Source organism: Orbaceae bacterium lpD01, assembly GCA_036251705.1.
Classification (GTDB): domain Bacteria; phylum Pseudomonadota; class Gammaproteobacteria; order Enterobacterales; family Orbaceae; genus Utexia; species Utexia brackfieldae.
The window spans coordinates 173,014-230,684 of the sequence record CP133959.1; the positions used below are offsets into that span (position 1 = coordinate 173,014).

Sequence of the window (57,671 nt, forward strand, 5' to 3'; positions counted from 1 at the left end):
ATCACCGAAAAGATTGTCTCATTAAAGCAAAAAATGATAATAACACAAAGGAAAATAATAATTATTTAGAATACCGCGCTATCAATAAATCGCATTTATATCGACATTGCCATAAGCGGATGAATAAAATCAGCCACTACAATAATGATAATCAGCAATGATGCCGGAATACGCATAAAATAGCTTTTTCACACGCTAAGCACAGAACAAAACACGCTATATTCCATCAACAGATCGTGTTAATGATGAGATTTCAATACAAATTAATGATATGATTAGGCCAATTTAATTTTATCGTTATTGCCTTAGAGATTCATTGTTATGTCAGATTCGCATAGTTCAACACGTCGACTACTGTTCAAGGGAATTATGGCGGCTTGCGTACTAAGCGTGAGTCGCGTCGGCTTTGCTGCATCAACGCAAATGGTTGCAGTGCGAGTTTGGCCATCATCAACCTACACACGCATAACACTCGAATCAAATCTGCCACTGGTGTTCCGTCAATTCTCTTTATCATCACCAGATCGGATTGTCGTGGATATTGATGATTTATCGTTTAATTCAGTCTTTCGCAATATCACTGAGCTGGTCAGCCCCGATGACCCTTATATTAAAAATTTACGTGTCGGGCAGTTTGATAAAAATACCGTTCGCTTAGTGATTGAGTTGAAACAAAAAGTCAATCCTAACATTTTTACCTTAAAGCCGATTGCGGAATTTAAATATCGCTTGGTCATTGATCTCTATCCGCAGAGCCAGCAAGCGGTCGATGATGATCCGCTTATTGCTCTTTTAGAAGAGTATAATAAAGGACAACTTTCCCAGTCAGACAGTAGCAATAAACCGATTAAAGTCGATAATAGAATTGTTATCATGCTCGACCCGGGTCATGGTGGCGAAGATCCCGGGGCAATCGGCTATTATAAAACAAAAGAAAAAGTCATCGTATTACAAATTGCACGTCGCTTACGTGATCTGATAAAAAAAGAGCCTAACATGAAAGTCTATATGACACGTAATGAAGACGTTTTTTTACCTTTAAAGGTCAGAGTGGCAAAAGCACGTACGTTACATGCTGATCTGTTTATTTCCATTCACGCCGATGCGTTCACCAGCCGACAAGTCAAAGGCTCATCTGTCTTTGCGCTCTCAACCAGAGGCGCGAGTAGCTCAGCAGCGAGTTATCTGGCACAAACCCAAAATGAAGCAGATGAAATTGGTGGGGTGAGCCGAAGTGGCGATCAATATCTCGATCACACTATCTTAGATTTAGTCCAAAAAACCACGATTAGTAATAGCTTACTCCTCGGTGAGGCTATCTTAAATCATCTCAAAAGCGTGAATCCATTACATAAAAAAACCGTCGAACAGGCTGGCTTTGCCGTATTAAAAGCACCAGATGTTCCATCCGTATTGGTAGAAACAGCCTTTATTAGTAATCCGGCAGAAGAAAATCGCTTACGATCAGCTAACTTCCAAAACCAAGTCGCCAAATCGATTTTAAATGGGATTAAAAGTTATCTAACGCAGAGAAAAGTTTAGCTTATTACCGGATTAAGTGTGCTAACCGAGATATTAATCTTAAACAATAAAGCGGAATTACTTCAGATTCGTCAGTGTTTGAAAGCACTCTGTGCCATAATACTGTTGTATAAAAAAGATTATAACAAGCCATATCCTGAAAGCAGAGCATCTGGAAAAAATAGCAGAAATATTGAAGAATACAGAGAATTTTTTGAAGGTAGACCAATGGAAGAGGAAATTGGTTGCGGGGGCTGGATTTGAACCAACGACCTTCGGGTTATGAGCCCGACGAGCTACCAAGCTGCTCCACCCCGCGTCAAGAGCTGCATATAATATAGCAAAAGAGATTAATTGCAAGGGAATAAGTGAATAAATATGAACAAATTGAGTGAAGCGCTAATTTATACACAACTTATTACTAAAGTTTGAGCAAAGTGTCACTATAGGCTGAATTTAACCTCACACCACGCCAGAAAAATCAGTCACTTAACCGCGATAGATACAGTTAAAAAATAAATTCACACTATTTTAAGCACACCTTGTACTTTTATCATCAGCGAGTCGTGATGGTATTACCGCATCATATAAGGCCAGATGATACGATAATCGCTAGTATTATCATATCAGCATGTTACACTATTAGGCGATATTATCGATTGATTTGTTCAGCAAGGAAGATTTTTATCATGAGGAAAATAATGAAACAGTTTTTGGTCATTATCAGCATAATGACGGTACTCAGTGGCTATGTTTTCGCCAATAGTTCATTACCGATCGCTGAACAGCGAAAGTTATATCAGCAGTGGCAAGATAATCAAAGTAGCCTGGATAGTGCCACACAACTGAAGCAGCTAGAGCAGTTCAAAGATTATCCGCTCTATCCCTATGCCCTCTATCGTTATCTGGTTAACAATATCAAAACCGTGCCGGCTGAACAAGTTATCGATTTTATCAAAACTTATGCTGATTCCCCTTTATCAGGTGATTTACAGCGTCTATATACCAAAATCCTTAACGATAACCAGCAGTGGCAAGATCTTGCTAAATTCCCGATTGATAATTCATTGCAATCACGCTGCTATAGTTATGTGGCTCGGTATAATAATCATAATAAAAAAGCCTTGGAGCCGATTAAGAATCTATGGTTAACCGGTCAGGAGCTACCATCATCTTGTGATCCTATTCTGGATATTTGGCAAAAATCCGGCGCACGGACCACTAATCTGGTTTTACTACGAATAGAATTAGCGCTGAAAGCAGGTAATATCAATCTGGCGCGTTATTTGACAAATCAGCTACCGGATACTTATAAAACGACACGTAGCGCTCTATTAAATATGCTCAATGATCCCTTAAAGCTGGTCTCCTTTTCTAAAACAGTCACTTATAGCCAATTTACCCAAGATATCGTTTTGAGTAGTTTTAGCCGACTCGCGCGTAAAGATCCACAATATGCCTTAAAAATATTACCGACTATTGCTAAACAACAACATTTATCGGTAGCAGAGCAAGAGAGCTTAAAAATAGCTATCGCCTGGCAGTTCTTCAGTCCATCAGCCACCAAAACACAGATTGCGTGGCGTGATAAGATTATCGCGAACAGCAAAAATACCGCTTTAATTGAACGCAGAATTCGTCAAGCACTACGTGATAAAGATGATAAAGCCCTCGCTAACTGGATCAATGTCTTGCCTGATGCCGATCAAGAAAAAGATGAATGGCGTTACTGGAAAGCTATTTTGTTAGAAAAACAAAATAAAAAGACTGCTGCAAAAACGCTATTCACCTCAGTTTCACAAAGCCGTGGCTACTATGCCATGCTGAGCGCACAAAAATTAGGGTTAAACTACGCGTATGATCTCAACTATCCGGTCATCGAGGGTTTAACCTCACAAGCAGAGCAAACCGCATTAAAACAACAATATGATCATAATAAGGTTATTCAGCGTGTCCGGGAGCTTCGCTACTGGCAAGATTATGCTGCCGCTAGTCGTGAATGGCGTTTTTTACTCTCACAGCCATCGCAACAAGCCAACCTGGCTACATTAGCGCGCTATGCCTATATTCAAGGTTGGGGTGAGCATAGTGTACAAGCAACGATTGCGGGTAAGTTATGGAACAATTGGGTAGAACGTTTTCCTGTCGTCTACGTGGAGACATTTAAAAGTGCTTTAGCGGATAAGGATGTGCCCGTTTCCTACTCATTAGCGATTTCCAGACAAGAAAGTGCACTTGAACCAACAGTCTCTTCTCCTGCAGGCGCCCGGGGACTCATGCAATTAATGCCAGCAACCGCAAAAGATACCGCCAGTAAAATCAGTGATTTGAATTACGCCTCAGCGGATCAATTATATGAGCCAGAAACTAACATTCGACTCGGTACGCAATTTCTTGAAAATATGTATCAGCAATTTAATAAAAATCGGGTTTTATCTTCCGCCGCTTATAATGCCGGACCCAATAGAGTCAAACGCTGGCTCAATGATACTCATGGTACGCTCGGCGTCGATGTATTTATCGAAACCATTCCTTTTACAGAAACACGCAATTATGTAAAAAATGTACTGGTTTACGATTATATCTATCGACTTATTTTGAATCATCAGCCACAACAATTGCTCACTGATGATGAGTTAAAAGCAACTTATTAATAATAGATATTAAACTTGACTAACTGGATAACATAGACACTATTCTCATCACCAAATAGTCCGCCCTGAAAACCCTGGTAAAATGATTTTCGGGGCCAACCAATAACCAGATAATCAATTTAATTAAGGCCATATAGAAAGGGTAAGTTATGCAACAAGATGATTGGCAAAATACTGTCGAACTGCTCAAACAAGCATTTAAAGATAATGTAGAATTTGATTTACTGAAATTATTATTAACACTAGATGAGCGAGACGCGATTGCCACACGAGTTGAGATTATTAAACTTCTGCTGGAAGGGAGTATCAATCAACGTGAGCTTAAAAATCGCTTAGGTATTGGTATAGCGACGGTCACGCGCGGTTCTAATAGCCTCAAAGAAGCGAAACCTGAGCTCAAAACCTGGCTAGAAAAAAATCTGCTAGTTAAATCGGATGTGTAAGGAATAGGTCGGTAGTAGCAAATCGGCGTAAAACAGTCAATCATGTAGAGATTATCGATAATATTGGCGGTCACATCGACCGCCATCAAATCAATCGATTACTCTTTCATAATAATCGGAATGCAATAGTCACACTCAATTTCTTCTGGGCTCTCAAACAAGCCGTTACTAAAGTCATGCGTATCACAATGATAATGAATTTCAATATCAGGATCTTTACGACGTTTAACGCTAAGTGCCGGTAATGCAGCAAGATAGATCTGCTCAATGAAGGCCCAAAAACCATCAGTAGGACCAATATATTTAAAGCAGACATATAAGCCTTCTTTACGATGAAAGGCATAAATATCTTCGATATTTTTCTTCTCTTCTAGCGCTATCGTATAGATCATCTCTTGTTCATCAGGATTATCGATACTCGGTTGTGGCATACTAAAAGCAAAAACCTGTGATGGGAAATGTTCTTTACTCTTAACATACTTCTTCACATAATCTTTGAAGAAGTTCTCTCGAATTTTGATTTTCTCACTCAGTATCTCATTCAGATTACAGCGGCTCTTATAAGCCACGCCCCAGAAAACTTTATCCGGAAATGTAATAAATTGAGGTTCAGGCAACATTAACGGCTTCTTATCCAATTCAATAGGTGGCGTTAATCCCGCAGGATCCCAATACTCAGCACGACGATAGCTCGCGGGTGTTAAACTAAACTGCTTTTTAAATGAACGCGTAAAAGTTTGTTGCGAATCAAATCGATACTGCATAGCAATATCTAAAATCGGTTTACTGGTGAGCTTCAGCGCCAACGCTGCATGCGTTAAGCGACGATGACGAATATAAGTACCTAGAATACAGCCGGTAACTTCTTTAAACATACGCTGTAAGTGCCATTTAGAATAGCCGGATTTTTTAGCAACATTATCTATCGATAGCGGCTGCTCTAAATTTTTTTCAATCCATTTAATCAAATCAGAAATAATGTGTATTTGATTCATAAAATTTGTACCACTATCACTGTGAAAATACCCTAAAATGAACTATCTTACCTAAAAAATAATCAGTAATTATAATCGAAAAACAAATAAAATATAACTATTAATCAATTTTAATTTAAATAATAGACATTTTTGTTTATCGCATCGTTGCGAAATATTGATTTATTCGCACAAACATCCTTATTCAACCTGAATAAATGAGAACTCAATGATGATACTGACATGTAAGTTAATTCGCTTATACAACACTTAATAGTAAGAGTGCTCGCCACGCTGGTGCTCAGTAAGATCCTTTACGCCTGCAAGTTCAGGGAACTCTGCCATTAGCTCTTTTTCAATGCCCTCTTTTAATGTCACGTCAATCATAGAGCATCCATTACAGCCACCACCAAATTGTAAAATAACGAAATGATCATCGGTTATTTCAACCAAAGAGACATAACCACCATGGCCAGCTAGCTGAGGATTAATTTTTGACTGTAAAACATATTGAACACGTTCAATTAAAGGTGCATCATCAGCCACTTTTCTCATTTTCGAATTAGGTGCTTTTAACGTCAGCTGAGATCCAAGATCATCTATAGTAAAGTCAATCAATGCCTCCTCCAAAAAAGGAGCACTAATTTCATCAATATAGACCGAAAAATCAGCGAAAACTTGTTTCACATCTTTTTCTTCGACACTATCCGGTGGACAATAAGAGACACCACACTCCGCCGATGGCGTGCCAGGATTGATAACAAAAATCCGAATTTGTGTATTTTCTGGCTGTTTTTCCAACAATTTTTTAAAATGAGTCTGTGCTGATTCTGTAATTGTGACAATTGACATAACTTATTATCCTAAAATAGTTGACCTCTATTGTAGGTTATTATAGGGGCTGTTTATTGTTTCTACAAGGTTCTGCATAAACAAATTACTTGAATATCTTTTGCACCATTGCGGGCTAAAACCTGACAAATCTCATCAATAGTACTGCCCGTCGTGACAATATCATCAACTAATAGGATACGTTTACCCGATAATAAATCCTGACAATCAAAAGCATTATGCAAATTGGCGCGACGATCGCGTGCAGATAAATATTTTTGATCGGGTGTCAATTTTTTTCGAATTAATTGGTCTTGACTATAATCACAATCAAGCCAATAAGCCACTAACTTAGCCATCAAGGCAGTTTGATTAAAACCTCGCTGTGCTTGTCGACGTTGAGATAAGGGGACTGACAGAACCAGATCTGGTTTTTGTAATCCCTGTATACGTCGATAATCCAGCCATCTTAATAGCAGTAAGCGTCCAAACAGATAAGATAATTCAATCCGTCGATTAAACTTTAATTGATGAACCAACTGTTTCAACGGTTCACGATAAGCGGTTACCGCCATCAAAATCGACCATAATGGCGATTTATGTCGACAAGAATAACAAACAGGCGTAGAAAAAGAGGGCAGACTACACAGTAAACAAGGGCAGTCGATGGCTGTTAGTTGTTTTAAACAGTAACTACAGATACCGTGCTGAGATAATCGCAAAGATAAATGACATAAAAAACATCGCGTTTGTAGAAAACCGATCATCAACAGCCCCCATGATAAAATAGTTTCAAACAGGATATATCAACCAAAATAGTCTTGATATATCAAAGACATCTTCTTTATCGCTGTTTTTTTAATCGTCAAACAATAATTATGCAAATTTTGGGAACTATTTCCATAAAATATGTCTTAATTCAAATAGCAGGTAAAAAATGCATTATTTATCTTTTAAATGGTGCAATAATATGAATAGAAATATCAACATGGATTGTTTTGTTACGCTCAGTAGAAAACAAAAAAATAAACTCAATAAGGGAACGGTTGTTATGTTTAAGAAAGGGCTAGTTTGGATTATTGCGATGATGTTTTCACTTATCTCTGCGGCATCATTTGCCGATACTAAAGTGAAAATGGTGACGAATTTAGGGGATATTGTGATTGAGCTCAACACAAAAGCAGCGCCAATCTCAAGTGCCAACTTTTTGAAATATGTTAATAGCGGTTTTTATGATGGTCTGATTTTTCATCGTGTTATTCCCAATTTTATGATTCAAGGGGGCGGTTTTAATAGTACTATGGAACAAAAAGAGACGAATCCTGCAATCAAAAATGAAGCCAATAACGGTCTTAAAAATCAACGTGGCACGATTGCGATGGCCAGAACCAACGTCATAGATAGTGCGACCAGTCAGTTTTTTATCAATTTAGTCAATAATGATTTTCTTAATTATCAATCACCTAAAAATTATGGTTATGCCGTATTTGGTAAAGTGATCGACGGCATGGATATCGTGGATAAAATTGCCGAGATCAAAACAGGACGCTCGAAAGGTTATGACAATGTTCCTCTAGAACCGATTAAGATTATTCAAGCAAAAGTGATTCAATAAGTTTACGCGCATTGCGTGATATTCAAAAAACGGCAATCCTGCCGTTTTTTGATCTGTACCCATTTATCTCTGCAATAAAAAATTCGCTAAGCTTCGCACCCCAAGCCCTGTCGCACCTGTCGCCCATAAATCAACGGGACTTTTACGATAAGTCGCCGAGCAGTCAATATGTAACCAACCCTGTTGATAAGATTCAAGAAAATGGGATAAAAATGCAGCGGCTGTACTTGCGCCCGCCGTATTGGCTTGCCCCGCATTATTTAAATCAGCAAAAGCTGAAGGTAACTGACTACGATGAAATTCAGCCAGTGGTAAACGCCAAAAAGGCTCATATTCTTGCTGAGCAGACGCTAATAACTGGCCAGCCATGATATCGTCAAAACTCAGTAATGAATGATAATCATTACCTACCGCAATTTTTGCCGCACCCGTTAACGTCGCACAATCAATTATTAGTTCTGGTTGATACTGCTCAGCATCAATTAAACCATCGGCTAATACGAGCCGCCCCTCAGCATCGGTATTAGTCACCTCAACGGTTTTACCATTACGATAATGAATAATATCCCCCAATTTGAAGGCACTGCCACTGACCATATTATCGGCACAACACAAGATCAGTTTTACCCGTTTATTCAGTCCACGTACAATCGCCAGCGCTAGTGCACCGGCAACCGTCGCCGCACCGCCCATATCTGATTTCATTGACTCCATAAAATTACTCGGTTTTAGGCTATAACCACCTGAATCAAAAGTAATTCCTTTACCCACCAAACAGACATTGACAGGCGCTTTCACATCACCTGTCGGATTGAAATCGAGTGTTAATAGAGCTGGCTCACGCGTGGAACCTCGACCAACTGTATAAATACCGTGATAGCCTTTATCATTGAGCGCTTCACCCGCGGTTAACGTATATTCAAATTGATCGGTTACTGATGCGATTAAACTGACGCTTCGCTGAGCAAGTGCCACCGGGCCTAGCTCTTCGGCTGGCATGTTGATGGTATCGCGAACCCAATCAATGATCAGTAAACGATGACGCAGTTCAGCCATATCGGATTCACTTAATTCTGGCCACGCAATCACGTTATTACATTTAGGATGACGAAATCCTTGCCAAAAATGCCAGCAAGCTTCAACATCCCAACCTTCGCCGGCTAACTTGATACTTTTAATTCCCTGACCATCAAGCTTGCGTCCCGCACGCTGAATTGCGCCTAAGCGGTGATTTTCTCGATAATGAATGATCGCGCCTACGTCATTGAAACTGATTAACGCGTTTTTGCCCCAGGTTATTGGCGCAGCCTCAGCAGATAAAAAAATCGACATCGCGGTCATAATTTATTCCTTCATAATGATATTTTAATCGTTATAGTATATGGTTTGCCTGTATCGATTGTCGATGACAATCAGACGCTAATCCAAATCAATTTCTCACTAAACTTTTATTTCCTCTATCTTAACGGGCTAAATGGTTTTAGCCTGTTCGTAGGCCGACAAAGTCAATTTTCTGGCGGACTGGTGATCGACCATCGGTAAGGGATAATCCAGTGTTTTCTGTTGTTCATTAGCCCATGAATGTGGCACATGAATAAACTTATCCGGTACCTGCGCTAATTCAGGCAGCCAGTGCCGGATAAAATCACCTTGAGTATCAAAGCGCTCGCCCTGCGTCGTTGGATTAAAAATACGAAAATATGGCGCTGCATCGGTACCGGTTGAGGCCGCCCACTGCCATCCACCATTATTCGCAGCTAAATCCCCATCGGTTAACTGTGACATAAAATAACGTTCACCCCAACGCCAGTCAATTAAGAGATCTTTGACTAGAAAACTGGCACAGATCATTCGCAACCGGTTATGCATCCAGCCAGTTTGATTTAACTGACGCATTGCAGCATCAACAATCGGATATCCGGTCATCCCGGTTTGCCACAAAGAAAAATCAGCCGGACTGTTTTGCCAAATCACACTATCAGTCCAATCAATAAATGGTTTTCCTTTACTCAATCTGGGATAAGCAACCAGTAAATGCTGATAAAATTCACGCCAGATTAACTCATTAAACCAAACAAAAGCGCCACTTTGCTGATCCTGCCAAAACAGCGGATTTTCCAACGAGAGTCGCATAAAACACTGTTTAACTGAAATAATCCCTAACGCTAAATAGGCCGACAACTTACTGGTTCCATCTAGTGCCGGACGATCGCGCGTTTGTGCATAATCATGCACCTGCTGCGCACAAAAATGCCGCAATCTATCTAAAGCGGCCGCTTCTCCAGCCGGCAAATCGTGATAATCGGCATATGGATAATCAAAAGGGGGTATGTGACTCTGACTTATCGGGTGATTTCGAGGCTGTGGCTTTGGCGTAACCGTCATATTCGCAGCAAAAAATGTTTGCAAAAATGACTGCCTAAAAGGGGTAAAAACTTTATACATTTCGTGATTACCCGTCAAAACCGACAGCGGCGGCAAAAATAGATTACCATGACAACCTGTGACATTGACTGAATTTGACAATTTTTGCCCAAGCAAAATATCCCGCTGTTGTTCATTAAACTCATACTGATGATTGTAAAATAACTTGCTGACAGCATGCTGCTGACAAAGCGTAACCAAAATATCAACAGATGCCGTAAAATCGTCGCATTGTTGATAAAGTAGTGGAATACCTAATACCGCTAAGGATTGTTGTAAAGCTAACAAATTATCATAGATAAAATGCGCTTGTCTGGCTGACATATCATGCTGCCGCCATTGCCCTGGCGTTGCAATAAAAACGGCTATCACATTCGCTTGTGGATCTTCGCATGCCATAGACAGGGCAGGATTATCAGTCACTCGTAGATCATTACGAAACCAAACTAAGTGCGTAGATCTTTTATTCGACATGGGCAGAATCCTCTAAAATAAGATAACTGTGTTGTAATATATCCCGGTAACCGGTTAAATAATACTGCTGACGTAAATAATCATTCGGATATAAAGCCAGATAGTCATTTAACTGATTGATCACGACTAAAAGCGATAACTGGCCTTGTCGGAATGCCTCAATCTGCTCAACCAGTTGCTGTTTTTGCTGTGCATTCAAATAAGGACGAAAGTAGCCTTGCAGATGTTGTACGACATTGCTATGGTTTTGTTTACTTGAACCCAAAGCAAAAATAGTGAGTAGTTTTTTTTTATAGATTTGCAAAGTCTCTTCAGTCACCGCTTGTAGCTGTGCGACATAGGGCCCTATTTTTCTATATTCAGGTTGTGAATAGGCTAATAACAGCAGTTTAAACCGACTATGATAATCAATTAAAGCCTGCTTAGTCGGCTGGATTTGCTTTAACTCATTGATAGTGAGTAACTGAACTAAATAGTTGATGAGATGCTTAGGCGATGAAAGCTTATCGATAGTGATACAGGGTACGGCGGCTTCATCTATAGTCGGGCACTCACTAATCATACCACTCACATCAGTGGATATAATCAAGTCAGCGTATAGTTCAATCTGATAACCTAATGAGGCTACAATAGTACACAACTGTTGATAATGCCGATTCAAGAATAGTTCCGCCGGATTAATCTCAATCTGAATGACCAGTCTCTTATTCATCATCAATCCCATACTTATGACATCATAATTTAGTATTATAGATAACGGCACGATTAGCTATAACAATTTGACTATTTTAGTGATAATTTCTCGATATTCGCTGCTTCATTATTTTATCATGGTCAATCATCTGCTATAAAGATAAAGCGCAAAAAAATAGCGATGAAGCTATACCGGCAGCGCCAAAATAGGATGCACATCTTATCGGCTAACTGACCAATATCTACTTGTTTGTATCCAAGTAATTAATCGGTAGGGTTTCTCTGGACCTATCTAATGGTATAATCAATTGGCTTTCATTATCAGCTAAAAGGAATCGTTAAACTATGTCTCGTTCTCTCACGCTCACGGAGTTTTTATGTCAAATTCCTAAAGCAGAGCTCCATTATCATCTATTAGGTGGTGTCAGATTAAACACCATGCTTGATTTAGCCAAAAAATACAATGTGGCATTGACAGAAAAAGAAGCGAAAACCTATTATCGAGCCTATGCACATGAAAATGAAGTAATGAAAGGCGGAATTGCGGCACTTAACTTCTTATATCCACTGCTGCGATCAATAGAAGACTACCAACGGGTTGCGTTTGAAGTCTTAGAAGATGCGAAAAATACTGGTATTCGTTATGTCGAATTTTTCTGGAATCCTTCCGATACCTCATTACCCTATAATGAGGTTACTGAAGCGTTAGTTAGTATTTTTAAGCAAGCAGAAACCGCCTGGGATATCAGCGCTTATCTGATTCCCTCGATCAATCGAGAAAAAAGCCCAGAAGAGGCCATTACGATGGTTGAGATGGCCATTAACTATCCACATCCCAGAGTCCTGGGCATTGGCATTGATTACCGTGAAGATAATGCCCCGATTGAGCACTTCTGGAAAGCTTACCGCTTAGCACAGCAACACGGATTAAGATTAACAGGGCACTGCGCTGAATTTGGTCTTCATTGGCGCAATGTGGAAACGGGGCTGGATCTTATCGGTCTGGAGAGGATTGATCACGGCTATACCGTTACTGAAAACCCCACCTTAATGGCTCGGTGTGTGAAAGAGGGAATACCATTTACGGTCGTACCAAGTAATACCTTCTTTTTGAAAAAATGGCCAGATCATCATGAATGGCGCACTAAACATCCGATTCGCGTTATGGCTAAGGCGGGTATGAAAATTATTCCCGCCACTGATGATTGGCATATGCATGATACCAATGGCGTGAAATGTTATCAGATATTAATTGAAGATTTTGGTTTTGATTTGGATGGCATCCGCCAGCTGATTATCAATGGAATTGATGCGGCATGGCAGCCAGAGCCGGTCAAACAAAAATGGCGTTATGAATGGCTTAATCGTTTTGATTTATTACGTCAAAAACTCATTTCTGAGCCAACGATTGATCCATCACACCGTATCGCATATGGACCACAAATCCATCGTTAAACCATCCCGCTGATATAAAATAAGGTGGCATTCACCACCTTATTGATCTTTAAAACAGTCAACAACTACACGACAACTCACGCTAGGCGCTATGCGGTATTATCTCTATTTAACTAAAATAGATATACGACAATACGATACAAGTGAAAATACCGGCAAAAATCGGCATTGAGGTGCGCTTAACAATAGCGATTGGTGTGACTTTAATAATCGAAGCCACGACAATCACGACCGCTGAGACAGGCGATACTGAACGAATTAAATTCGAAGTAAGCTGCATCGGCAAAGCGACCAGTACGGTATTGACCTGCATTGCCTCAGTAATCTCAGGAATAATTTTAATAAATGAGTGGAAAACCGCAATACCGCTACCACTGATAAAACCAATTAAACCGGCCATACCCGAAAAGAACAGCATCAAAATCGATCCCGCGCCTTCAACATTATCGAGACTTTGGGTTAATAAGTTAATCACACCGACCGCTTTTAACCCTTCCACGAACAGGCCTGCGGCGATTATTAATGAAACCACCTGAAAGAAACCCTGTCCCATTCCCTCAAAAAAGATATTAAAATCTTTAATCACTGTTTTTATTTTTCTTTTACGAATTAATTCAACAATCAGTGGTAAAACCATCGAGATTAAGGTGATCTCTAATAAGCCGATTTTTATCGTTGACTTACCGGTGGCGGGATCAATAAAACCTAAATTGAAAAACAATAAAAACAGAATTGGTAAGATCGGGAAAATGGCATACCAAGTTGGCGGTAACGGCTGTTTTTTCTCATCTTCACTATGTGATATTTCGAAAGGTACACGCACAGTGCCTTCTCGCTTATCCATATAACGCTGCCACAGTAGATGAACGATCGCCATAATAATTAATGCCGGAATCGACACTTTTGCATGATAATTTAAGATATATTCTAGTGGTGTAATACCCAGACGCTGAGCCACAACCACATTATCAGATCCCAAAGGTGTTGGCGCAATCGTTGCGGTGGTGGCAATCACTGCGCCAGCCGTTAACGGTGACATGCCCGCGGTTCGCAGCGCCGGATAAAGTGTTGCCATTAATAAAATCGCCAGCCCTGCCGCACTGGGGAGAACCATTTGTAACATATTGCCGAGCAAAAAGACAACCGGTACCAAGATATATACAGATTTGATACTTTTAATCGGCTTTGATAAGGCATGAACCATCGCATCATTAGCACCGATATGCGTCATATAGCTGGCAAAGCCAAATAAGATCATAATGGTTAAGCCAACAATCCCCATTTGCATACCAAACACATCAGCCGCTTTGGTAAAGGGATCGAGCCAGATAGAACCCGAACCTTGTCCTTTTCCATAAATAGGATGATTCAGTATCACGGCCAAATAGAGCAAGACCAGTCCGGCAAGAAAAAGAATAATCTTGGCATCAAAATTCTTGGCAATTAAATAACCGACTGCAATAATAAAAACAACACTAATAATGACTTCAATCATTTTAAAAGATCTCAAAAACCATCTTTAAGCAAAATAAAAAAACCAATTATCTGATGATAATCGGTACCAATCTCATCCATGATTATTCTATCCGTGAATCATCATATCGGCGCTTCACAATGATAATCCATCACAAAACAATATTTATCCAACTACAGTTAATCTTATAACTGACTTTTCAGCAAAGATGATCATAGCGAGCCATCTTGATAGCTTTAAATACAAAAGCCCCTTAAAGAAGGGGCTTTGGATATAAAACTTAAATAGCTGATTACTCGTCTGCTGAATTCAGCAACTCTGCCAGATTGGCGGTTGCTTCTTCCGCGGTAATGGTTGCTGCATCTGAAGAAGCTTCAATTGCAGTTGCCATGTCACGCTGCTTACGACGTAAACGCTCTTTGTGATAAGCATAACCGGTACCGGCAGGAATCAGACGACCGACGATAACGTTTTCTTTCAGACCACGTAATTCATCATTTTTACCTGCTACAGCCGCTTCAGTTAAGACTCGTGTCGTTTCCTGGAACGAGGCCGCAGAAATAAATGATTCAGTTGTCAATGATGCTTTAGTGATACCTAATAGATCATGCATGTACTCAGCCGGCGCTTTACCTTGTGCTTCTAGCTCGCGGTTCACAATCTTAACGCGAGCAACTTCTAGTTGCTCGCCTTCTAAGAAGCGTGAATCACCCACATTGGTGATCGTTCCTTTACGTAGCATTTGACGAACGATAACCTCAATGTGTTTATCATTGATCTTAACACCTTGTAATCGGTAAACTTCCTGAACTTCATTCACAATATAACGCGTGACCGCATTCACACCGCGCAGACGTAAAATATCATGTGGTGATTCAGCACCATCAGAAATCACATCACCACGTTGAACTTGTTCACCTTCAAATACGTTGAGCTGACGCCATTTTGGAATCATCTCTTCATATGGATCGCTACCATCAATTGGACTGATGACTAAACGGCGTTTACCTTTAGTCTCTTTACCAAATGAAACGATACCATCAACTTCAGCCAGAATTGCCGGCTCTTTTGGTTTACGCGCTTCAAATAAATCGGCTACGCGTGGTAGACCACCGGTAATATCTTTAGTACCCACAGATGCCTGAGGAATACGCGCTAATGCGTCACCGACGTTAATCTGGATACCATCTTCAAGTTGAACAAGGGCTTTACCTGGTAAAAAGTATTGTGCTGGCATTTCAGAACCAGAAACAATCACTTCTTTGCCTTTAGCATCAACAATCTTAATCGCTGGACGTAAATCTTTACCTAAACCTGTACGCTCTGCAACATCAAGTACCGCAATTGAGGATAAGCCCGTTAACTCATCTGTCTGACGTGTAATCGTCTGTCCATCAAGCATATCAACAAAACGAACAAAACCACTCACCTCGGAAATAACCGGCATGGTATGCGGATCCCAGTTCGCCACAGTTTCACCTGCGTTTACTGCGGCCCCATCACCTTTCGATAATAGTGAACCGTAAGGCACTTTATAGGTCTCTTTCATACGACCAAATTCGTCAACAATCGTTAATTCGGTGTTACGAGAAGTGATCACTAATTTCTTATCAGCGTTGATAACAAACTTCGCATTCGCTAATTTAACCGTACCTTTGTTACGCACTTGAATACTTGATTCAGCTGCTGCTCGTGATGCCGCACCACCGATATGGAACGTACGCATCGTTAACTGTGTACCAGGTTCACCGATTGACTGCGCCGCAATAACACCGACCGCTTCACCGCGGTTAATGATATGACCACGCGCCAAGTCACGACCATAACAGTTCGCACAAACACCAAAATCAGTATTACATGACACGACTGAACGAACTTTCACGCTATCGATCAGCTCTGCTTCTAATAAATCACAGAAATGCTCATCAAGTAAGGTATTACGTGGAATCAGAATATCAGCACTGCCTGGTTTTAATACATCTTCAGCGGTGACACGACCTAATACACGATCACGAAGTGGCTCTTTAACATCGCCGCCTTCAATAACCGGCGTCATCACAACACCATCAGTTGTGCCGCAATCATCTTCGATAATAACCAAGTCCTGAGCAACATCAACTAAACGACGGGTCAAATAACCTGAGTTCGCTGTTTTTAATGCTGTATCGGCAAGACCTTTACGCGCACCATGGGTTGAAATAAAGTACTGAAGTACGTTCAAGCCTTCACGGAAGTTTGCCGTGATTGGTGTTTCGATAATCGAGCCATCTGGTTTTGCCATCAGGCCACGCATACCCGCCAACTGACGAATCTGAGCAGCCGAACCTCGCGCACCAGAGTCAGCCATCATATAGATGCTGTTAAAGGAGGCTTGTTTCTCTTCCTGTCCGTCGCGGTTAATCACGGTATCGGTTGATAAGTTATCCATCATCGCTTTAGCAACACGCTCATTGGCGGCTGCCCAGATATCGATAACTTTATTATAACGTTCACCCGCCGTCACTAAACCAGACTGGAACTGTTGTTGAATTTCAGCAACTTCGGCTTCCGCTTCACTGATAATTTCAAGTTTCTTAGCTGGAATCACCATATCATCGATACCAACAGACACACCTGAACGCGCAGCATAGGCAAAACCGGTATACATCACTTGGTCAGCAAGAATAACCGTTTCTTTCATCCCTAATTGGCGATAACAAACATTCAGCGTTTTGGATACCGCTTTTTTACCTAGTGGCTGGTTGATTAAAGCAAAAGGTAAACCTTTAGGAATGATCAACCATAAAATAGCACGACCAATCGTGGTATCAACGATAGACGTTGAAGCTTCCCATTCACCTGCGCTATTTTTGGTATGTTCAGTAATACGAACTTTTACACGCGCATGCAGCTCAGCTAAGCCTAAACGATAAACATTTTCAGCTTCTTTCGGACCAGTTAATAACATGCCTTCACCTTTCGCGTTAATTTTATCACGCGTCATGTAGTAAAGACCCAATACCACGTCCTGTGAAGGAACGATAATTGGCTCGCCACTAGCAGGAGAAAGAATATTATTAGTAGACATCATTAAAGCACGTGCTTCAAGTTGAGCCTCGAGCGTTAATGGTACGTGAACCGCCATCTGGTCACCATCGAAGTCGGCATTGAACGCCGCACAAACGAGTGGGTGCAATTGAATCGCTTTACCTTCAATGAGAATAGGTTCAAATGCCTGAATACCTAAACGGTGAAGCGTTGGTGCACGGTTTAATAATACCGGATGTTCGCGGATAACCTCATCTAAGATATCCCAAACGATCGCATCTTCACGCTCAACCATTTTCTTAGCAGCTTTGATAGTTGTAGCATAGCCACGACGCTCTAATTTGCCATAAATAAATGGTTTAAACAGCTCAAGTGCCATCTTCTTCGGCAGACCACACTGATGTAGACGTAAGTATGGACCTACTGTAATTACAGAACGGCCTGAGTAGTCAACACGTTTACCGAGTAGATTCTGACGGAAACGACCTTGCTTACCTTTAATCATATCAGCTAAAGATTTTAAAGGACGTTTATTAGAGCCAGTAATCGCACGGCCACGACGACCATTATCAAGTAGTGCATCAACTGATTCTTGTAACATCCGTTTTTCATTACGGACGATAATATCAGGTGCCGCTAAATCTAATAGACGTTTTAAACGGTTATTACGGTTGATCACTCGACGATATAAATCATTCAAATCTGATGTTGCAAAGCGACCGCCATCAAGTGGCACTAATGGACGCAAATCAGGTGGTAGTACCGGCAGTACATTTAAAATCATCCACTCTGGTTTATTTTCAGACAGAATAAAGGCTTCAAGAATCTTAATACGTTTAGTGATTTTCTTACGTTTAGTTTCTGAGTTAGTAATCGATAACTCTTCACGTAACATATCGCATTCAGCGTTAATGTCTAAATTACGTAATAGTTCCTGAATCGCTTCCGCACCCATACGCGCATCAAATTCGTCACCGAACTCTTCAAGCGCATCAAGATACTGCTCTTCAGTTAAAATCTGACCACGATCTAAATTTGTCATCCCGCCATTAAGAACCATAAATGATTCAAAATAAAGTACGCGTTCAATATCACGTAGTGGCATATCTAATAATAGACCGATACGCGATGGTAATGATTTTAAAAACCAAATATGGGCGGTTGGCGAGGCAAGTTCAATATGCCCCATACGTTCACGACGAACTTTAGTTTGCGTTACTTCTACGCCACATTTTTCACAAATCACACCACGGTGTTTAAGGCGTTTATATTTTCCGCATAAGCATTCATAATCTTTGACCGGTCCAAAGATTCGCGCACAAAATAAACCATCACGTTCAGGTTTAAAGGTACGATAGTTAATCGTTTCAGGTTTTTTAACCTCACCAAATGACCATGAACGGATCATATCTGGCGACGCTAATCCAATTTTAATTGCATCAAACTCTTCTGTTTTTGTCTGTGCTTTTAGAAACTTTAATAAGTCTTTCACGAATTGGCTCCTGTGGAGTTAAACCAATTAGACAACCTGTCGACTTTATCACAAAGTACAACAGGTTATCCCTGTAAGTGGGCATCACCCATTATTTAGTTAGCAGATTACTCTTCATCTAACTCAATATTAATACCTAACGAACGAATCTCTTTTAACAATACGTTAAACGATTCAGGGATCGCAGGTTCCATGCGATGATCACCATCTACAATATTTTTGTACATCTTAGTTCGACCGTTAACGTCATCTGACTTAACTGTTAACATTTCTTGTAAGGTATAAGCGGCACCGTATGCTTCAAGTGCCCATACTTCCATCTCACCGAAACGTTGACCACCGAATTGAGCTTTACCACCAAGCGGCTGCTGAGTAACCAAGCTATAAGAGCCGGTTGAACGCGCATGCATCTTGTCATCAACTAAATGGTTCAGTTTCAACATGTACATATAACCAACCGTAACTGGACGTTCAAACTTCTCACCCGTACGACCGTCATATAATGCGATCTGACCTGAAGTTGGGATATCACCTAATTCAAGTAGTGATTTAATTTCAGCTTCTTTAGCACCATCAAACACTGGTGTCGCAAGTGGCATACCATTACGTAAATTACGTGCGAGTACCATCACTTCTTCGTCAGTAAAGGTCGCAAGATCAACTTTCTGACCTACGCCAAGACCAAGATCATAAGCTTTCTGGATAAATTTACGTAATTTCTGTATTTCAGCTTGTTGTTTCAGTAACGCATCAATCTTGTTACCAATCCCTTTCGCAGCCATACCTAAATGAGTTTCTAGGATCTGACCGATGTTCATACGAGATGGAACACCCAATGGATTTAGTACGATATCAACTGGTTGACCATTTTCGTCATAAGGCATATCTTCAATTGGGTTAATTTTTGAAATAACCCCTTTGTTACCATGACGACCCGCCATTTTATCACCAGGCTGAATTTGACGCTTAACAGCAAGATAAACTTTAACGATTTTTAAAACACCCGGCTGTAAATCATCGCCTTGGGTAATTTTCATACGTTTGGCTTCAAGTTTTTTATCAAACTCAACTTTAATCTCATCGTATTGATTCGCTAACTGCTCTAATAGATCTTGCTTATCTTCATCAGCTAAACCAATTGTTAACCATTTATCATGAGATAACATATCCAGTTTAGCGGCTTCAATACCGCCAGAAATTAAAACGTCACGAATACGAGCAAACAGCGCGGCTTCAAGAATTTTACGTTCTTCAGTTAAATCCTTACGCACTTGTTTAAGCTGCATATCTTCAATTTCTAGTGCTCGTTTATCTTTAACGACGCCATCACGCGTAAAGACCTGAACATCAATAACTGTACCGGAAACACCATTTGGTACACGTAATGAAGTATCTTTAACGTCAGAGGCTTTTTCACCAAAAATCGCACGTAATAGTTTTTCTTCTGGCGTTAATTGTGTTTCACCTTTTGGTGTCACTTTACCAACCAGAATATCGCCGCCATTAACTTCAGCACCGATGTAAACAATACCTGATTCATCGAGTTTAGATAACGCAGCTTCACCCACATTTGGAATATCTGCAGAGATCTCTTCAGCACCGAGTTTAGTATCACGAGAGATACAAGATAATTCTTGAATGTGAATCGACGTGAAACGGTCATCTTGAACAACACGCTCAGAAACTAAGATGGAATCCTCGAAGTTATAACCATTCCATGGCATAAATGCCACGCGCATGTTTTGACCTAAAGCTAATTCACCTAAGTCGGTTGAAGGACCATCAGCCAATACATCGCCACGTTCAACTTTTTCACCTAATTCAACACAAGGAATTTGGTTAATACAGGTGTTTTGGTTAGAACGGGTATATTTAGTCAGGTTATAAATATCAATACCTGCTTCGCCTAAATACATTTCATCCGAATTGACATTAATCACGATACGTGATGCATCAACATACTGAACTGTACCACCACGTTTAGCAACAGCAGTTACCCCTGAATCGACAGCTACTGCGCGCTCCATACCTGTACCAACAAACGGTTTCTCCGCTTTCAACGTTGGTACCGCTTGACGTTGCATGTTTGCACCCATCAAGGCACGGTTCGCATCATCGTGTTCAAGGAATGGAATTAATGACGCACCGACCGAAACGATCTGCTGCGTAGAAACGTCCATATAGTTAATCTGTTCAGGACTATATAAACCTGACTCACCATTTAAACGACAAGTCACTAAGTCTTCCGCAAAGCGCGCCTTATCATCTAGATTTGAGTTAGCCTGAGCAATAACATAGCTGCTTTCATCGATAGCAGATAAGTAATCAATATCATCAGTAACTATACCATCAACCACTTTACGATAAGGTGTCTCAAGGAAACCATACTCATTAGTACGCGCATAAACCGCTAATGAGTTGATAAGACCGATGTTTGGACCTTCCGGTGTTTCGATTGGACATACACGACCATAATGGGTTGGATGTACGTCACGCACTTCAAAGCCAGCACGTTCACGCGTTAAACCACCAGGGCCTAATGCAGAGATACGGCGCTTATGCGTAATTTCTGATAATGGATTATTCTGATCCATAAATTGTGATAATTGGCTTGAACCAAAGAATTCACGAATCGCCGCAGAAATTGGTTTCGCGTTAATCATATCTTGTGGCATTAACGAATCAAGATCGCCTAAAGATAAGCGCTCTTTAACCGCACGTTCAACACGCACTAAACCAATACGGAATTGGTTTTCAGCCATTTCGCCAACACTACGGATACGACGGTTACCTAAGTGATCGATATCATCCACTTCGCCTTGACCATTACGGATGGCGATTAATTTCTTCATGACGTCAACGATATCTTCTGATGATAGTATGCCACTACCTTCAGTCTCGTTACGGCCAAGAGAACGATTGAATTTCATACGACCAACTGCTGATAAATCATATCTTTCATCAGAGAAGAATAAGTTATCAAATAGTGACTCAGCCGCTTCTTTCGTTGGTGGTTCACCAGGACGCATCATACGATAAATCTCAACTAAAGCGCCTAAACGGTCTGCAGCAGGATCATTACGTAATGTTTCCGAAATATAAGGGCCATGATCAAGATCATTGGTAAATAGTGTTTCAATTTTTTTATAACCCGCATTGGCTAGCTGTGCGAGTAGTTCTAAAGTCACCGATGTATTTGCCGCAGCAATGATTTCACCTGTGTCTTCATTAACATAATCTTTAGAAAGAACCTTACCGATAATATACTCAACAGGAACTTCAATTTTTGTTATTTCATCTTTTTCTAACTGTCGAATATGACGAGCGGTAATACGACGACCTTTCTCGATATAAACTTTACCTTTAACTTCGATATCAAACTGTGCTGTTTCGCCGCGTAAACGTTCAGGAACCAGAGTCATCTTCAGTTTATTTTTCGCTACTTCAAATATGACTTTCTCAAAGAAAAGATCCAGTATCTGCTGGGTATTATAGCCTAACGCTCTTAGAATAATGGTCGCAGGTAATTTACGGCGACGGTCAATACGCGCAAACAGGCTATCTTTTGGATCAAATTCAAAATCCAACCATGAACCACGATAAGGGATAATACGCGCGTTATATAATACTTTACCTGAAGAGTGTGTTTTACCTTTATCACTATCAAAGAACACGCCAGGACTACGATGTAACTGGGAAACGATAACGCGTTCAGTACCATTAATCACAAAGGTACCATTATCCGTCATTAACGGAATTTCACCCATATATACATCTTGTTCTTTAATATCCTTAACGGTTCCTTCAGGAGCATCTTTATCATAAATGACTAAACGTAATTTTACGCGTAATGGCGCAGAATAAGTGATACCACGGATTTGACACTCTTTAACATCAAAAACGGGTTCACCTAAGCGATAACTTACATACTGTAATTCTGCACTACCACTGTAACTTTTAATGGGAAAGATTGAACGGAAAGCGGCTTCTAGACCATAGTGGCCTTCAGGATCCTGCTCGATAAACTTCTGGAACGAATCAAGTTGAATAGAAAGAAGATAAGGTATATCCAGAACTTGTGGACGTTTACCAAAATTCTTACGAATTCGTTTTTTCTCGGTATAGGAATAAACCATTGGTTCCTCAACTTGCTGATCGGTGACCTAACATGCCCGAAGACAGGGTCATGCAATTTATAAAAATTATCAGAAATATAAACAAAATCAGTATAGGCTACTCTGTTATCTCTGACACCTTATCGAAAATATGTTAAATATCAATTGATTAGGCTTTGACTCGGTATATTATTATGACAATTTTGCGCTAAAAATCGCCTGTTTACTCTTAATATACCTTTACAGCGCAAAAAGGCTGGTGATAAAAAACCACCAGCCATCAGCCTTTTCAGGCCGCAAATTTTAAATCAAACTTATTTAAGTTCGACTGATGCACCAGATTCTTCAAGCGCTTTTTTAAGCGTTTCTGCATCATCTTTACTTGCTGCTTCTTTAACAACTGCAGGTGCAGATTCAACAAGATCTTTTGCTTCTTTAAGACCAAGACCAGTTGCGCCACGAACCGCTTTGATAACGGCTACTTTGTTAGCGCCAACAGCTGTTAATACAACGTCAAATTCAGTTTTTTCTTCAGCCGCTTCAGCTGGGCCAGATGCTGCTACTGCGACAGCTGCAGCAGCAGAAACACCGAATTTTTCTTCCATCATTGAAATTAATTCAACAACGTCCATTACTGACATCTCAGCTACTGCGTCTAAAATTTGTTCTTTAGTGATAGACATAATAAATATTCCTAAATTTACAAGTTATTCTTTGTTTATTAATTAACACATGCAATCGCAATCTTAAATCTGCTATTAAGCAGCTTCTTTTTGATCGCGAAGTGCTGCAAGAGTACGAACCAATTTGCCTGCTGCGGCTTCTTTCATGGTTGACATCAAACGTGCTAATGCTTCTTCGTAAGTTGGTAGAGTTGCTAAACGGTCAATATTGGCCGCAGTAATTAACTCACCTTCAAAGGCTGCTGCTTTAATCTCAAATTTGTCATTCCCTTTAGCAAACTCTTTAAATAAACGAGCTGCTGCACCTGGGTGCTCAAATGAAAATGCAATAAGAGTTGGACCAACAAACGTATCTTTTAAACACTCATAAGGTGTGCCTTCTACAATGCGACGTAATAAAGTATTACGCACAACACGTATATAAACACCCGCTTCACGAGCAGATTTACGTAATGTAGTCATTTTATCTACGGTTACGCCACGAGAATCGGCAACAACTGCAGATAGCGCACCTTTGGCTAGGTCAGTAACTTCAGCAACAATTGCTTGTTTATCTTGAAGATTTAGTGCCATTGGTTTTGCTCCTGGATAAAACTAGGCTTACGCCTAGACTCACTGTACTAACAATATGAACTCATCTCGACAATCAATTCATAGGTTAGCGTTACTACGGTGAGCAGAGGTCCAGTATATTTCAATTTATATCTATCAATTAAAATAACTATGTGGTTCTGTCACCGTCTACGTAGGAAATATTAAGTAATATCAGCAATGCCGCTATTACTCCTACGGTCTTGGACGGGGCTCGGAATAAGGCCGAGCACCAACCGTTCTTTTCTACCTACAGTAAATAGGTATAAAACTTAGTTTACTGTCGCAGTTAAGCTACCTTGCTCAATCGCAAGACCGGCACCCATCGTTGTAGAAAGGCTAACTTTCTTAATAAATACGCCTTTCGCTGTAGATGGTTTTGCACGTTTTAAAGCAACAAGTAATGCTTCTAAGTTTTCTTTTAATTTATCTGAACCAAAGTCAACTTTACCGATAGTGGTATGGATAATACCATTTTTATCATTACGGTAACGAACCTGACCTGCTTTAGCATTTTTAACTGCTTCAGCGACATTAGGTGTTACTGTACCGACTTTTGGGTTTGGCATTAAGCCACGTGGACCAAGGATTTGACCTAACTGACCGACGATACGCATTGCATCAGGCGAAGCAATAACAACATCGAAGTTCATCTCGCCTTTTTTGATCATTTCGCCAAGATCTTCCATACCTACAAGCTCAGCACCCGCTGCTTTTGCTGCTTCAGCATTTGCACCTTGTGCAAACACGGCAACACGAACACTACGGCCTGTACCATTAGGAAGAACGATCGCACCACGTACGTTTTGATCTGATTTACGTGCGTCAATACCTAGATTAACAGCAACATCAACACTTTCAACAAATTTAGCTGTTGCTAACTCTTTTAATAAAGCAATCGCTTCATTAATTTCATATTGTTTAGTCGCATCAACTTTATCGCGGATGAGCTTAGCTCGTTTGGTTAATTTAGCCATTCGATTATTCCTCCACTTCCAAGCCCATTGAACGTGCCGTACCTGCAATAGAACGCATCATCGTTTCAATGGTAGCACCATTCATATCTGCCGCTTTAGTTTCTGCGATTTCACGAATTTGTGCTTGAGTTATTTTACCTACTTTTTTCTTATTTGGTTCGCCAGAACCAGATTTGATTTTAGCTGCTTTTTTCAATAGTACAGCCGCAGGTGGAGTTTTAGTTTCGAATGTAAATGAACGGTCTGCGTACACAGTAATAACAACTGGAGTTGGTAGGCCTTTTTCCATGCCTTCTGTTCTTGCATTGAATGCTTTACAGAATTCCATGATATTCACACCGTGTTGACCTAAAGCAGGACCAACTGGTGGACTTGGATTAGCCGCACCAGCTGCAACTTGCAGTTTGATGTAGGCTGTGACTTTCTTTGCCATTTGTCTTTTCCTTGGTTGGGTTCAGGCGCCTTTGTTTAATAAATAAACAGATAGCTCCCCTAAGTTAAATGAGGGCAGGATTATGCTATAAAAACAATCAAACTGCAAGTGTTATTTATCATAAATATACTAAATTAATTCGTAAAAAATAAAATATAACCAGTCAGTTAAAACCAGCACTCACGTTTAGCTGTCACGTAACAAATCTTGCTTATTTTATCATTAAACTGAATAAAATAAAGACTATTTAATCAACTGCGATTGTGATTATCACGACTACACTGTGCCTCATTGACACTTTCACACCACATACTGTTTTAAATTCTTTTCTCTAAAACACCCTTCAAGACATTTCGTTTTATTATTTTTGAAGTTGATCACGAAAATCATAATAATCATTTGATTTCGATTTCGAAAGAAACTAGTTTAAAAGCAGACCTCAAACAGGATGAAATCATATGAAAGAGATTATCAGTAAACATAAACAAGGACAAGCGATTGGTATTTGTTCAGTCTGCTCCGCCCACCCCCTTATTATTCGAGCTGCATTTATTTTCGATTTAGAGAGCAATCGAAAGGTTTTGATTGAATCGACCTCAAATCAGGTCAATCAATATGGTGGCTACACCGGTATGAAACCAGCTGACTTTCGCCACTTTGTATTTAAAATAGCAGACGAAGTCGGTTTTCCTCACCACCGGATAATACTCGGCGGTGACCATTTAGGCCCAAACTGCTGGCAGCATGAATCGTCTGAACAAGCGATGCAAAAATCGGAAGTTCTGATTGCCGAGTATGTCAAAGCCGGATTTACTAAAATACATCTTGATGCCTCGATGTCGTGTGCTGACGATCCGGCGGTATTACTGCCGGAAGAGGTGGCCAAACGTGCCGCAAGATTATGCAAAATTGCCGAAGAGACCGCGACGCCAGCACAAAAACAGCAACTTACTTATATTATTGGTACCGAAGTACCCGTACCTGGCGGTGAGAGCGCGACCATCGATGCGATTCATGTCACACGTCCCCTGGATGTCGATCACACCCTAAAAACACATTATCAAGCCTTTGAACAATTCGGTATTCAAGAAGCCATATCGAGAATTATCGCCGTTGTCGTTCAGCCCGGTGTCGAGTTTGATCACTCACAAGTCATTCTTTACGACCGCACCAAAGCTCAAGCGCTATCCGAATATATTGCGGCAACGCCATTAGTCTACGAAGCACACTCAACAGATTACCAAACCAAAGCTTGCTTTAAACAACTCGTTGAAGATCACTTCGCTATCTTAAAAGTTGGTCCGGCACTCACCTTTGCCCTGCGCGAAGGTATTTTTTCACTGGCACAAATTGAAAAAGCGTTAATTAAACCAGAACAACACAGTGAAGTGCTATCGGTTATCGATCAAGTCATGCTCGATGAACCACACTACTGGAAAAAATATTATAGTCCGGTACACAGTAAAGCCATGATCGATATTCATTACAGTTTATCTGATCGTATTCGTTACTACTGGCCAGATCAGCGCATTGCCCATAGTGTGAATCAGTTATTAAGTAATCTTGCTGATATCACTATCCCACTAGGACTCATTAGTCAGCATTTTCCGATACAACTGGAACTGATTATCAATAAAAATCTGCCGGCCACGCCGCAGGATCTGTTAATCAATAAAATTCAAACTGTTTTACAACAATATGCTTATGGCTGTGGAGCGTAATCAATCATGACAACCTGTAATTTACTGATAAAAGATAATGTTGAGTTTGCGACTCATCACGATGTTTTAAAGCATTTAGCTGACACGCTTATTGAACAAGAGATCGTTAAGCCCAGCTACCGACAAGCCATTATCGAACGCGAAGCAAGCTTTCCCACCGGTATTTTGCTGGATGGTTATGCTGTTGCGATCCCGCATTGTGAAGCAGATCACGCACTCAAACCAGCTATTTATATGCTTAAGCTCGATAAACCAGTTGCTTTTTATCGTGCTGATGAGGATAGCACCGTCGATGTGTCACTTATTCTCGCCCTGGTTGTTACTGAACCTGCCCTGCAACTCGCGTTACTGCGTAGTTTGTTCAGTGAATTACAAAACGAGCAGTTTTATCACACCCTATTAACTTCATCGAATGATGATATCTCGCAGCTATTTCAACAAAAAATTTTTAATCACCGATAAATCGGTTGGAGGCAAGTTATGAAAAAAAGAGTTATCGTTGCATGCGGCGGCGCGGTTGCAACATCAACACTAGCAGCAGAAGAGATCAAAGATTTATGCAAAGAACATCATATCCCATTAGATCTGATTCAGTGTCGTGTGACGGAAATTGAGACCTATGTGGATGGGACCGACCTGATTTGTACTACCGCCAAAATTGATCGCAGTTTCGGCGATATTCCGGTCGTTCACGGAATGCCTTTTGTCTCAGGCGTCGGTATTGAACCACTAAAAGAGAAGATCTTATTGATTTTAAAAGGATAACGTTATGTTTACGCAAATCATGCAGTATATTCTTGATCTCGGACCTGCGGTCATGTTACCTCTGGTGATCATTCTCTTTTCGTTGGCGCTACGGATGAAAATCGGCGAAGCATTTAAAGCGGGTATTCATATCGGTATCGGTTTTGTCGGGATTGGGCTGGTTGTCGGGTTAATGTTAGATTCAATTGGACCTGCTGCCCAAGCGATGGCTGAACGTTTCGACATTAATCTTCATGTTATTGATGTGGGCTGGCCTGGCGCAGCACCGATGACCTGGGCATCACAAATTGCTTTGGTTGCCATTCCTGTTGCGATTGCCGTCAATATTGTCATGTTAGTGCTAAAATTAACCCGTGTCGTCAACGTCGATATCTGGAATATCTGGCATATGACCTTTACCGGTGCTTTTGTCCATATCGCCACTGGATCATATTGGTTAGGTATTTTAGGGGTTGTTGTGCATGCCGCTGTTGCCTATAAATTAGGTGATTGGTTCTATAAAGATACGCGAGATTACTTTGAACTGGAAGGTATCGCGGTGCCGCATGGCACATCCGCTTATTGCGGCCCGATTGCCGTATTTGTTGATGCCGTCATCGAAAAAATCCCTGGAATTCGCAAAATTAGTTTCAACGCAGAGAATATGCAAAAACGCTTTGGTGCTTTTGGCGAACCAACAACGATCGGTTTCTTTATGGGATTAATTCTCGGTCTATTAGCCGGTTATGGTTTAAAAGATATCTTACAACTAGCCATTAAAACCGCGGCAATCATGTTATTGATGCCTCGCGTTATCAAACCGATTATGGATGGCCTAACCCCAATTTCCAAACAAGCACGTAAACATTTACAGGCAAAATTCGGTGGACAAGAGTTTTTAATCGGCTTAGATCCGGCGCTACTATTAGGCCAAACCTCAGTTATCTCTACGAGTTTACTGTTTATCCCAATCACCATCTTAATTGCCATCATACTACCAGGTAATCAAATTCTGCCATTCGGTGATTTAGCGACCATCGGCTTCTTTATTGCCATGGGTGTTGCGGTACATCAAGGTAACCTATTTAGAATCCTGATCTCTGGTACGCTCATCATGGCGATGACGCTATGGATTGCAACACAAGCGGTTGGACTTAATACACAACTCGCTGTCAATGCGGGTGCCATCGCGGCTGACGGTTCACTGGTCGGTTCGATGGATCAGGGCGGCTCACCGATTACCTATATTTTAGTGCAATTACTGACCTTCAAACATGCAACTGGTCTTGCTGTCATCGGTATTTTTTATCTCTTTTGCCTCTTCTTGACCTGGAAAAGAGCACGTTATTTCGCCATACAGCAACAATGCCTGAATCAAACTGAAGTCAATACCAATAATTAACACAAAGGGAGCTTGCTCCCTTTAGCTGACCTTAAAGAAGGTGACCAATGAAGAGTATTATCGTTAATGAAAACAGTCAACTTGATATCATTCATGTTGAAATCCCAGAAATCACTCAACCCGATGAAGTATTAATTAAAATTGCTTACTCTGGCCTCTGTGGTTCTGATATTCCGCGTATTTTTGCCAAAGGTGCGCACTTCTATCCGATAACATTAGGCCATGAGTTTAGTGGTAAAGTTGTTGCCATCGGCGAAAATGTAACGCACCTGAGTCCTGACGATAAAGTCGCCAGCGTGCCATTATTACCCTGTTTCGCCTGCCCTGAATGTGAACATGGTTACTACTCTTTATGTAAACAGTATGATTTTGTCGGTTCTCGCCGCACTGGCGGTTTTTCTGAATATATTGTGGTTAATGCCAAAAATGTCTATAAACTGCCCAATCATGTTTCGTTATTAGAAGGAGCATTTTTCGAACCGCTTACCGTTGGCATGCATGCGATTTTACTTGCGGATGGTTGTGAGGATAAAAATGTGGTGATCATTGGTGCGGGTACTATCGGGCTTTTAGCGATGCAGTGCTGCAAAGCCATGGGGGCAAAGAGTATCACCGTCATTGATGTCAACACTAGCCGATTAGCACTCGCCTTAAGCTTGGGGGCTGATTTTGTCTATAACTCAGCAGAACTCTCCGAGCAAGAAATTCAGCAGAAATTATCAGAAAGCAGATTTAATCAGCTTATTTTAGAAACTGCCGGGGTTGTACCAACCGTTTTACTCAGTATCAAAATAGCGGGGCCCCGAGCAAAGATTATCTTGGTTGGTACGCTACACCATGATTTAACCTTACCCTCGGCAGTGTTTGGTCTGATTTTACGTAAAGAGCTGACGATTATCGGTAGCTGGATGAACTATTCCGCGCCATGGCCCGGTAAAGAGTGGCAACTGGTTAGTCAATATTGCCAAGATGGTGCAATTGAACTGACGCCGCTGATTGCCGGAATCGGCGATTTTGATGAGTTTATCAAACTGGTCGGCGCGCTACATGGAAAGCCGATGAGTGGTAAACTATTGCTTAACATAACCGATGATTGACCCGTTTTAATCACACCAGTGAGCGATGCACAATAACGTCAAACTATGTCGCACCGCTCATTGAAGAAAAATGCTTTATAAGACTGGATTAAGATAACCCTGAAAAACCTGATACAGCTCATATCATCAAGCATTATATTATCGTATGCTGAAAATAAACGCGATATCATGAGATGACAAGGGTAGGTTGTTTTCTTATAAATAAAAAATGCTTAATATTAAGCGAATAAAATATTCAAAAAGCCAATCTTATCTTTCGTTTTCTTTTAAGTTACACTATATAGAAAATTGCATAGGTATATATAATGAATGCTTTCGAAAGAAGAAACAAAATTGTCGAACTGCTCAATCAGCACGGTAGTGTGCTGGTCAATGATCTATCTCCGCGTTTTAACGTTTCGGAAGTGACCATCAGAACCGATCTTCGGTTACTAGAAAAAACCGGTGTACTATTACGTTTCCATGGCGGCGCAGCACACAGTCACCTGAATCTTTCAGATACCCCATTAAATGAGCTACAGTTAGAAGAGCGCTATCAATGCTCAATCGATCCTAAAAAGCATATCGCCCTTGCCGCAATGAATTATGTGCAAGATGGCAGTTCTATCATTCTCGATAGTGGTAGTACAACCATGATGATCGCAGAGGAACTGGTCAAGCTCAAAAATATTACTGTCATTACCAATAATCTACCTGCCGCATTTATTTTATCTGACAATATGGATATCGTTCTGTTTGTCTGTGGCGGTACATTACGCCATAAAACACGTTCAATGCATGGTCGCGCGACAGAACAGTGTCTTGAAGGTTTGGCGGCTGATTTACTGTTTGTTGGCGCTGACGGTATCGATCCACAGCGAGGTATCACCACGTTTAATGAAGGTTTCGCAATTAGTAGCATGATGGCCAAAGCAGCCAATAAAGTGATTGCCGTGGTCGACTCATCCAAATTTGGGCGCAGTGGTTTAAATACGGTACTCCCACTCAAGCAGCTTGATACCATTATTACTGACCGCGGTGTTGATGATAAATATCGTCAGGCCTTTACGCATCAGCATATCGAATTTATCACTGCCGGATAACCGCTCTAATCCATCACTGAGCAATACCAATCAAGTATTGCTCATTTAAACTGACATTAATTCAGATAAAAGCAATCGATCAGGCACTGACAATAGACTTAAAGTCCTAACTCTGCCCAAATCTCATCGATATGCGCGGCAACTTCCGGAGATTTCTCAATCACATGACCCCATTCGCGCGTCGTCTCGCCGGGCCATTTATTGGTGGCATCGAGGCCAATCTTCGAGCCGAGTCCGGAAATCGGTGAAGCGAAATCCAGATAATCGATCGGCGTATGTTTAACAAAGGTGGTATCGCGCAGCGGATCCATGCGGGTTGATATCGCCCACATGACATCTTTCCAGTCACGCGCATTAATATCATCATCACAAATAATCACAAATTTGGTATACATAAATTGTCTTAAGTAAGACCATACCCCCATCATCACCCTTTTGGCATGTCCGGCATACTGTTTTTTAATCGTCACCACCGCAATACGATAAGAGCACCCCTCAGGCGGTAGATAAAAGTCAACAATTTCTGGAAACTGTTTTTGTAAAATAGGGATAAAGACTTCGTTCAGCGCAAGCCCCAGTATTGAGGGTTCATCAGGTGGTCGGCCAGTATAAGTTGAATGATAAATGGGATTTTTACGCGAAGTCATATGTGTGATCGTCATTACCGGAAAGTGATCCACTTCATTATAATATCCGGTATGATCACCATACGGACCTTCAGGTGCCTGCTCTTCCGGATCAAGATAGCCTTCTAAGATGATTTCAGCGCCGGCGGGAACCTCTAAATCGCAAGAAAGGGCCTTCACCACTTCACTACGCTGGCCTCTTAATAAACCAGCAAAAGCATATTCAGATAATGTATCAGGCACTGGCGTTACCGCCCCCAGAATCGTGGCAGGATCTGCGCCAATGGCAACCACTACAGGAAATTTCTCACCAGGATGGGCTTTTTGCCACTCTTGAAAATCGAGCGCACCGCCACGGTGAGATAGCCAACGCATAATCAGTTTATTACGACCCAATTTTTGTAGTCGATAAATACCCAAATTTTGTCGTTCCTTATCCGGTCCCTTGGTGATAGTGATGCCCCAGGTGACTAAAGGAGCAACATCACCAGGCCAGCAGTGCATAATCGGCACGTTATCTAAATTCACCTCATCATGTTCGCTCACAACCTCCTGACAAGCGGCGGATGAACGGCGCTTAACGGGCATATTTAAGACTTGTTTATATTTAGGTAATACGTCAAAAAATTGACGTATACCTTTGGGCGGCTCAGGTTCACGCAAAAAGGCCAGAAGATGTCCCACATCTCTTAAAGCAGAAATATCCTCCTGCCCCATAGCTAATGCAACGCGGCGGGTAGTACCAAACAAATTACATAAAACAGGCATTTGATAGCCAATCGGATTTTCAAATAACAGTGCCGGCCCCTCACTGCGCAGTACACGGTCAGCAATCTCCGTCATCTCCAAATAGGGATTGACCGGATAGGTAATGCGTTTTAACTCGCCGACAGACTCCAAATAGGCAATAAAATCTCTTAAATCATGATATTTCATTTACTCAACCATCCTGTTTCATTTTGCGGTCCTCAGTATACATGGTTTTCGGGATAACCGGCAAAATAGGCCACATTATTTCTAGGCTGATCACCACAGTAGACAATATATTGTTTTATTTAAACCCAAGTACTTTCTTGATATACTAAGCCGCATCTGATCCCAACCATACTATTGCATGAGAAAGGTAACGTTCATGAACGATAATCAACAACTATTAGCTTATGGTCGAGAATTACTCACACTTGAAATTAATGAAGCGCAGAAACTACCCGATAGATTGGGAGATGATTTTGTTCGAGCCTGTCATTTAATCCTCAATACTCAAGGTAAAGTCGTCGTTTCTGGTATTGGAAAGTCTGGCCATATTGGTAAAAAGATTGCTGCCTCACTCGCGAGTACCGGCTCGCCAGCCTTTTTTATGCATCCTTCAGAAGCCTTACATGGCGATCTCGGTATGATTGAAAAAAATGATGTCGCTATTCTCATTTCATATTCTGGTCAGGCAAAAGAGTTTGCCCTCATTTTACCTACGCTAGCCTCAATGGAGGTGCCTGTGATTGCCATTACCGGACGGAAAGATTCGCCATTAGCGCAAGCGGCTGTCAGTGTCATCGATATTAGTATTGAGAAAGAGGCTTGCCCAATGGGGCTAGCGCCAACCTGTAGTTCGACCAATACCTTACTGATGGGCGATGCATTAGCGATTGCCACTATGCGCGCCCGGAAATTTAGTGAAGAGGATTTTGCTCGTTCTCATCCTGCCGGTAGTTTAGGTGCTAAACTTCTCAATCATGTGAAAGATGTGATGCGAACGGGTGCTCGGATACCTAAAATCCAAACCGATGCGACCGTATTTGAGGCGATGTTAGAACTCAGCCGAACAGGTCTTGGATTGGTGGTAGTTTGTGACTCACACTATTATATCAAAGGGGTCTTTACTGATGGCGATTTACGTCGTTTATTACTTAAAAATGGTACATTAAAAGACCCTATTGAACAAGTCATGATTACACCTGGTTATCAATTACCAGAACAGTGGAAAGCGGTCGAAGCATTGAAAGCACTGCATGATCATAATATTAATGCCGCACCGGTTGTCAATAATGCGGGCCAGCTCGTAGGTGCGTTAAATATTCATGATCTGCATCAGGCCGGAATATGTTAATATAGACAAAAGCATCAAGACTTAATGATGAATAATTGATCGACAATTCACTTATTTAGGGTTACACATCAGGCTGCTTAACAGGATGAATAATAATAGGTGTTAGTTTTTACATATCAGTAATAGACAACGAAAGTGAAAAATCGGCCACTAAGATAAAAATTGATTGTCTTTTTAAGACAATTCGCTATTTCTTACTTGCCAAATAGCGGTAAGTATTGCGATAATTGCGGCCCTAAATTTTGTTCTTTTCCGATGGGGACTAACAGTAGTCTTATAAGCTCTATAATAAGACAGATAAATTAACCAACAAATGACGATACCGGAATGGCAGAGAAGCGAAATATTTTTCTTATTGGCCCAATGGGGGCAGGTAAAAGTACAATTGGCAGACAGATTGCCCAACAATTAGGTATGGAATTTTTTGACTCTGATCAGGAAATTGAAAAACGAACCGGCGCCGATATTGCGTGGATTTTTGATTTAGAAGGCGAAGACGGTTTTAGAGCACGAGAAGAAAAAGTCATCAATGAGTTGACAGAAAAGCAAGGTGTCGTATTAGCGACAGGTGGCGGTTCGGTGCTATCAAAAGAAACACGTAACAGATTATCTGCCCGTGGAATTGTCGTTTATCTTGAAACGACTATTGAAAAACAGATGTCGCGTACCCAAAAGGATAAGCGTCGTCCACTGTTACAAGGTACAAACACCCCTAGAGAACGCTACGAAGAACTTGCGAAAGAACGTAATGTACTCTATGAAGAAATTGCGGATATCACGATTAAAACTGATGAACAAAGCGCGAAAAGTATGGCGGGCTATATCATCGAGCAAATAGAACAAATATAATAAAATCTTTTTATAATCAATGATATATTCAACATCTTTGCAGTGTTAATAGGTAAGGAGGCGCTATGAGTGGTTTAGATCCAGAGTCAATGAAAATCGAGCAAGATGATCGACCCATTGGTATGGAGAACAAAAAAAAGCGCCCCAAATACTCCCATCCTTTTAATCGTAAGACATTAATTTTAATCTTAGCGATCGTCATTTTATTAATGATTGGGATCACGTTACTCTTTCGCGAGCCGAAAACAGCCAGTCATGTGGAAGATAATGTTGTATCCGAAAATAGTCTAACGCCGGTTGAGAATGAAAAGCGCGTCGAACAAATGCCATCGACAATGCCATCAAACTATCAGAATATTAATGCACCGGCTATTTCAAGTACACCGACCGAAACTCAAGTGGCAACCCCTCAATATAAAGAGTATTTAGAAATACCGGGCGAAGTCACAGATAAAATTGTTGCGCTAGAAGCGGCCAAACAGACTAACACAATCAAACCAGTTGATAATCCACCGGTACTGCAACTCAAAAGTCAGCCAGTTAAGACCAATACAAAATTTAATGAATTACCGTTAAAAGCCCAAATTGAGGTAGATCACTACACCATTCAGCTGAGCGGTTCATCGACACTGCAAAGTTTACTGAATTTTGCCAAAAAGCATAATCTGACCAACTATCAAATCTATGAAACAAAAAGAAATAAGCAAGCTTGGTTTGTTCTGATTAAAGGTAACTATCCGACAAAATCTGATGCGCAAGCGGCACTGAAAGCCTTGCCTGCTGAATTAAAAATAGATAAACCATGGGTGAAAATAGGTGAATCTGTGCGTAAAGATAAACTCTAGGAATCTACACCACATCTATGGATAGTCAATCTGAAAAACCCATTTTATGCAGGAGTGTATTTTGAAAAAAAGCCGTGCTTTTTTAAAGTGGGCTGGCGGCAAATACACTTTAATCGATAAAATTACGCAATATCTACCTAAGGGTGACACGTTAATCGAGCCTTTTGTGGGTGCTGGTTCAGTATTTTTAAATACTCATTATGATCGCTATATTTTAGCCGATATTAATCGTGATCTTATCTCACTATTTACGATTATCAAAAGTACACCACAAAAATTTATTAACGACGCAAAATTACTCTTCACGCCACAGAATAATCAAGAACAGGCATTTTATCAGTTTCGCGAACTGTTTAATCAAAGTCACGACAATTATGAGCGTGCTTTGCTATTTTTGTATCTCAACCGGCACTGTTATAATGGTTTATGCCGATATAATAGCCAAGGTGATTTTAATGTGCCATTTGGTCGCTATCAAAAAATTTATTTTCCCGAAAAAGAGATTCTGTTTTTTGCTGAAAAAGCGCAAAAGGCCAAATTTATTTGTGGTAGTTACCAAACCGTGATGAAAAAAGCGGTTAAAGGTACGGTTATCTATTGTGATCCGCCTTATGAACCGTTATCAACCAGCTCAAATTTCACCGCCTATTATGCCAATGGCTTTAATAACCAGGAGCAGCAAAATTTAGCTTTATTAGCTGAAAAAATTGCCGCAAAATATCAGGTACCGATTCTTATCTCCAATCACGATACAACCAACACCCGTGAATGGTACAAAAAGGCGATTATTCACACGGTTGAAACCAGACGTTCAATCAGCTGTGACGGACAAGGCCGAAAAAAAATTGATGAGTTACTCGCGCTGTATCAATAAAACTCGTCCCTTTGTAACTGATCATCAGAGAGGTCATCAAATGAAAAATTACTTAATTGCACCATCTGTTTTATCCGCTGATTTTGCCAGACTTGGTGAAGATACGGTAAACGTGCTGGCAGCTGGCGCAGATGTCATTCATTTCGATGTGATGGATAATCACTATGTCCCCAATTTGACCATGGGACCGATGTTCTGTCAGGCTTTACGCAACTATGGTATTACGGCGCCAATCGATGTGCATCTGATGGTAAGCCCAGTTGATGAGTTAATCGTCTCTTTTGCTCAGGCGGGTGCGAGTAATATCTCTTTTCATCCAGAAGCCACCCGGCATGTCGATCGCTCTATACAACTGATCCATGATCAAGGTTGTCGCGCCGGTATCGTGCTTAATCCAGCAACGCCACTCAATCATCTCGATTATATTATTGATAAAATCGATATAATTTTATTAATGAGCGTTAATCCCGGATTTGGCGGACAATCATTTATTCCGGCAACTTTACAAAAAATTGCGCAAGTGCGTCAGCGTATTGATCAAACCGGTCGGGATATTCGTCTGGAAGTGGATGGTGGCGTGAAAGTCAACAATATTGTGGAAATCGCGGCGGCAGGTGCAGATATGTTTGTTGCCGGTTCAGCCATATTTTCTGCACCAGATTATAAACAGGTTATCGATCAGATGCGTCAGCAACTGAGTCTGGTAAAAATATAATGCTTAACCTTTATTTTACTGGAACAAATCATGTCTCATACTCAACCTATATTTGATGATATCCAAGCTATTGCCTTTGATCTAGATGGCACCTTGGTTGATAGCGTACCGGGCCTGGCTAAAGCCACCCAACTCATGCTCACTGATCTCAATTTACCATTAGTCAGCGAAGCACAAGTGAAAAATTGGGTCGGTAACGGTGTTGATAAGTTAATTGAACGCGCCTTAATCAGCGTTAACGCACCGCTCTCTTATCAAGCAGAAGCGAAATTACTCTTTAATGCCCACTACGATAAAACGATTGATGAAGGTACACAGCTTTTTCCTGGCGTCAAAGAGACCATGCAAAAACTTCAAGATAATGGCTATCCAATGACTCTGGTGACCAATAAACCGGCGAAGTTTTTACCTGATTTACTTGATTCATTAGGGATTCGCCATTATTTCAGTCTCTGTTTAGGCGATGGCGATGTCATCAAGCTAAAACCCCATCCTGCTCCCCTATTTTTGGTGATGGCAACCTTGGGACTCTATCAGGATCAACTGCTGTTTATCGGTGATTCACGTAATGATATGTTAGCGGCTAAAAACGCCCACTGCCCAACCATCGCACTGAGTTATGGCTATAACTATGGCGAACCTATTACAACCAGTCATCCTGATATTATTTGTGATCGTTTCGCGGATATTCTCACGCATTTATCATTACCGCGTACAATAGCTAAAAAATAAGATAACTTAACCATATAGATAATGTGATAAAAAGGTCTGATATGAATAAACCCATCGTATTTAGTGGTGCTCAGCCATCTGGCGAGTTAACAATTGGCAACTATCTGGGTGCATTACGCCAGTGGGTACAGTTACAAGATGACTATGACTGCATCTATTGTATTGTGAATCAACATGCCATCACTGTAAGACAAGATCCAGAACAATTAAGAAAAGCGACGCTCGATACGCTCGCGCTTTATCTCGCTTGCGGCATTGATCCAAACAAAAGTACTATTTTTGTTCAATCACATGTCCCCGAGCACACTCAACTTGCTTGGGTACTTAACTGCTATACCTATTTTGGCGAACTCAGTCGTATGACTCAGTTTAAGGATAAGTCGGCGCGTCATGCTGAAAATATCAATGCCGGTTTATTTGACTATCCCGTATTAATGGCTGCAGATATCCTGCTTTATCAGACCAATCAAGTACCGGTCGGTGAAGATCAAAAACAGCATCTTGAATTATCGCGAGATATCGCGGCTCGTTTCAATGCGCTGTATGGTGATATTTTCAAAGTGCCAGAACCCTTTATCCCCAAATCTGGCGCGCGCGTAATGTCGCTGCAAGATCCGCTGAAAAAAATGTCTAAGTCAGATGACAATCGAAATAATGTCATCGGTTTACTTGAAGAGACTAAAGCCGTCGAAAAGAAAATTAAACGCGCGGTCACCGACTCTGATGAGCCACCGGTCATTCGCTACGATCTGGCTAACAAAGCGGGCGTCTCAAACTTACTCGATATCCTGTCTGGTGTCACCGGTAAATCAATTCAGCAGCTCGAAGATGAGTTTGCCGGCAAAATGTACGGTCATTTAAAAGGTGAAGTTGCTGTGCAAGTTACCGAGATGTTATCCAAGCTACAAGCTCGCTATCAAACATTTCGTGATGATGAAGCCTATTTAGACAAAATCATGAAACAGGGCGCAGCAAAAGCGCGGATTAAAGCCAAAGCAACCTTAGATAAGGTCTATGCAGCAATTGGCTTCGTTGCAGAGTAACTTAGTGTGCCGTCCATCATCCGATGATCATGTGATGATGGATTTCATCAAAGTGACAATATTAATCACAGAGCAGGGGCAGTCATGAAGATCATTATTCTTGGTGCAGGTCAAACCGGCAGCGCATTAGCCGAATATCTGGTGACAGATAGTGAAAATGACATCACCATCATTGATGAAGATCCGCAAAAGTTGCAATCTTTACGTGAACGTTTTGATTTGCAAACGATTCATGGCCATGCCTCTTATCCGCAGATTTTAAGTAGTGCTGGTGCTGAAAATGCCGACATGTTAGTGGCCGTGACCAATTCAGACGAAGCCAATATGATCGCTTGCCAGTTCGCTTACTCCCTGTTCGGTATTCCGCAAAAAGTAGCTCGCATTCGTGCGGCAGAATATAATGATGATAGCTTGTCACTGTTTAGTCCAGATAGAATCCCTATCGATCACATTATTGCCCCCGAAAAGCTCATCACCAATAATATCTATCAACTGATCGAATACCCTGGTGTACTACAAATTGCCATGTTCCATGACAATCAGGTCGCTTTGGCGGTGGTGACCGCCTATTATGGTGGTGCATTAGTGGGTAACGAACTGTCGGCACTCAAAGAGCATCTTCCCTACATTGATGTGCGCATTGTCGCCATTTATCGTCAGGGTAAATTTATCAAACCGATTGGCTCAACCATTATTGAAGCGGCTGATGAGGTCTATTTTATCACCATTCCAGAAAGTATCAAAGCGGTCACCAACGAGCTGCAACGTTTGGAAAAACCGTATAAACGCGTGATGATCAGCGGCGGTGGTAGCATTGCGATTACCTTAGCCAAAAAACTAGAAAATGATTATCAGGTTAAACTGATTGAAAAAAATACCGAAAAGGCCGAATTTATTGCCGAGCAGCTGATCAATACCACCGTCTTACATGGTGATCCTTCCGATCAGGAGCTGCTCTCACAAGAACAAGTCGACGAGAGTGATCTGTTTATTGCTGTCACCAGCGATGATGAAAGCAATATTATGTCAGCGATGCTGGCAAAGCGTCTTGGCGCTAAGAAAGTGATCGTGCTGATTCAAAGACAGGCCTACCTGCAGTTAATCAGTGAAAGCGTTATTGATATTGCCCTATCGCCGCAGCACGCCACCATATCCGCGCTCCTGAGCCATATTCGACAATCCGATATTGTCAGTGTGATTGCGCTCAGACAGGGGATTGCCGAAGCTATCGAAATTATTGCACATGGTGATAAACAGACGTCAAAAGTGGTCGGTCGACCCATTGATGAAATTCGTCTGACCGGCGGTGCGACTATCGGTGCGGTCATCCGTGATGATGATATTCTGATTGCCCATGATGATCTGGTGATTGAGGATAACGATCACTTAATTATATTCTTGCCGGATCGTAAATTCGTCAGCGATATCGAAAGACTCTTCCGGACACACTAACACATCATCGCATAGTCTTAGCTGCGGAGAACGTTTCAGATAAAATACGTTGTTGAGCAAATCACTGCAGAGCCACATTTAAGCGATGTGACTCGCTTAAATGTTTAACCTTATATTGCCAATTAAACAGGCGCTTGCAATATCTTAGTCAGCAGGATTAAGAGGGGATCGCCGCACTATTCAGCATCTCTTCAAGTTGCTCTTCAACCTCAAGCCACTCAGCCTCCACGGCCATCGATCGATTTTTTATGTCAGTTTGCTGTTTGAGTAACTCAGTCAGCTCACTTTTCTGATCGGGTTGATAAATCGCACTATCACTTAAACGTGTTTCAATGGTCTGAAGCTTTTCGGTGAACTGGGCTAACTGTTTTTCATACTCAGCGATACGCTTACGTAACGGCTGCGTTTGTGTGCGTAATTCAGCCTCCAGACGTTTTTGAGATTTACGATCTAAGGTGACGGTTTTGGTCTCTTCTGATGATGCTACTGATGTCGTGTCAGCCTCACTGCGTTTTTGTAAATCCGCCAGCCATTTTTGGTAATCGTCTAAATCGCCCTCAAAAGGAGAGACTTGGCCAGCATGTACTAAATAAAACTCATCGGTGGTTGAACGGAGTAGATGCCGGTCATGCGAAACCACGACCAAGGCGCCTTCAAAATCCATTAAGGCTTCGGTTAAGGCTTGACGCATATCGAGATCGAGATGGTTCGTCGGTTCATCGAGCAGTAATAGATTGGGTTTTTGCCAGACAATCAGGGCCAACACTAAACGGGCTTTTTCACCGCCAGAGAAGTTTTTAGTGGGTTCGACGACTTTATCGCCGCCAAAATCAAAACCGCCTAAATAGTTACGTAGCATCTGCTCGGTATGTCTGTGCGTCGCTAACTGCGTCAAATGCCATAATGCCGACTCATCTTCCCGCAGGGTTTCCAGTTGATGCTGAGCGAAATAGCCCAACTTAATCCCTTTGGCTAAATGAACAGTGCCACTTTTAGCGGCCAGTTCACCGGCTAACAGTTTAATCAGTGTGGATTTACCGGCACCATTACGGCCGAGTAAACCAATGCGCGATCCGGGCACTAAATTCAGTTTTATCTGCGATAAAATCGTCTTATCGCCATAACCAGCCACCACTTTATCCATCACAAGCAGCGGATTGGGTAAATCATCCGGGATTTTAAAGGTAAAGTGAAAGGGATTATCGACATGGGCAGGTGCAATCAGCTCCATGCGTTCAAGCATTTTTATGCGGCTCTGGGCTTGCTTGGCTTTGGTCGCTTGTGCTTTAAAACGATCAATATAACTTTGTAGATGGGCGACTTTCTGCTTCTGATGTTCATAAAGCGACTGCTGCTGGGCAAGCTTAGTGACACGCTGAACTTCAAAATCACTATAGTTACCACTATATTCAAACAGGGTTTGCTGCTCAATATGAATGATTTTATTGACTAAAGGATCTAAAAAATCACGATCGTGTGAAATCAGTAATAACGTACCAGAATAACTTTTCAGCCATTTCTCCAGCCAAATCACCGCGTCTAAATCTAAGTGGTTAGTCGGCTCATCGAGTAACAGTAGGTCAGCACGGCAAATTAACGCCTGTGCCAGATTTAAACGCATTCGCCAACCACCAGAAAAATCGCTCACCGGTGCATTCAGCTGTTCATTAGAAAAGCCTAAACCATGCAGTAAGGTCGCGGCGCGTGAGGAGATAGTCCAAGCATCGATATTATCAAGCTGAGCATGAACATGCGCAATACGAAGACCATCATTATCCAGATTAGCCTGCGCCAGCTCATGTTCCAGCTGACGATATTGCCGATCTCCATCAATCACATAGGCCAGTGCGGATATCGCTAATGCCGGGGTCTCCTGATTAACCCAAGCTAATGCCCAATGTGGTGGCACACTAAAACTACCGGCATCAGTACTTAATTCGCCTTTAATTAAAGAAAACAGGGTCGATTTACCACAGCCGTTTTTACCGACCAATCCCACTTTTTGTCCCGGATTAATCGTTGCGCTGGCATGATTTAACAGTAAATTCGCCCCACGTCGAATTGCAATATCAGAAAAAACTATCATTGGCCTAATCTTAGAGAATAAAATTGCCGTTATGTTAACGGAAATTATCGTCGTTGACGAGAACAGATACCGCCAATCGCCTAATTAGTCAAAATTGACCCGGTTATCAATGATTCACGCCGAAAGTGAGTTTAGGTGTATTGGCACAGCCCGGATAAAAAATCACGCTTAATATCTCGAATATCACTCGCACTCAGTGCAGTTCATCGCCAATACAGGCACGCTGCTGAGCAGACAACCAAATGAGCCACAAAGCTGCATGATAATTATGAAGAAAATCCTCAACATCGGCAGGCTTTTTTTATATACTACCAGTCCAACTTAATCGCTCGCAGTTTCATATTCGGAGAGTTTCTCTTATGCAACAGCATCGTCCTATTCGCCGCGCGTTACTTAGCGTTTCAGATAAAACTGGCATCGTTGAATTTGCCCAAGCCTTAGTACAAAGAAATATCGAACTCTTATCGACTGGCGGCACCGCCAAACTCCTTTTAGCACAACAGATTCCCGTTACCGAAGTAGCTGATTATACCGGCTTTCCTGAAATGATGGACGGACGAGTCAAAACACTTCATCCCAAAGTACATGGCGGTATTTTAGGACGCAGAGAAACCGATGATAGCATTATGCAGCAGCACGGCATTAAACCCATTGATATGGTGGTGGTGAATCTGTATCCCTTTGCGCAGACTGTCGCCAACCCCAATTGCCGATTTGAAGATGCAGTTGAAAATATTGATATTGGTGGCCCAACTATGGTGAGATCAGCGGCTAAAAATCATCAAGATGTGGCGATTGTTATCGATCCCAAGGATTATGATGATATTATCAATCAACTGGATCAGCAGCAATTGTCCCTCAGCTTTGGCTACCGTTTTAACCTCGCCATTAAAGCCTTTGAACACACTGCTCAATATGATGGCATGATCGCAAACTATTTTGGCAAATTGGTCCCCCCTTACTACGGTCAGACCGATAAACCAGCCGGTGAATTTCCCCGTACGCTCAATCTGCAATTGATCAAAAAACAGGATATGCGCTACGGCGAGAATAGCCATCAACAAGCGGCCTTTTATGTCGAATCGCAATTGACCGAAGCGAGCGTGGCAACGGCAGCGCAGCTGCAAGGTAAGGCGCTCTCTTATAATAATATTGCTGATACTGATGCCGCACTAGAGTGCGTGAAATCGTTTAGTGAGCCAGCTTGCGTGATTGTGAAGCATGCTAATCCGTGCGGCGTTGCCGTGCGTGACTCGCTGTTAAATGCGTATCTAAGCGCTTATCAAACCGATCCAACCTCCGCTTTTGGTGGCATTATCGCTTGCAACCGTGAACTGGATGTGGAGACGGCAAAAGCCATCTTAACCCGACAGTTTGTTGAAGTTATTATTGCCCCGAGTATTCATCCAGAGGCCTTAACCGCGCTGGCGGCCAAGCAGAATATTCGCGTGCTGGCTTGTGGCCAGTGGCAAGCAAGGCAACCTGGTTTAGATTTTAAGCGTGTCAATGGTGGACTATTAGTTCAAGATCGCGATTTGGGCATGGTCACTGCCGATGATTTTCAAATCGTCAGCCAACGTCAGCCAACACAGCAAGAGTTAGTCGATGCACTATTCTGTTGGAAGGTGGCGAAATTTGTTAAATCGAATGCGATTGTGTATGCCAAAAATAGTATGACCATCGGGATTGGCGCAGGGCAAATGAGCCGGGTTTATTCCGCTAAAATTGCCGGGATTAAAGCTCAAGATGAACATCTTGATGTGAGTGGTAGCGTAATGGCCTCAGATGCCTTCTTCCCATTTAGAGATGGTATCGATGCGGCCGCACAGGTCGGCGTAACCTGTGTGATTCAACCAGGCGGATCAATTCGCGATGAAGAGGTGATTCAGGCCGCCAATGAGCACAATATAGCCATGATATTTACCCATATGCGACATTTTCGACATTAATGATTTCGCTGACGAACCCCTGTGTTAACCCTAACCGGAGCATCATCAATGAAGGTTTTAATTATTGGTAATGGCGGACGCGAACACGCGTTGGCCTGGAAAGCAGCAAGTTCCCCGTTAGTCACTCAAGTCTATGTCGCACCGGGTAATGCCGGCACGGCACAAGAACCACGCGTAGAAAATATCAATATTGCGGCCACCGACTTAGATCAATTAGTGCAATTTGCCAAGCAGACGCAGATTGATTTAACGATTGTTGGGCCTGAGGCGCCACTGGTTCTCGGTATCGTCGATAAATTTCGTGCCGCCAATCTAAACATATTCGGCCCCACGCAAGCGGCGGCACAACTAGAGGGCTCAAAAGCGTTTAGCAAAGACTTTCTTGCCCGTCATCAGATTCCAACCGCACAATATCAGAATTTTACTGAAGTCGAACCGGCACTGGCTTATTTACATCAAGTGGGCGCCCCGATTGTGGTGAAGGCCGATGGTCTGGCTGCGGGTAAGGGTGTGGTGGTGGCAATGACGCTACCTGAAGCGGAAGCGGCCATCAAAAGTATGCTCTCTGGCAACGCCTTTGGCGAAGCAGGATATCGCGTGGTGATAGAGGAGTTTTTGACCGGTGAAGAGGCCAGTTTTATTGTGATGGTCGATGGCAAGCATGCCCTGCCAATGGCAACCAGTCAGGACCATAAACGGGTCGGTGATGGTGATAGCGGTCCCAATACCGGCGGTATGGGCGCCTATTCACCGGCGCCGGTTGTGACATCAGCGGTGTTTGATAAAGTGATGCAGCAGATTATTTATCCCACCATTCAAGGCATGGCACAAGAGGGGAATATCTATACCGGCTTTCTTTATGCCGGATTGATGATTGATGAAGCGGGTAATCCAAAAGTGATCGAGTTTAATTGCCGATTTGGCGATCCGGAAACACAGCCGATTATGATGAGGATGCAATCCGATTTAGTCGCACTCTGCTTAGCCGGTGTCGAAGGCCAGCTCGATAGCGTCGATTCACAATGGGATCCGCGCCCAGCTTTAGGCGTCGTCATGGCAGCCGGCGGTTATCCCGGTCAGTATGAGATCGGCGATGACATTGAGGGCTTACCGACAATCGCTTCATCGGATAGTAAAGTTTTCTTAGCCGGCGCCCGCTTACAAGCAGGCAAAGTGGTCACCGAAGGCGGACGAGTACTGTGTGTTACCGCCCTAGGCGACGATATTTTATCGGCTCAGCAGCGCGCTTATCAGATAGCCAAAACTATTCATTGGCGAGGCAGTTTTTATCGTCATGATATTGGTTATCGAGCGATTGCCAGAAAACCATAACGAGGCTCAGTAAAGCTCAGCAGCGATACGGGGATGATTATCTGTATCGCGTTCTCACGCTCTCTCCTGCAAAATCATGTATCTCAGTCCATCAAACCTTAACCGCTCATATGACAATGAGTGGATACACTTATAGCCACGAGAACAGTAACTGACCTTTTTCAACGGAAAACTTATTCGGGGTATTTAACGCTAAATCTTCAATTGGACTACTTTTATCGAGAATATAGATGGGATTTTGCTTAAAATATTGTGTTATAGCGTAATCTAAATCGGGTGATATATATTTAATATAAGACTGATCTTCGCCAGCCACCACCTGATAATGCTTAATATCCACATCATCTAAATAAATAGCGCCTTTCACCGGCATAAATTCGGGCTTACCAGCAAACTGAATATCAATATCGACTGATTTTTTTCCTTCAGGCAGAGAGAGCATCGCTTTCACAACGCCATCCGCGCTGACTATTTTGGCTGGATCACGGCCAACATCAACGGAGAGTTTATCAAAGCTTAACACCACATCGATATTCTGGGGATCGGTCAAATTCGCAATATGCGGATCGATTTCTGACTGTAAATAGTGATTCACCAGCTGCTCAGATAATGAGTAATGTGTCACTTTTTGACACCCGGCCATCAATAAACTCACGGCCAATAACGTACCACCGACTAACATTTTATTGAACATATCATTGATCTATTATTGAATAAAAACAGCGATGCCAGTAGTTCAGACTACTAACCCCAAATCGTGTAATACGATAGCTATCAACCATCATTCAGTTTGAACACATTTTAGCGACAAGTTCTCATAAAATAGATCCTATATTCCGCAAGATATTCAGTTTTTGCGGTTTTTTCTCTGATGATATGCACTAAAATCGATCCTCATTCCGATTGAGCGCTTCATTCTTCGTTGACTTTATTTGCAGTAAACTAAAATGTCGCTATGATGATATAGACAATACAATCACGACTTTGGTTCAATATTCTTAGCTTAATTCATGTTATTACTTGTGGAGCATCAAATGAAAAAAAATGTTGTTTTATTCAGCCCGATTCCTCATGATCAGCAAGAAAGATTAGCGCAGGCCTTTAATTTAACCGTCTTTAACGGTAGCCCCGATGCCGATAAGCAGGCTTTTATTACTGCACTGGCAGATGCCGATGGGATGATTGGCTCAAATATGGGCACAAAAATCGATGCCGAGTTTCTCAAACAAGCCCCTAAACTGAAAGCGGCCTCAACCATTTCGGTCGGCTATGATAATTACGATCTAACAGCATTAGCAGAGAGACAGATTCGTTTAATGAACACGCCGAAGGTACTGACCAATGCCACCGCCGACTTAATTTTCACCTTGCTCATGACGGCGGCCAGACGCATGGTTGAGTTATCCGACTATATTCATCAAGGAAAATGGTTAAAAGGACTCTCATCTGACTATTATGGTACGGATATCACCGGTAAAACCATCGGTATTTTAGGCATGGGACGCATTGCCCAAGCGATAGCCAAAAGAGCCCATGCCGGCTTTGATATGAATGTACTTTATTATAATCGCTCCGCTCATGCCGATGTCGAACAAGCCTATCAAGCGAAAAGATGTGAACTCGATGAGTTACTCTCACAAGCCGATTTTATCGTCCTGGTTCTACCACTTACCGAACAGACTTATCATATCATTACCCAAGAAAAACTGGCATTAATGAAACCGTCGGCCATTTTAGTCAATGGTGGACGCGGTAAACTGATCGATGAGCCGGCTTTAATTCATGCCTTACAAAACAAAGCGATTAAAGCCGCTGCCTTAGATGTCTATGAAACGGAGCCGTTACCACTCCACTCTGGTTTGCTGAAACTGGATAACGCCGTGCTCTCTCCACATGTTGGTTCAGCCACCATCGAAACGCGTTATGCGATGGCAAAATGTGCCGTCGATAATCTGATTGCCGCCCTCAACAATGTGCCTCCCACTGAAAACTGGGTTAACCCGGATGTTGGCTAAACATGGCTTAATATCACCCGCTATCGCCGATTTTGCATCCTACGATAGCGGGCATCACTGATCTGAAACCAGACATCCCACCGCTTGAAATCCGCCATATCGACTAATAATCGCGCAAAACTAACAATAATTGATGATTTTATTCGCTTTTTTAACATTGAATATTTCTTTTTTTTACCTTTTGATTAAAATAAAAATAGCGACTGTCGCCGGAAAACAGTTTATTTAGCTTCAATGAACCAAAAGCAACAAAGGCGCATACCGAATGACGTCAGAGAACAAAAACGTGTTTAAGCAAATCAAAAACCTGTTGTTCAACCTATCCCATCACCCAAGGTTAATACTGTTATCCGTATTGAGCGTTATACCGATGGCTGACGCCGCCGAGAGTCCTTATCTGATTCTACCTATCTGGTCAGCGATTTCCGCCACGCAGCTCAGTACACTCGAAACCACCACTTATCAGTTAAAACCGGGCGAAACCGCTAAATCCATTGCGCAAAAATACCATATCAGTGTCGAAGCACTCAGATATCTCAATCAATCTAATGCCCTGTTTGAGCAGTTTGATCAAATTAACGATGGTGACGAAATTATCGTGCCCATCAAACCACTGAAACTGTTTGAACAGATCATCGATAATACGAATATCTTGAAATTAGCCAAAATCGCCTCACAAACCGGCTATTTTTTAGCCGACAATCCGAATAAAGAGAAGCTGGAACAAGTCGGCCGAAATTATCTGGCTAATCGCGCCAGCTTTAGCATTCAGCAGTGGTTATCCCAATATGGCAACAGTCGGGTAAAACTCGCATTAGATAGTCAATTTTCGCTGAAAACCTCGCAAATCGATCTGTTACTGCCGCTGGTGAAACAAAAACAGCTACTCTGGTTCACCCAAACCGGTTTTCATCATACCCATAATCACTCGGTACTCAATTTAGGTATGGGGATCCGCTATTTTGAAAAAGCGTATATGCTGGGCGTAAATACGTTTTTTGATTATGACCTGTCAAACTACTATTATCGTGCCAGTTTTGGCCTTGAATATTGGCAGGACTATCTTAAGTTAGATATGAATACGTATCTGCCGATTGCAGACTGGCAAGATTCGGTCGCACTAACTCAATATCAGGAAAAACCAGCCTATGGCTGGGATATGCGGGCACAGGGCTATCTGCCAGTCTATCCCCACTTAGGCGGCAAACTACAATATGAGCACTATTATGGTGATCAAGTCGGACTGTTTGGTAAAAATTATCGGCAAAAGAATCCGTATGCCGTCACCACCGGGATTAATTATACGCCAGTCACGTTAGTAACCTTTGATGCTGAGCATCGGGTTGGTCGCAGCAAAGCCAAGGACTCGCGGCTCAATATGGTATTTAATTATGCCTTCGACGTGCCCTTTAAACATCAAATCGATGCCAATTTGGTGGGATTACGCCGGTCAGTCATGGGCAGCCGTTATGATTTTGTGGCACGTAATCACCATATTGTGCAGCAATACCAACATCAATCACCATTCAATTTAAGCACTCGTGAAACCATTCACGGTTACCCAGGTCAGCACTACGCTTTGCATGTACAAGTCAATAGTCAGCATGGACTGGCGCGAATTGACTGGGATCTGCAGGATATGGCTCAATATGGCGGTCAGATAATTCAAAAATCGGGTCATCAATATAGTATCGTCATGCCTGATTTTGATCCCAACAGTGCAAGGCAAAATACCTATTCGATTACGGCAACTGCTTACGATAAACAAGGTAATGTGTCCAATCAAGCCATGACGATGGTTATTGTCAATCCATCCGATAAAAGCGCGAATAGCTAACTGTCATCCTCAGCCTATTCATAGCTCATAGGCTGAGGATAAAATAGCCTCAGTTATCAGGATCATAACCGAGATTAGGCGCTAACCAGCGTTCCGCCTCACTCAGCGTCATGCCTTTACGCTGCGCATAATCAACCACCTGATCTTTTTGTATTTTACCGATGGCAAAATATTTACTCTCTGGATGGCTAAAATACCAGCCAGATACCGACGCCCCTGGCCACATCGCAAACGAACTGGTTAATTTGATACCAATCTGCGCTTCCACATCGAGCAGATCCCAGATAACTTGTTTTTCCGTATGCTCAGGACAGGCAGCATAACCCGGAGCAGGTCGAATACCCTGATAATTTTCGCGAATACGTTCTGCATTGGATAAATTCTCGTGCTCGGCATAACCCCAAAGCGTTTTACGTACCTGTTCATGCAGATATTCAGCAAATGCCTCAGCCAGTCTGTCGGCAATCGCCGTCAGCATAATTTTATTATAATCATCATGCTGCTTATCATACTCAGCCGCTAAATCATGTTCAGCCAAACCACCGGTGACTGCAAAAGCCCCAATATAATCATTGTTCTGCGGTGAGATAAAATCGGCTAAACAGTAGTTATGAAAGGCGCTTTTCTCAGTCTGTTGGCGTAAATGATAACTCCGCTGCAGGATCTGTGATCGCGTCTCATCTTGATAAATCAGAATATCATCCGCCTGTCTTTGCGCCGGAAAAATGCCCATGATGCCTTTCGGCTCTAACCGCTTATTACTCACCAGTTCATCTAACATCTGATTGGCATCGGCAAACAGTTTTTGCGCCTCTTCACCCACTTCAGCATGACTTAGAATTTGCGGATATTTACCGTGTAATCCCCAGGTCATAAAAAAAGGTGTCCAATCGATATACTCACGTAAGGTCTGAATATCCGCCTTGATTTCCGATACACCCAGCTGGTTTGGTTTGGGCGGCTGATAGTGCTGCCAGTCGGTTGCAAAGCCATTAGCGCGTGCTTGTGCTAACGTCACTGGCGGCGTTAATTGTCGTTTGTTGCCATGCTGCTCACGAACCACTTGATATTCATGGCGCAATTTAGCCACAAACGGTGCTTTTTGGTTTGCTGATAATAGCGCCGAACAGACCGCAACATTCCGCGAAGCATTTTGCACATAAACGACTGGGCCACTATAATTGGGTTCAATTTTTACCGCCGTATGCGCCTTTGAGGTGGTGGCACCACCAATTAACAGTGGTAGGGTAAATCCTTGTCTCTCCATCTCTTTGGCAACATGCACCATCTCATCGAGTGAAGGGGTAATTAATCCGGAAAGACCGATAATATCGACCTGTTCTTTACGAGCAGTCGCTAAAATGGTTTCACAAGGCACCATCACACCTAAATCAATCACCTCATAGTTATTACACTGCATCACCACCGTGACAATATTTTTACCAATATCATGCACATCACCTTTCACGGTCGCAATCAGCACTTTACCCGCCGATTTAGCTTGTGAATGACTACTTTGAATATAAGGCTCTAAATAAGCGACCGCTCTTTTCATCACCCGTGCAGATTTAACCACTTGTGGTAAGAACATTTTGCCTGCCGAGAAGAGATCACCGACGGTATTCATCCCCGCCATTAACGGTCCCTCAATCACCTCGAGTGGCTTATCCGCTTGCAGGCGGGCTGCTTCGGTATCTTGTTCAATAAATTCGGCAATACCTTTGACCAGTGCATACTCCAGACGTTTTTCGACGGGATATTGACGCCACTCGGCTTGCTGCTTATCAGCCTCACTGTCAGATTGATTCGAGCGATATTTTTCAGCTATCGCTAATAAATTATCGGTTGCCTCGGGCCGTCGATTCAGTACCACATCCTCGACCGCAACACGCAGCTCAGTAGGTAAATCATCATAAATGGCTAATTGGCCGGCATTCACAATCCCCATATCCAGACCACTTTTTATCGCATAATAAAGAAAAACGGCATGGATTGCTTCGCGAACCGGTTCGTTACCCCGAAAGGAGAAGGAGACATTCGAGACACCACCTGAAATCAGCGCATAGGGGAGCTGCTGCTTAATATCGGCACAAGCCTGAATAAAATCAACCGCATAGTTATTATGTGCTTCAATACCGGTTGCCACAGCAAAGATATTGGGATCAAAAATAATATCTTCCGGCGGAAAACCGACCTGCTCAGTTAAGATATGATACGCACGGCGGCAGATCTCAATTTTACGCTCACGGGTATCCGCCTGACCCACCTCATCAAATGCCATCACCACGACTGCGGCGCCATAACGTCGAACCAGCTTGGCCTGCTGAATAAACTGCTCAACGCCCTCTTTCATCGAGATAGAGTTTACAATCCCTTTGCCCTGGATACACTGAAGTCCTTTTTCAATTACCACCCACTTTGAGGAGTCGATCATGATCGGCACTTTGGCAATATCTGGCTCGCCGGCGATTAAATTGAGGTAACGCTCCATCGCCACCAGCGCATCGAGCATCCCTTCATCCATATTGATATCGATAATCTGCGCACCATTTTCAACCTGCTCTCGGGCGATATTCAGTGCTTCATCGTACTTCTCTTCTTTGATTAAGCGCTTAAAACGGGCCGAACCGGTGACATTGGCGCGCTCGCCGACGTTGACAAACAGATGCTGTTTTTCAATATTAAACGGTTCAAGGCCCGACAAGCGACACGCTTTTTCAATCGTGGGGGCAATACGCGGTTTAATATTCGCAACCGCCTTGGCGATAGCGGCAATATGATCCGGTGTCGTGCCGCAGCAGCCGCCGACAATATTGAGCAAACCGGCGCTGGCCCACTCTTGAATCTGCAAAGCCATCTCATCGGGCTCAAGATCATAACCGCCAAAGGCATTGGGCAAACCGGCGTTCGGATGCACGGAAACGGCAAATTCACAAATACGCGAGAGTTCAGCCACGTACTGACGCAGCTCTTTCGGTCCTAACGCACAATTTAATCCAAATGAGAGTGGAAAAACGTGACGCAGGGAATTATAAAACGCTTCTGTGGTTTGACCTGACAAGGTCCGGCCAGAGGCATCAGTAATGGTGCCGGAAATCATGATCGGTATGCGGATGGCCAGCTCATCAAATACCGTTTCTACCGCAAACAGCGCCGCTTTGGCATTGAGGGTATCAAAGATCGTTTCAACCATAATGATATCAACGCCACCGTCAATTAAGGCATAGGTTGCTTCTTTATAAGCGGTAACTAATTGCTCAAAATTAACATTTCGTTTAGCCGGATCATTCACATCCGGAGAGATAGAGGCAGTGCGGTTAGTCGGCCCTAAAATGCCCGCTACATAACGGGGCTTATGCGGCTCCTTTTGGGTCCACTCATCGGCGCAATGACGGGCAATTTTAGCGCCGGCATAGTTGATGTCATAAACCAGAGATTCCATCTGATAATCGGCCATCGCGATACCGGTTGCATTAAAGGTGTTGGTTTCTATAATATCGGCACCGGCCGCCAAATAAGCGTGATGCACCTCTTTAATCAATAATGGCTGAGTGAGTACTAACAGATCATTGTTACCTTTGACATCACACGGCCAATCGGCAAAACGCTCGCCACGATAATCGTGTTCTTGTAGTTGATAACGCTGAATCATCGTGCCCATACCACCATCAAGAATAAGGATACGCTGCGTTAATTGTTGCTTTAACTGTATGGCTCGTTCAAGTTGAGATTGATATTTAGACACAATGATTTCCTTTGTTAGTCCTGACTTAATCGCGACAGACGTATAGCTGGCAATCGGTTGACAAATCAGATTGATGGTTTTTTACACGGTGATCATCCATGCTACCATGCTATTGCTCTGCCGACTAGCCGCTGTCAGAGAGAAAATCGCTAAGCATGTGCTGACGATTGATTAAAGCGTAATCAATGACACTATTTTTAGAGCATATACAATTTTATGACATTGGACAATCATTATAAATCACGTTAAAGTCACACTATCAGTATGTGATAGACAGTGTAAGCGAAATCCTCATGATGCATCAGCAACCTTATCGCGCTATTTGCGACGATAATATCGATTCAGCCTGTGCAACAGGTTTTAGCAATCGCTAATATTTTAATTTTTCTGCTTACTTCTGTTATCAATCGTTATATCATTAAGGCTACTTATCAATTAGGAGTATGTGAAAATGCTAAAGAATGTTAATCCGGTCCAAACCCATGCATGGAAAGCGTTAGAATCTCATTTCGAACAGATTAAAGATAAAACTATTGAGTCCCTATTTGCCCAAGAACCTAACCGAGCAGAAGCATTTTCATTAACCTTTGAAGATCAGATTTTTGTCGATTACTCAAAAAATCGCATCACCGCAGAAACGCTGGAAAAACTACAAGCATTAGCCAAGGAGAGTCATTTAAGTGACGCAATTAAAGCGATGTTCAGTGGTGAAAAAATCAATCGTACTGAAGATCGTGCCGTGCTGCATATCGCACTACGTAATCTGTCTAATACGCCTATCTATGTCGATGGCAAAAATGTGATGGAGGATGTCAATGCGGTATTAGCCCAGATGAAAGCATTCAGTGAACGCGTGATCAGCGGCGAGTGGAAGGGGTATACTGGTAAATCGATTACCGATGTCGTGAATATCGGTATTGGTGGTTCAGATCTTGGCCCTTATATGATCACCGAAGCACTAAAACCGTATAAAAACCATCTGAATATGCATTTTGTCTCGAATGTTGATGGTACCCAGATCGTCGAAACCTTAAAACCACTCAATCCAGAAACCACGCTGTTTTTAGTCGCCTCAAAAACCTTTACCACTCAAGAGACCATGACCAATGCCGAAAGTGCCCGTGATTGGTTACTCAAATCAGCCAACGATCCAAAAGCCACGGCTAAACACTTTGTTGCATTGTCAACCAATGGTCCGGCGGTTGAAAAATTTGGTATCGATACCGCCAATATGTTTGAGTTTTGGGACTGGGTTGGCGGACGTTACTCTTCGTGGTCAGCTATCGGTTTATCAATTGTGTTATCGGTCGGATATCAGAATTTTGAGCAGCTATTAGCCGGTGCCCATGCGGTGGATAAACATTTTAGTCAGACGTCACCAGAGCAAAATATTCCAGTGATTTTAGCCTTGATTGGCCTATGGTATAACAATTTCTTTGGCGCCGAAACCGAAGCCATTCTGCCTTATGATCAATATATGCACCGTTTTGCCGCCTATTTCCAACAGGGTAATATGGAATCAAACGGTAAATATGTGGATAGAAATGGCCATGCGGTGGACTATCAAACCGGTCCGATTATTTGGGGTGAACCAGGCACCAATGGACAACATGCGTTCTATCAACTGATTCATCAAGGGACCAAACTGATTCCTTGTGACTTTATTGCGCCGGCAGTCAGCCATAATCCATTAGGTGATCACCACCCTAAACTGCTGTCGAACTTTTTTGCGCAAACTGAAGCCCTCGCTTTTGGTAAAAGTAAAGCAGCCGTTGAACAGGAGTTTATTCAAGCGGGTAAATCACTGAAAGACGTTGAGTCAATTGTGCCATTCAAGGTATTTGAAGGCAACCGACCAACTAACTCCATCTTACTGCGTGAGATCACGCCTTATAGCTTAGGTGCCTTGATTGCTATTTATGAGCACAAGATCTTTACCCAAGGCGTTATCCTCAATATCTTCAGTTTTGATCAGTGGGGCGTTGAGTTAGGTAAACAGTTAGCGGGACGTATTTTACCCGAGCTGAGTGATAATCAGCCAGTGCAGAGCCATGACAGCTCAACCAATGGCTTAATTAACCGTTATAAAAATTGGCGTTAATCAGCCAACCTTGCATCAAAAAAGCGGCTCGATAGGGCCGCTTTTTTATTGCTTAATCTGGCTGAATATAAAGGTGACCTTGGCAACAACCGGATAGCTGGTTAATAAAAAAGACGGCAAAAACCGTCTTTTTATGTGACTTATTGTATGACCAATCGTATGAACTATTTCTTTACGCGCATAATAACTGTTTTGCCAGCTTCACAAGTCCCTGACATCTTATTTAAGCTCGTAATGGCATCCATATTAGAGATAACAACCGGTGTTAATACTGATTTAGCACGTGCTTCAAGGAAGGGTAAATCGATCTCAATGATGGTATCACCCGCTTTGACCTGCTGGCCCTCTTCAACTACACGCTTGAAACCTTCACCTTTCAATTCAACGGTATCAATACCGAAATGAACGAACAGCTCAATACCTTCATCTGATTCAATTGCAAAAGCGTGATTTGTTTCGAAAATCTTACCAATTTTACCACTTAACGGTGCGACAATCTTATCGCCGGTAGGCTTAATGGCGACGCCATCACCGACAATTTTTTCAGCAAAAACGACATCTGGCACATCTTCAATTTTGACAATTTCACCACTTAAAGGGGCAAAAATTTCAATACCATCTGAATCATCAGAAACAAACTGCTTTATCTTATCGAATAAACCCATAATTGTTGCTCTCCTTTCGAATCTTACACAATTAACAAATTTGCTTTTCAGCAATATATTTGTCAACTAAATCAGCAATCTCTTTTGCGGTTGCTTTTTGTAAGGCTTGCTCTGCTAGTTGTTTTGCATCACTAAAGTTTGTATTACGTACGATTTTCTTGATCTTAGGAATAGAGATAGCACTCATACTAAACTCATCCAGTCCCATACCCAGTAGCAGTACTGTTGCCCGTTCATCACCGGCCAGCTCACCACACATCCCCGTCCATTTACCCTCTTTATGAGAGGCATCAATTACATTTTTAATCAACCCTAACACCGCTGGTGTCATTGGATTGTATAAATGAGAAATAAGCTCATTACCACGGTCAACAGCTAGCGTATACTGGGTTAAGTCATTGGTACCGATACTAAAGAAATCGACTTCTTTGGCTAAATGATGCGCAATCACCGCGGCGGCTGGTGTTTCAATCATTACGCCGACTTCAATCTTATCATCAAAGGCTTTACCTTCCGCTTTTAACTGCGTTTTTAGCGTATTGAGTTCATGTCTTAAGCTACGGATCTCTTCGACAGAGATAATCATTGGGAACATGATTCGTAATTTACCAAAAGCAGAAGCACGTAAAATTGCTCGCAATTGCGCATGTAAAATCTCTTTGCGATCCATACTAATACGAATAGCGCGCCAGCCTAAGAATGGATTCTCTTCTTTAGGCAGATTCATATACGGTACACTTTTATCGCCGCCAATATCCATGGTACGGACAATCACGCCA

43 protein-coding genes and 1 tRNA gene (1 of these 44 running past the window's edge) are annotated in these 57,671 nt (G+C 42.1%); 24 read left to right on the forward strand and 20 right to left on the reverse strand.

Features of this window, described 5'->3' with window-relative positions:
• Positions 1-321 precede the first annotated feature (321 nt).
• Entirely contained in the window at positions 322-1,542 is a 1,221-nt protein-coding gene (locus tag RHO15_00750; GenBank protein ID WVD64075.1) for an N-acetylmuramoyl-L-alanine amidase, read from the forward strand.
• Positions 1,543-1,763: 221 nt separating this feature from the next.
• Here RHO15_00750 and RHO15_00755 read toward each other — a convergent pair.
• Positions 1,764-1,840: transfer RNA gene (locus RHO15_00755), tRNA-Met, on the reverse strand.
• Between the two features lie 382 nt (positions 1,841-2,222).
• Here RHO15_00755 and sltY point away from each other — a divergent pair.
• Both sltY and trpR read left to right on the forward strand, forming a co-directional pair.
• Positions 2,223-4,175 carry a murein transglycosylase gene (gene sltY / locus RHO15_00760; GenBank protein ID WVD64076.1) on the forward strand — a complete coding sequence of 651 codons (1,953 nt, stop codon included), beginning with the start codon at positions 2,223-2,225 and terminating at the stop codon, positions 4,173-4,175.
• Between the two features lie 149 nt (positions 4,176-4,324).
• Positions 4,325-4,618: a trp operon repressor gene (trpR, locus tag RHO15_00765; protein WVD64077.1), complete on the forward strand. Its 294-nt coding sequence runs from the start codon at positions 4,325-4,327 to the stop codon at positions 4,616-4,618.
• Between the two features lie 98 nt (positions 4,619-4,716).
• Here the strand turns inward: trpR and robA are convergent, their stop codons facing one another.
• The 3 genes from robA to RHO15_00780 form a co-directional block, all read right to left on the reverse strand.
• Positions 4,717-5,613 carry an MDR efflux pump AcrAB transcriptional activator RobA gene (gene robA, locus RHO15_00770; GenBank protein ID WVD64078.1) on the reverse strand — a complete coding sequence of 299 codons (897 nt, stop codon included), beginning with the start codon at positions 5,611-5,613 and terminating at the stop codon, positions 4,717-4,719.
• A 249-nt stretch (positions 5,614-5,862) separates the two neighbouring features.
• On the reverse strand, positions 5,863-6,444 hold the full coding sequence (gene nfuA / locus RHO15_00775) for a Fe-S biogenesis protein NfuA (protein WVD64079.1): 582 nt from the start codon (positions 6,442-6,444) through the stop codon (positions 5,863-5,865).
• A gap of 62 nt (positions 6,445-6,506) precedes the next feature.
• Positions 6,507-7,190 carry a phosphoribosyltransferase family protein gene (locus RHO15_00780; protein ID WVD64080.1) on the reverse strand — a complete coding sequence of 228 codons (684 nt, stop codon included), beginning with the start codon at positions 7,188-7,190 and terminating at the stop codon, positions 6,507-6,509.
• A gap of 368 nt (positions 7,191-7,558) precedes the next feature.
• Here RHO15_00780 and RHO15_00785 point away from each other — a divergent pair, with 368 nt between their 5' ends.
• Complete coding sequence (locus RHO15_00785) at positions 7,559-8,038, forward strand: peptidylprolyl isomerase (protein ID WVD64952.1); 480 nt, start codon at positions 7,559-7,561, stop codon at positions 8,036-8,038.
• A gap of 63 nt (positions 8,039-8,101) precedes the next feature.
• On the opposite strand, the gene pepB is transcribed toward RHO15_00785, so the two are convergent.
• From pepB to RHO15_00800, 3 genes are all read right to left on the reverse strand, one after another.
• A complete protein-coding gene (gene pepB / locus RHO15_00790; protein ID WVD64081.1) occupies positions 8,102-9,379 on the reverse strand; it encodes an aminopeptidase PepB in 1,278 nt (425 codons plus the stop codon).
• Positions 9,380-9,508: 129 nt separating this feature from the next.
• Positions 9,509-10,936 (reverse strand): deoxyribodipyrimidine photo-lyase, encoded by a 1,428-nt coding sequence (gene phrB, locus RHO15_00795; GenBank protein WVD64082.1) that lies wholly within the window; start codon positions 10,934-10,936, stop codon positions 9,509-9,511.
• Complete coding sequence (locus tag RHO15_00800; protein ID WVD64083.1) at positions 10,926-11,648, reverse strand: DUF1722 domain-containing protein; 723 nt, start codon at positions 11,646-11,648, stop codon at positions 10,926-10,928. The genes phrB and RHO15_00800 overlap by 11 nt, the downstream gene beginning before the upstream one ends.
• Before the next feature lie 326 nt (positions 11,649-11,974).
• Between RHO15_00800 and RHO15_00805 the strand changes: the two genes are divergently transcribed.
• Positions 11,975-13,084 carry a hypothetical protein gene (locus tag RHO15_00805; protein WVD64084.1) on the forward strand — a complete coding sequence of 370 codons (1,110 nt, stop codon included), beginning with the start codon at positions 11,975-11,977 and terminating at the stop codon, positions 13,082-13,084.
• Between the two features lie 109 nt (positions 13,085-13,193).
• Here RHO15_00805 and dcuC read toward each other — a convergent pair whose 3' ends face one another.
• The 7 genes from dcuC to rplK all read right to left on the reverse strand — a co-directional run bounded on the left by dcuC (position 13,194) and on the right by rplK (position 25,876).
• Positions 13,194-14,579: a C4-dicarboxylate transporter DcuC gene (gene dcuC, locus RHO15_00810; GenBank protein WVD64085.1), complete on the reverse strand. Its 1,386-nt coding sequence runs from the start codon at positions 14,577-14,579 to the stop codon at positions 13,194-13,196.
• A gap of 271 nt (positions 14,580-14,850) precedes the next feature.
• On the reverse strand, positions 14,851-19,077 hold the full coding sequence (gene rpoC, locus RHO15_00815) for a DNA-directed RNA polymerase subunit beta' (protein ID WVD64086.1): 4,227 nt from the start codon (positions 19,075-19,077) through the stop codon (positions 14,851-14,853).
• Between the two features lie 107 nt (positions 19,078-19,184).
• Positions 19,185-23,213, reverse strand: coding sequence for a DNA-directed RNA polymerase subunit beta (gene rpoB / locus RHO15_00820; protein WVD64087.1), 4,029 nt, complete (start codon positions 23,211-23,213; stop codon positions 19,185-19,187).
• 293 nt (positions 23,214-23,506) lie between these two features.
• Complete coding sequence (gene rplL / locus RHO15_00825) at positions 23,507-23,875, reverse strand: 50S ribosomal protein L7/L12 (GenBank protein ID WVD64088.1); 369 nt, start codon at positions 23,873-23,875, stop codon at positions 23,507-23,509.
• Positions 23,876-23,950: 75 nt separating this feature from the next.
• Positions 23,951-24,448, reverse strand: a complete 498-nt coding sequence (gene rplJ, locus RHO15_00830) for a 50S ribosomal protein L10 (GenBank protein ID WVD64089.1) — start codon at positions 24,446-24,448, stop codon at positions 23,951-23,953.
• Between the two features lie 290 nt (positions 24,449-24,738).
• Entirely contained in the window at positions 24,739-25,443 is a 705-nt protein-coding gene (rplA, locus tag RHO15_00835) for a 50S ribosomal protein L1 (GenBank protein WVD64090.1), read from the reverse strand.
• 4 nt (positions 25,444-25,447) lie between these two features.
• A complete protein-coding gene (gene rplK, locus RHO15_00840; protein ID WVD64091.1) occupies positions 25,448-25,876 on the reverse strand; it encodes a 50S ribosomal protein L11 in 429 nt (142 codons plus the stop codon).
• A 458-nt stretch (positions 25,877-26,334) separates the two neighbouring features.
• Between rplK and gatZ the strand changes: the two genes are divergently transcribed.
• From gatZ to RHO15_00870, 6 genes are all read left to right on the forward strand, one after another.
• Positions 26,335-27,597, forward strand: a complete 1,263-nt coding sequence (gene gatZ, locus RHO15_00845) for a tagatose-bisphosphate aldolase subunit GatZ (GenBank protein ID WVD64092.1) — start codon at positions 26,335-26,337, stop codon at positions 27,595-27,597.
• Between the two features lie 6 nt (positions 27,598-27,603).
• Positions 27,604-28,059 carry a PTS galactitol transporter subunit IIA gene (gene gatA, locus RHO15_00850; protein WVD64093.1) on the forward strand — a complete coding sequence of 152 codons (456 nt, stop codon included), beginning with the start codon at positions 27,604-27,606 and terminating at the stop codon, positions 28,057-28,059.
• Positions 28,060-28,077: 18 nt separating this feature from the next.
• Positions 28,078-28,362, forward strand: a complete 285-nt coding sequence (gene gatB, locus RHO15_00855) for a PTS galactitol transporter subunit IIB (protein WVD64094.1) — start codon at positions 28,078-28,080, stop codon at positions 28,360-28,362.
• Positions 28,363-28,366: 4 nt separating this feature from the next.
• Positions 28,367-29,743, forward strand: a complete 1,377-nt coding sequence (locus RHO15_00860) for a PTS galactitol transporter subunit IIC (GenBank protein ID WVD64095.1) — start codon at positions 28,367-28,369, stop codon at positions 29,741-29,743.
• 47 nt (positions 29,744-29,790) lie between these two features.
• Entirely contained in the window at positions 29,791-30,840 is a 1,050-nt protein-coding gene (locus tag RHO15_00865) for an alcohol dehydrogenase catalytic domain-containing protein (protein ID WVD64096.1), read from the forward strand.
• Positions 30,841-31,145: 305 nt separating this feature from the next.
• Positions 31,146-31,922 (forward strand): DeoR/GlpR family DNA-binding transcription regulator, encoded by a 777-nt coding sequence (locus RHO15_00870; protein ID WVD64097.1) that lies wholly within the window; start codon positions 31,146-31,148, stop codon positions 31,920-31,922.
• A gap of 98 nt (positions 31,923-32,020) precedes the next feature.
• Here the strand turns inward: RHO15_00870 and ubiD are convergent, their stop codons facing one another.
• A complete protein-coding gene (ubiD, locus tag RHO15_00875) occupies positions 32,021-33,484 on the reverse strand; it encodes a 4-hydroxy-3-polyprenylbenzoate decarboxylase (GenBank protein WVD64098.1) in 1,464 nt (487 codons plus the stop codon).
• Positions 33,485-33,680: 196 nt separating this feature from the next.
• Here ubiD and gutQ point away from each other — a divergent pair, with 196 nt between their 5' ends.
• The 8 genes from gutQ (at position 33,681) to trkA (ending at position 41,162) form a co-directional block, all read left to right on the forward strand.
• Positions 33,681-34,652: an arabinose-5-phosphate isomerase GutQ gene (gutQ, locus tag RHO15_00880; protein ID WVD64099.1), complete on the forward strand. Its 972-nt coding sequence runs from the start codon at positions 33,681-33,683 to the stop codon at positions 34,650-34,652.
• Positions 34,653-34,979: 327 nt separating this feature from the next.
• Positions 34,980-35,501, forward strand: a complete 522-nt coding sequence (gene aroK, locus RHO15_00885; protein WVD64100.1) for a shikimate kinase AroK — start codon at positions 34,980-34,982, stop codon at positions 35,499-35,501.
• A gap of 65 nt (positions 35,502-35,566) precedes the next feature.
• The gene (locus RHO15_00890) at positions 35,567-36,346 is read left to right on the forward strand and encodes an SPOR domain-containing protein (GenBank protein WVD64101.1); all 780 of its coding nucleotides are present in this window, start codon (positions 35,567-35,569) and stop codon (positions 36,344-36,346) included.
• A gap of 61 nt (positions 36,347-36,407) precedes the next feature.
• Positions 36,408-37,220 carry an adenine-specific DNA-methyltransferase gene (gene dam / locus RHO15_00895; GenBank protein WVD64102.1) on the forward strand — a complete coding sequence of 271 codons (813 nt, stop codon included), beginning with the start codon at positions 36,408-36,410 and terminating at the stop codon, positions 37,218-37,220.
• 40 nt (positions 37,221-37,260) lie between these two features.
• Positions 37,261-37,935, forward strand: coding sequence for a ribulose-phosphate 3-epimerase (gene rpe / locus RHO15_00900; protein ID WVD64103.1), 675 nt, complete (start codon positions 37,261-37,263; stop codon positions 37,933-37,935).
• Positions 37,936-37,965: 30 nt separating this feature from the next.
• Positions 37,966-38,667, forward strand: a complete 702-nt coding sequence (locus RHO15_00905; GenBank protein WVD64104.1) for a phosphoglycolate phosphatase — start codon at positions 37,966-37,968, stop codon at positions 38,665-38,667.
• A gap of 41 nt (positions 38,668-38,708) precedes the next feature.
• Entirely contained in the window at positions 38,709-39,710 is a 1,002-nt protein-coding gene (gene trpS / locus RHO15_00910; protein WVD64105.1) for a tryptophan--tRNA ligase, read from the forward strand.
• An 84-nt stretch (positions 39,711-39,794) separates the two neighbouring features.
• Positions 39,795-41,162 carry a Trk system potassium transporter TrkA gene (gene trkA, locus RHO15_00915; protein ID WVD64106.1) on the forward strand — a complete coding sequence of 456 codons (1,368 nt, stop codon included), beginning with the start codon at positions 39,795-39,797 and terminating at the stop codon, positions 41,160-41,162.
• 157 nt (positions 41,163-41,319) lie between these two features.
• Here trkA and RHO15_00920 read toward each other — a convergent pair whose 3' ends face one another.
• Entirely contained in the window at positions 41,320-43,248 is a 1,929-nt protein-coding gene (locus RHO15_00920; protein ID WVD64107.1) for an ABC transporter ATP-binding protein, read from the reverse strand.
• Between the two features lie 359 nt (positions 43,249-43,607).
• Between RHO15_00920 and purH the strand changes: the two genes are divergently transcribed.
• Positions 43,608-45,197: a bifunctional phosphoribosylaminoimidazolecarboxamide formyltransferase/IMP cyclohydrolase gene (purH, locus tag RHO15_00925; protein WVD64108.1), complete on the forward strand. Its 1,590-nt coding sequence runs from the start codon at positions 43,608-43,610 to the stop codon at positions 45,195-45,197.
• A gap of 48 nt (positions 45,198-45,245) precedes the next feature.
• Positions 45,246-46,529: a phosphoribosylamine--glycine ligase gene (gene purD / locus RHO15_00930; protein ID WVD64109.1), complete on the forward strand. Its 1,284-nt coding sequence runs from the start codon at positions 45,246-45,248 to the stop codon at positions 46,527-46,529.
• 130 nt (positions 46,530-46,659) lie between these two features.
• Here purD and RHO15_00935 read toward each other — a convergent pair whose 3' ends face one another.
• Positions 46,660-47,223, reverse strand: a complete 564-nt coding sequence (locus tag RHO15_00935; protein WVD64110.1) for a DUF1439 domain-containing protein — start codon at positions 47,221-47,223, stop codon at positions 46,660-46,662.
• A gap of 340 nt (positions 47,224-47,563) precedes the next feature.
• On the opposite strand from RHO15_00935, the gene RHO15_00940 reads away from it, so the two are divergent.
• Both RHO15_00940 and RHO15_00945 read left to right on the forward strand, forming a co-directional pair.
• The gene (locus tag RHO15_00940) at positions 47,564-48,544 is read left to right on the forward strand and encodes a D-glycerate dehydrogenase (GenBank protein ID WVD64111.1); all 981 of its coding nucleotides are present in this window, start codon (positions 47,564-47,566) and stop codon (positions 48,542-48,544) included.
• 370 nt (positions 48,545-48,914) lie between these two features.
• Complete coding sequence (locus RHO15_00945) at positions 48,915-50,381, forward strand: inverse autotransporter beta domain-containing protein (protein ID WVD64112.1); 1,467 nt, start codon at positions 48,915-48,917, stop codon at positions 50,379-50,381.
• A gap of 49 nt (positions 50,382-50,430) precedes the next feature.
• Here RHO15_00945 and metH read toward each other — a convergent pair whose 3' ends face one another.
• Positions 50,431-54,126: a methionine synthase gene (gene metH, locus RHO15_00950; protein WVD64113.1), complete on the reverse strand. Its 3,696-nt coding sequence runs from the start codon at positions 54,124-54,126 to the stop codon at positions 50,431-50,433.
• Positions 54,127-54,577: 451 nt separating this feature from the next.
• Between metH and pgi the strand changes: the two genes are divergently transcribed.
• Complete coding sequence (gene pgi, locus RHO15_00955; GenBank protein WVD64114.1) at positions 54,578-56,227, forward strand: glucose-6-phosphate isomerase; 1,650 nt, start codon at positions 54,578-54,580, stop codon at positions 56,225-56,227.
• A gap of 164 nt (positions 56,228-56,391) precedes the next feature.
• On the opposite strand, the gene crr is transcribed toward pgi, so the two are convergent.
• Both crr and ptsI read right to left on the reverse strand, forming a co-directional pair.
• Complete coding sequence (gene crr / locus RHO15_00960; protein ID WVD64115.1) at positions 56,392-56,892, reverse strand: PTS glucose transporter subunit IIA; 501 nt, start codon at positions 56,890-56,892, stop codon at positions 56,392-56,394.
• Between the two features lie 31 nt (positions 56,893-56,923).
• Positions 56,924-57,671: the 3' portion of a phosphoenolpyruvate-protein phosphotransferase PtsI gene (gene ptsI, locus RHO15_00965; protein WVD64116.1), read on the reverse strand. It continues 980 nt past the right edge of the window; 748 of the gene's 1,728 nt are visible here — the last part of the coding sequence; its start codon lies beyond the right edge, outside the window; it ends in the stop codon at positions 56,924-56,926.

Excerpts from the sequence above, each read along its gene's own strand:
- RHO15_00750 (WVD64075.1), top strand. The coding sequence starts at position 322 with ATGTCAGATTCGCATAGTTCAACACGTCGACTACTGTTCAAGGGAATT.
- sltY (WVD64076.1), top strand. The coding sequence starts at position 2,223 with ATGAAACAGTTTTTGGTCATTATCAGCATAATGACGGTACTCAGTGGC.
- trpR (WVD64077.1), top strand. The coding sequence starts at position 4,325 with ATGCAACAAGATGATTGGCAAAATACTGTCGAACTGCTCAAACAAGCA.
- robA (WVD64078.1), bottom strand. The coding sequence starts at position 5,613 with ATGAATCAAATACACATTATTTCTGATTTGATTAAATGGATTGAAAAA.
- nfuA (WVD64079.1), bottom strand. The coding sequence starts at position 6,444 with ATGTCAATTGTCACAATTACAGAATCAGCACAGACTCATTTTAAAAAA.
- RHO15_00780 (WVD64080.1), bottom strand. The coding sequence starts at position 7,190 with ATGATCGGTTTTCTACAAACGCGATGTTTTTTATGTCATTTATCTTTG.
- RHO15_00785 (WVD64952.1), top strand. The coding sequence starts at position 7,559 with ATGGTGACGAATTTAGGGGATATTGTGATTGAGCTCAACACAAAAGCA.
- pepB (WVD64081.1), bottom strand. The coding sequence starts at position 9,379 with ATGACCGCGATGTCGATTTTTTTATCTGCTGAGGCTGCGCCAATAACC.
- phrB (WVD64082.1), bottom strand. The coding sequence starts at position 10,936 with ATGTCGAATAAAAGATCTACGCACTTAGTTTGGTTTCGTAATGATCTA.
- RHO15_00800 (WVD64083.1), bottom strand. The coding sequence starts at position 11,648 with ATGAATAAGAGACTGGTCATTCAGATTGAGATTAATCCGGCGGAACTA.
- RHO15_00805 (WVD64084.1), top strand. The coding sequence starts at position 11,975 with ATGTCTCGTTCTCTCACGCTCACGGAGTTTTTATGTCAAATTCCTAAA.
- dcuC (WVD64085.1), bottom strand. The coding sequence starts at position 14,579 with ATGATTGAAGTCATTATTAGTGTTGTTTTTATTATTGCAGTCGGTTAT.
- rpoB (WVD64087.1), bottom strand. The coding sequence starts at position 23,213 with ATGGTTTATTCCTATACCGAGAAAAAACGAATTCGTAAGAATTTTGGT.
- rplL (WVD64088.1), bottom strand. The coding sequence starts at position 23,875 with ATGTCTATCACTAAAGAACAAATTTTAGACGCAGTAGCTGAGATGTCA.
- rplJ (WVD64089.1), bottom strand. The coding sequence starts at position 24,448 with ATGGCACTAAATCTTCAAGATAAACAAGCAATTGTTGCTGAAGTTACT.
- rplA (WVD64090.1), bottom strand. The coding sequence starts at position 25,443 with ATGGCTAAATTAACCAAACGAGCTAAGCTCATCCGCGATAAAGTTGAT.
- rplK (WVD64091.1), bottom strand. The coding sequence starts at position 25,876 with ATGGCAAAGAAAGTCACAGCCTACATCAAACTGCAAGTTGCAGCTGGT.
- gatZ (WVD64092.1), top strand. The coding sequence starts at position 26,335 with ATGAAAGAGATTATCAGTAAACATAAACAAGGACAAGCGATTGGTATT.
- gatA (WVD64093.1), top strand. The coding sequence starts at position 27,604 with ATGACAACCTGTAATTTACTGATAAAAGATAATGTTGAGTTTGCGACT.
- gatB (WVD64094.1), top strand. The coding sequence starts at position 28,078 with ATGAAAAAAAGAGTTATCGTTGCATGCGGCGGCGCGGTTGCAACATCA.
- RHO15_00860 (WVD64095.1), top strand. The coding sequence starts at position 28,367 with ATGTTTACGCAAATCATGCAGTATATTCTTGATCTCGGACCTGCGGTC.
- RHO15_00865 (WVD64096.1), top strand. The coding sequence starts at position 29,791 with ATGAAGAGTATTATCGTTAATGAAAACAGTCAACTTGATATCATTCAT.
- RHO15_00870 (WVD64097.1), top strand. The coding sequence starts at position 31,146 with ATGAATGCTTTCGAAAGAAGAAACAAAATTGTCGAACTGCTCAATCAG.
- ubiD (WVD64098.1), bottom strand. The coding sequence starts at position 33,484 with ATGAAATATCATGATTTAAGAGATTTTATTGCCTATTTGGAGTCTGTC.
- gutQ (WVD64099.1), top strand. The coding sequence starts at position 33,681 with ATGAACGATAATCAACAACTATTAGCTTATGGTCGAGAATTACTCACA.
- aroK (WVD64100.1), top strand. The coding sequence starts at position 34,980 with ATGGCAGAGAAGCGAAATATTTTTCTTATTGGCCCAATGGGGGCAGGT.
- RHO15_00890 (WVD64101.1), top strand. The coding sequence starts at position 35,567 with ATGAGTGGTTTAGATCCAGAGTCAATGAAAATCGAGCAAGATGATCGA.
- rpe (WVD64103.1), top strand. The coding sequence starts at position 37,261 with ATGAAAAATTACTTAATTGCACCATCTGTTTTATCCGCTGATTTTGCC.
- RHO15_00905 (WVD64104.1), top strand. The coding sequence starts at position 37,966 with ATGTCTCATACTCAACCTATATTTGATGATATCCAAGCTATTGCCTTT.
- trpS (WVD64105.1), top strand. The coding sequence starts at position 38,709 with ATGAATAAACCCATCGTATTTAGTGGTGCTCAGCCATCTGGCGAGTTA.
- trkA (WVD64106.1), top strand. The coding sequence starts at position 39,795 with ATGAAGATCATTATTCTTGGTGCAGGTCAAACCGGCAGCGCATTAGCC.
- RHO15_00920 (WVD64107.1), bottom strand. The coding sequence starts at position 43,248 with ATGATAGTTTTTTCTGATATTGCAATTCGACGTGGGGCGAATTTACTG.
- purH (WVD64108.1), top strand. The coding sequence starts at position 43,608 with ATGCAACAGCATCGTCCTATTCGCCGCGCGTTACTTAGCGTTTCAGAT.
- purD (WVD64109.1), top strand. The coding sequence starts at position 45,246 with ATGAAGGTTTTAATTATTGGTAATGGCGGACGCGAACACGCGTTGGCC.
- RHO15_00935 (WVD64110.1), bottom strand. The coding sequence starts at position 47,223 with ATGTTCAATAAAATGTTAGTCGGTGGTACGTTATTGGCCGTGAGTTTA.
- RHO15_00940 (WVD64111.1), top strand. The coding sequence starts at position 47,564 with ATGAAAAAAAATGTTGTTTTATTCAGCCCGATTCCTCATGATCAGCAA.
- RHO15_00945 (WVD64112.1), top strand. The coding sequence starts at position 48,915 with ATGGCTGACGCCGCCGAGAGTCCTTATCTGATTCTACCTATCTGGTCA.
- pgi (WVD64114.1), top strand. The coding sequence starts at position 54,578 with ATGCTAAAGAATGTTAATCCGGTCCAAACCCATGCATGGAAAGCGTTA.
- crr (WVD64115.1), bottom strand. The coding sequence starts at position 56,892 with ATGGGTTTATTCGATAAGATAAAGCAGTTTGTTTCTGATGATTCAGAT.